45 protein-coding genes and 2 pseudogenes are annotated in these 46,463 nt (G+C 65.7%); 18 read left to right on the top strand and 29 right to left on the bottom strand.

From position 1 onward, the window contains the following. Positions 1–134: 134 nt before the first annotated feature. The 6 genes from ACJH7A_RS24355 to ACJH7A_RS24330 form a co-directional block, all read right to left on the bottom strand. Positions 135–962, bottom strand: a complete 828-nt coding sequence (locus ACJH7A_RS24355; RefSeq protein WP_212811746.1) for a hypothetical protein — start codon at positions 960–962, stop codon at positions 135–137. Then, on the bottom strand, positions 955–4,155 hold the full coding sequence (locus ACJH7A_RS24350) for a type I restriction endonuclease subunit R (protein ID WP_212811747.1): 3,201 nt from the start codon (positions 4,153–4,155) through the stop codon (positions 955–957). The genes ACJH7A_RS24355 and ACJH7A_RS24350 overlap by 8 nt, the downstream gene beginning before the upstream one ends. Next, complete coding sequence (locus ACJH7A_RS24345) at positions 4,152–5,246, bottom strand: YhcG family protein (RefSeq protein ID WP_212811748.1); 1,095 nt, start codon at positions 5,244–5,246, stop codon at positions 4,152–4,154. The genes ACJH7A_RS24350 and ACJH7A_RS24345 overlap by 4 nt, the downstream gene beginning before the upstream one ends. Beyond that, a complete protein-coding gene (locus ACJH7A_RS24340) occupies positions 5,246–6,388 on the bottom strand; it encodes a restriction endonuclease subunit S (protein WP_133426053.1) in 1,143 nt (380 codons plus the stop codon). The genes ACJH7A_RS24345 and ACJH7A_RS24340 overlap by 1 nt, the downstream gene beginning before the upstream one ends. A gap of 82 nt (positions 6,389–6,470) precedes the next feature. Continuing rightward, positions 6,471–8,096, bottom strand: a complete 1,626-nt coding sequence (locus ACJH7A_RS24335; protein ID WP_133426052.1) for a class I SAM-dependent DNA methyltransferase — start codon at positions 8,094–8,096, stop codon at positions 6,471–6,473. Positions 8,097–8,107: 11 nt separating this feature from the next. Next, complete coding sequence (locus ACJH7A_RS24330) at positions 8,108–9,982, bottom strand: hypothetical protein (RefSeq protein ID WP_406802835.1); 1,875 nt, start codon at positions 9,980–9,982, stop codon at positions 8,108–8,110. A gap of 174 nt (positions 9,983–10,156) precedes the next feature. Between ACJH7A_RS24330 and ACJH7A_RS24325 the strand changes: the two genes are divergently transcribed. From ACJH7A_RS24325 to ACJH7A_RS24310, 4 genes and pseudogenes are all read left to right on the top strand, one after another. Next, a complete protein-coding gene (locus ACJH7A_RS24325) occupies positions 10,157–11,572 on the top strand; it encodes a Fis family transcriptional regulator (RefSeq protein ID WP_133426050.1) in 1,416 nt (471 codons plus the stop codon). 116 nt (positions 11,573–11,688) lie between these two features. Beyond that, the gene (locus tag ACJH7A_RS24320; protein ID WP_133426049.1) at positions 11,689–12,129 is read left to right on the top strand and encodes a hypothetical protein; all 441 of its coding nucleotides are present in this window, start codon (positions 11,689–11,691) and stop codon (positions 12,127–12,129) included. A 261-nt stretch (positions 12,130–12,390) separates the two neighbouring features. Next, positions 12,391–12,789 (top strand): annotated as a pseudogene (locus ACJH7A_RS24315) (VOC family protein). Between the two features lie 181 nt (positions 12,790–12,970). After that, positions 12,971–13,363, top strand: coding sequence for an Lsr2 family protein (locus ACJH7A_RS24310; protein ID WP_060999720.1), 393 nt, complete (start codon positions 12,971–12,973; stop codon positions 13,361–13,363). 6 nt (positions 13,364–13,369) lie between these two features. On the opposite strand, the gene ACJH7A_RS24305 is transcribed toward ACJH7A_RS24310, so the two are convergent. After that, positions 13,370–14,605, bottom strand: a complete 1,236-nt coding sequence (locus tag ACJH7A_RS24305; protein ID WP_406802834.1) for a winged helix-turn-helix domain-containing protein — start codon at positions 14,603–14,605, stop codon at positions 13,370–13,372. 101 nt (positions 14,606–14,706) lie between these two features. Here ACJH7A_RS24305 and ACJH7A_RS24300 point away from each other — a divergent pair, with 101 nt between their 5' ends. From ACJH7A_RS24300 to ACJH7A_RS24290, 3 genes are read left to right on the top strand one after another with little or no spacing between them, the layout of a single operon-like run. Beyond that, complete coding sequence (locus ACJH7A_RS24300) at positions 14,707–16,740, top strand: toprim domain-containing protein (RefSeq protein WP_406802833.1); 2,034 nt, start codon at positions 14,707–14,709, stop codon at positions 16,738–16,740. Between the two features lie 12 nt (positions 16,741–16,752). After that, positions 16,753–18,894, top strand: coding sequence for a DNA gyrase subunit A (locus ACJH7A_RS24295; RefSeq protein WP_212811753.1), 2,142 nt, complete (start codon positions 16,753–16,755; stop codon positions 18,892–18,894). Between the two features lie 6 nt (positions 18,895–18,900). After that, on the top strand, positions 18,901–20,133 hold the full coding sequence (locus tag ACJH7A_RS24290) for a DUF4303 domain-containing protein (protein WP_073694907.1): 1,233 nt from the start codon (positions 18,901–18,903) through the stop codon (positions 20,131–20,133). Here the strand turns inward: ACJH7A_RS24290 and ACJH7A_RS24285 are convergent. Both ACJH7A_RS24285 and ACJH7A_RS24280 read right to left on the bottom strand, forming a co-directional pair. Beyond that, positions 20,121–20,579 (bottom strand): dihydrofolate reductase, encoded by a 459-nt coding sequence (locus tag ACJH7A_RS24285; protein ID WP_073694953.1) that lies wholly within the window; start codon positions 20,577–20,579, stop codon positions 20,121–20,123. The genes ACJH7A_RS24290 and ACJH7A_RS24285 overlap by 13 nt on opposite strands. A 146-nt stretch (positions 20,580–20,725) precedes the next feature. Beyond that, positions 20,726–21,526 carry a thymidylate synthase gene (locus ACJH7A_RS24280; protein WP_073694908.1) on the bottom strand — a complete coding sequence of 267 codons (801 nt, stop codon included), beginning with the start codon at positions 21,524–21,526 and terminating at the stop codon, positions 20,726–20,728. A gap of 42 nt (positions 21,527–21,568) precedes the next feature. On the opposite strand from ACJH7A_RS24280, the gene ACJH7A_RS24275 reads away from it, so the two are divergent. Together ACJH7A_RS24275 and ACJH7A_RS24270 are read left to right on the top strand one after the other, a co-directional pair. Then, the gene (locus tag ACJH7A_RS24275) at positions 21,569–22,309 is read left to right on the top strand and encodes a dienelactone hydrolase family protein (protein ID WP_073694909.1); all 741 of its coding nucleotides are present in this window, start codon (positions 21,569–21,571) and stop codon (positions 22,307–22,309) included. A gap of 44 nt (positions 22,310–22,353) precedes the next feature. After that, positions 22,354–23,271: a CoA ester lyase gene (locus tag ACJH7A_RS24270; protein ID WP_073694910.1), complete on the top strand. Its 918-nt coding sequence runs from the start codon at positions 22,354–22,356 to the stop codon at positions 23,269–23,271. Here ACJH7A_RS24270 and ACJH7A_RS24265 read toward each other — a convergent pair. Further along, the gene (locus ACJH7A_RS24265; RefSeq protein WP_212811754.1) at positions 23,265–23,744 is read right to left on the bottom strand and encodes a hypothetical protein; all 480 of its coding nucleotides are present in this window, start codon (positions 23,742–23,744) and stop codon (positions 23,265–23,267) included. The genes ACJH7A_RS24270 and ACJH7A_RS24265 overlap by 7 nt on opposite strands. Positions 23,745–23,977: 233 nt before the next feature. Here ACJH7A_RS24265 and ACJH7A_RS24260 point away from each other — a divergent pair, with 233 nt between their 5' ends. From ACJH7A_RS24260 to ACJH7A_RS24250, 3 genes are read left to right on the top strand one after another with little or no spacing between them, the layout of a single operon-like run. Then, a complete protein-coding gene (locus ACJH7A_RS24260; RefSeq protein ID WP_212811755.1) occupies positions 23,978–24,265 on the top strand; it encodes a hypothetical protein in 288 nt (95 codons plus the stop codon). 59 nt (positions 24,266–24,324) lie between these two features. Continuing rightward, positions 24,325–25,284 (top strand): DUF6602 domain-containing protein, encoded by a 960-nt coding sequence (locus ACJH7A_RS24255; RefSeq protein ID WP_212811756.1) that lies wholly within the window; start codon positions 24,325–24,327, stop codon positions 25,282–25,284. After that, positions 25,281–26,384, top strand: coding sequence for a hypothetical protein (locus tag ACJH7A_RS24250; protein ID WP_212811757.1), 1,104 nt, complete (start codon positions 25,281–25,283; stop codon positions 26,382–26,384). Before ACJH7A_RS24255 ends, ACJH7A_RS24250 begins: the two co-directional genes overlap by 4 nt. A gap of 20 nt (positions 26,385–26,404) precedes the next feature. On the opposite strand, the gene ACJH7A_RS24245 is transcribed toward ACJH7A_RS24250, so the two are convergent. The 5 genes and pseudogenes from ACJH7A_RS24245 to dapB all read right to left on the bottom strand — a co-directional run bounded on the left by ACJH7A_RS24245 (position 26,405) and on the right by dapB (position 28,658). Next, positions 26,405–26,860, bottom strand: a complete 456-nt coding sequence (locus ACJH7A_RS24245; RefSeq protein ID WP_212811758.1) for a flavodoxin family protein — start codon at positions 26,858–26,860, stop codon at positions 26,405–26,407. Then, entirely contained in the window at positions 26,860–27,054 is a 195-nt protein-coding gene (locus ACJH7A_RS24240) for a hypothetical protein (protein ID WP_212811759.1), read from the bottom strand. Before ACJH7A_RS24240 ends, ACJH7A_RS24245 begins: the two co-directional genes overlap by 1 nt. A gap of 173 nt (positions 27,055–27,227) precedes the next feature. Then, positions 27,228–27,446 (bottom strand): annotated as a pseudogene (locus ACJH7A_RS24235) (flavodoxin family protein); the annotation flags it as partial. Continuing rightward, entirely contained in the window at positions 27,443–27,913 is a 471-nt protein-coding gene (locus tag ACJH7A_RS24230) for a tetratricopeptide repeat protein (protein ID WP_212811760.1), read from the bottom strand. The gene ACJH7A_RS24230 and the pseudogene ACJH7A_RS24235, both read right to left, overlap by 4 nt. A 10-nt stretch (positions 27,914–27,923) precedes the next feature. Continuing rightward, positions 27,924–28,658 carry a 4-hydroxy-tetrahydrodipicolinate reductase gene (gene dapB / locus ACJH7A_RS24225; RefSeq protein ID WP_212811761.1) on the bottom strand — a complete coding sequence of 245 codons (735 nt, stop codon included), beginning with the start codon at positions 28,656–28,658 and terminating at the stop codon, positions 27,924–27,926. A gap of 36 nt (positions 28,659–28,694) precedes the next feature. Between dapB and ACJH7A_RS24220 the strand changes: the two genes are divergently transcribed. Beyond that, positions 28,695–29,597: an NAD(P)-dependent oxidoreductase gene (locus tag ACJH7A_RS24220; protein ID WP_212811762.1), complete on the top strand. Its 903-nt coding sequence runs from the start codon at positions 28,695–28,697 to the stop codon at positions 29,595–29,597. On the opposite strand, the gene ACJH7A_RS24215 is transcribed toward ACJH7A_RS24220, so the two are convergent. Next, entirely contained in the window at positions 29,594–30,520 is a 927-nt protein-coding gene (locus tag ACJH7A_RS24215; RefSeq protein ID WP_212811763.1) for an SDR family oxidoreductase, read from the bottom strand. The two genes, ACJH7A_RS24220 and ACJH7A_RS24215, sit on opposite strands and share 4 nt — an antisense overlap. Positions 30,521–30,631: 111 nt before the next feature. Between ACJH7A_RS24215 and ACJH7A_RS24210 the strand changes: the two genes are divergently transcribed. After that, the gene (locus ACJH7A_RS24210; RefSeq protein WP_212811764.1) at positions 30,632–31,192 is read left to right on the top strand and encodes a TetR family transcriptional regulator; all 561 of its coding nucleotides are present in this window, start codon (positions 30,632–30,634) and stop codon (positions 31,190–31,192) included. A 20-nt stretch (positions 31,193–31,212) separates the two neighbouring features. On the opposite strand, the gene ACJH7A_RS24205 is transcribed toward ACJH7A_RS24210, so the two are convergent. Continuing rightward, positions 31,213–31,737: an Lrp/AsnC family transcriptional regulator gene (locus ACJH7A_RS24205; RefSeq protein WP_212811765.1), complete on the bottom strand. Its 525-nt coding sequence runs from the start codon at positions 31,735–31,737 to the stop codon at positions 31,213–31,215. A gap of 89 nt (positions 31,738–31,826) precedes the next feature. Here ACJH7A_RS24205 and ald point away from each other — a divergent pair, with 89 nt between their 5' ends. After that, the gene (gene ald / locus ACJH7A_RS24200; RefSeq protein WP_212811766.1) at positions 31,827–32,933 is read left to right on the top strand and encodes an alanine dehydrogenase; all 1,107 of its coding nucleotides are present in this window, start codon (positions 31,827–31,829) and stop codon (positions 32,931–32,933) included. A 113-nt stretch (positions 32,934–33,046) separates the two neighbouring features. Next, on the top strand, positions 33,047–33,604 hold the full coding sequence (locus ACJH7A_RS24195) for a DUF4334 domain-containing protein (protein ID WP_212814843.1): 558 nt from the start codon (positions 33,047–33,049) through the stop codon (positions 33,602–33,604). A 53-nt stretch (positions 33,605–33,657) separates the two neighbouring features. Here ACJH7A_RS24195 and ACJH7A_RS24190 read toward each other — a convergent pair whose 3' ends face one another. The 4 genes from ACJH7A_RS24190 to ACJH7A_RS24175 form a co-directional block, all read right to left on the bottom strand. Continuing rightward, the gene (locus tag ACJH7A_RS24190) at positions 33,658–35,010 is read right to left on the bottom strand and encodes a pitrilysin family protein (RefSeq protein ID WP_237162791.1); all 1,353 of its coding nucleotides are present in this window, start codon (positions 35,008–35,010) and stop codon (positions 33,658–33,660) included. Next, a complete protein-coding gene (locus ACJH7A_RS24185; RefSeq protein ID WP_267325572.1) occupies positions 34,988–37,273 on the bottom strand; it encodes a polyribonucleotide nucleotidyltransferase in 2,286 nt (761 codons plus the stop codon). The genes ACJH7A_RS24190 and ACJH7A_RS24185 overlap by 23 nt, the downstream gene beginning before the upstream one ends. A gap of 330 nt (positions 37,274–37,603) precedes the next feature. Continuing rightward, positions 37,604–37,873 carry a 30S ribosomal protein S15 gene (rpsO, locus tag ACJH7A_RS24180; RefSeq protein ID WP_060999682.1) on the bottom strand — a complete coding sequence of 90 codons (270 nt, stop codon included), beginning with the start codon at positions 37,871–37,873 and terminating at the stop codon, positions 37,604–37,606. Positions 37,874–37,963: 90 nt separating this feature from the next. After that, a complete protein-coding gene (locus tag ACJH7A_RS24175; RefSeq protein ID WP_060999680.1) occupies positions 37,964–38,938 on the bottom strand; it encodes a bifunctional riboflavin kinase/FAD synthetase in 975 nt (324 codons plus the stop codon). An 80-nt stretch (positions 38,939–39,018) separates the two neighbouring features. On the opposite strand from ACJH7A_RS24175, the gene mntR reads away from it, so the two are divergent. Beyond that, complete coding sequence (mntR, locus tag ACJH7A_RS24170) at positions 39,019–39,729, top strand: manganese-binding transcriptional regulator MntR (RefSeq protein ID WP_133426034.1); 711 nt, start codon at positions 39,019–39,021, stop codon at positions 39,727–39,729. A 256-nt stretch (positions 39,730–39,985) separates the two neighbouring features. On the opposite strand, the gene truB is transcribed toward mntR, so the two are convergent. From truB to ACJH7A_RS24155, 3 genes are read right to left on the bottom strand one after another with little or no spacing between them, the layout of a single operon-like run. Beyond that, positions 39,986–40,888, bottom strand: a complete 903-nt coding sequence (gene truB, locus ACJH7A_RS24165; RefSeq protein WP_133426033.1) for a tRNA pseudouridine(55) synthase TruB — start codon at positions 40,886–40,888, stop codon at positions 39,986–39,988. Beyond that, positions 40,885–41,550: a 4'-phosphopantetheinyl transferase gene (locus ACJH7A_RS24160; RefSeq protein ID WP_133426032.1), complete on the bottom strand. Its 666-nt coding sequence runs from the start codon at positions 41,548–41,550 to the stop codon at positions 40,885–40,887. The genes truB and ACJH7A_RS24160 overlap by 4 nt, the downstream gene beginning before the upstream one ends. Next, positions 41,550–42,497, bottom strand: coding sequence for a metallophosphoesterase (locus tag ACJH7A_RS24155; RefSeq protein ID WP_082762158.1), 948 nt, complete (start codon positions 42,495–42,497; stop codon positions 41,550–41,552). The genes ACJH7A_RS24160 and ACJH7A_RS24155 overlap by 1 nt, the downstream gene beginning before the upstream one ends. 156 nt (positions 42,498–42,653) lie before the next feature. On the opposite strand from ACJH7A_RS24155, the gene ACJH7A_RS24150 reads away from it, so the two are divergent. Further along, on the top strand, positions 42,654–43,229 hold the full coding sequence (locus tag ACJH7A_RS24150) for a DUF3558 domain-containing protein (protein ID WP_060999754.1): 576 nt from the start codon (positions 42,654–42,656) through the stop codon (positions 43,227–43,229). A gap of 46 nt (positions 43,230–43,275) precedes the next feature. Here ACJH7A_RS24150 and ACJH7A_RS24145 read toward each other — a convergent pair whose 3' ends face one another. The 5 genes from ACJH7A_RS24145 to ACJH7A_RS24125 form a co-directional block, all read right to left on the bottom strand. Then, entirely contained in the window at positions 43,276–43,677 is a 402-nt protein-coding gene (locus ACJH7A_RS24145; RefSeq protein WP_064861146.1) for a type II toxin-antitoxin system VapC family toxin, read from the bottom strand. Then, positions 43,674–43,916, bottom strand: a complete 243-nt coding sequence (locus ACJH7A_RS24140; protein WP_133426031.1) for a type II toxin-antitoxin system VapB family antitoxin — start codon at positions 43,914–43,916, stop codon at positions 43,674–43,676. Before ACJH7A_RS24140 ends, ACJH7A_RS24145 begins: the two co-directional genes overlap by 4 nt. 50 nt (positions 43,917–43,966) lie before the next feature. Next, on the bottom strand, positions 43,967–44,764 hold the full coding sequence (locus ACJH7A_RS24135; RefSeq protein ID WP_237162790.1) for a hypothetical protein: 798 nt from the start codon (positions 44,762–44,764) through the stop codon (positions 43,967–43,969). Positions 44,765–45,121: 357 nt separating this feature from the next. Beyond that, positions 45,122–46,054: an IS3 family transposase gene (locus tag ACJH7A_RS24130; protein WP_133426029.1), complete on the bottom strand. Its 933-nt coding sequence runs from the start codon at positions 46,052–46,054 to the stop codon at positions 45,122–45,124. Next, positions 46,051–46,341, bottom strand: a complete 291-nt coding sequence (locus ACJH7A_RS24125) for a transposase (protein WP_133426028.1) — start codon at positions 46,339–46,341, stop codon at positions 46,051–46,053. The genes ACJH7A_RS24130 and ACJH7A_RS24125 overlap by 4 nt, the downstream gene beginning before the upstream one ends. Positions 46,342–46,463 lie beyond the last annotated feature (122 nt).

Here is a 46,463-nt window from a genome sequence, read left to right as displayed (position 1 = left end):
ACACCCAGCCAACCAGACACCCCAATCACAGGCCGACAGCAGCTGACCGTTCTACACCCTCAATCATGAAGAGCCAGATTACCCGCTGGTTCCACCCACTTTTGCACCGCCGCCCGCTGTGCCCGCGGGCGCAGTCACCACTGCTTCCCCTGTCCAGGTGTTCCGATCACAATTTCGCGCGGGTCCTGCTCCGTGGTGGCGACTTCGAAGGCCTGGTCACTGTAGATCTCAGTCGAGTACTCCTTGCCATCGCGATCGAAAGCGATCTCGTTGATCCGCAAGGTCGTCGTCCACTTCCACTGAGCGTTCCGTTCGGTGAGTTGTTGGACTGACTCGTCACAGGCTGCGCAGCCCTCGCTCTCCTCGTCGACGTGGGCTTCACACGGTTCGAAATCCGTCTGATACACGCGTCCCGGATCCCAGAGATGAGCAGCCGGCGGCCAGTCAAGCTCAACCCATTGCCCCGGTTCCACGCCAAATATGCCGATCGCGTACTCCAAAGCCGTTTTCTGGTCGGCGTCCGTCCAGCGAACGGTCGGAGGAAGGGCGACGTCCTCGATAGCACCTTCATAATCCGCGGGGTTACCTACTGGCGCAGGCAAATCCACCTTTGCTTCAGCAGCGCGGTCATACCACTGCAGGGTGCTGAGCTCGTCGTGTGGAACCGAGGTGTCGACTGGATCGGTTATCTCCGCTTCGAGATACGCCCAGCTGTTCCGCACCTCGTGTACCAGTCGCGGCGGCAACCTGCCGACGATCTCCCTTGTGATCACCAGTTCCTCGGCGCGCTCGTCAAGCCAGTCGGGGTCAGCTCCCGAGGTCCGCAGCTCTTCAAGGGTCCGCCGCTTTATCTCACGCAACCGGTCGACTTGAGCCGCAGCAGCTTCCTCGCCCGCGAAGTCTGAACGTCGCAGATAACGCTCCTGCACCGTCGCAAACACCTGAGACAGCCGATCAGCCATGCCTCTCCCCTTCTGTCGATCGGCGCGCCCGCTCGGCGTACTGGGGCGCCAGCTCCTCCATCTGCTCAATCACCTGCTTGATCGCCGCTGGCTGTTTATCCGGCGGGTACTTGTACTTGACCAGCAGCCGCTTGATCGACGACCGAAGCTTCGCCCGCACGTCATCGCGGACCGTCCAGTCGGTCTTGGTGTCACGCTGCATCACTGCCACCAGTTCGCGGGCGATCTGGGCCAGCACGTCCTCGCCTTGAATCTCGACGGCCGACTCGTTGTCGGCGACCGCATCGTAAAACGCGAGCTCGTCATGGGACAGCGGCGGTGTGAACTTCTTTCCGCGGTCGCCCTCAGCGGCAACCTCTTTGGCCATCTCGACCAGCTTCGCGATCACTTCGGCCGCCGTGATCTGCTGGTTGGTGTACTTGCGCATCAGCTCGGCAACCCGGTCGGAGAAGGTGCGCTGGCGCACGAGGTTGTTCTTGGTGACGGCACCCAGTTCTTTGGTCAGCAGGGCCCGCAACGCCTCGATGGCCAGGTGCGGATTCTCCGAATCACGCACCTTGGCTTCGAACTCAGGCGTGAGGTCCGACAGCGAGGGTTTGTCAAGGCCGGCCGCCTGATAGATGTCGACAATGCCACCGGCGGCCGTCGACTCATCGACAAGAACCGACAACAGCCTCTTGATGTCTTCGGGGATCGGCTTACCTTCGGCCTGGCGCTGCTGGGCGTCGAACTTTCCCATCACCACCCGCACCTGCTCGTAGAACTTGACGGTCTGCCGCAACTCGTCCAAGGTCTGGTTTCCGGCGCACAGTGACCACGCCCGCGCCAGCTGCGCGGACAGCGTTCGGAACCGGTCCCCGAGTGTGGGCTCCGTCTGGTTTCCGGGCGTGCTGGGTGCGCGCAAATAGCCAGCGAGGTTTACCGCTGTCTTCAGCCAACTAGCTTGGCCCGAGGCAACTTTCGTCCGCCAGTCGTATCCGCCGCAGAGCTCGTCGAGCTGACCGATCAGTGCCGTGGTGAGCGCGACAGCCTCGTCGATGTCCCTGCCGACGGGCTGCTCTTTGCGGTCGGTCTCGGTGTACTCGGCAAGCGCGGCGGCCAGGTTGTCGACCAATGGGGCGTAGGCAACCAACAGACCCGACGGTTTGCCGCGGAAGGTCCGATTGACCCGGGCCAGAGTCTGCATCAGCAGTGCACCCTTCAGCGGCCGGTCCAGATACAGCGTGTGCAACGGCGGTGCATCGAATCCCGTGAGCATCATGTCCTTGACGATGACGATCTGCAGCTTGTCGGCCGGATCGCGCAGCCGCTGTTGGATTGCCTTGTTCTGGGCTTCTCGGCGCACATGTGCAGCGATGTGCTCGGGATCCTGGCGGGAGCCGGAGTACACGACTTTAATGACGCCCTCGCTGTCCGCGTCGCTGTGCCAGTCGGGCCGCAGACGGATGATCTGGTCGTAGAGCCGGGCACAAATCTCCCGGGTAGCACCGACGATCAAGGCCTTGCCCGGAGATTCGATGAAGGGGCGCATCGCCTCTGAGCGAGCTTCCCAGTGCGTGACAATGTCTTCGGCCAGCTTGGCGAGTCGCTCGGGTGCGCCGTAAATCGCGTTGATGACGGCGACGGATTTCTCGATCTGGGCACGTTCGACATCGTCGAGGCCGAGAGTCGCCTCGTCGACCGCGTGATCGAGATCGTCTTCACTGAAATCCCTCGACCAGCCGACCTTGGCCAGCCGCGGCTCGAAAAACACTGGCACCGTTGCCTTGTCAGCGACCGCACGGGTCAGGTCATAGACATCGATATCGGGACCGAACACGTCGCGGGTGTCGCGATCCACCCCGGAGATCGGTGTGCCCGTGAAGGCGATGAACACTGCGTTGGGCATGGCGTCGCGGATGTGCCGGGCATAGCCGTCCAGGTCGTCGTAATGGCTGCGGTGCGCTTCGTCCACAATGACGACGACATTGCGCCGGTCTGTCAGCAGCGGGTGGTCGGCACCGGATTCACGTTCCTGTGCAGTGAGGTTGAACTTCTGCAGTGTGGTGAAGTAGATGCCGCCGGTAGCGCGATTGGACAGCTCGTCGCGCAGCTGTGCGCGCTTGGTGACCTTGACCGGGGACTCGGCAAGCAGCCGGGACCGGTTGAACGTCTCGTAGAGCTGGGAGTCGAGTTCTTTGCGGTCGGTGACGACGACGATGGTCGGGTTCTTGAGCTTCGCCTGCTGGGCGACCAGGTGGGTGTAGAGCTCCATCTCCATCGACTTGCCGGAGCCCTGGGTGTGCCAGACCACGCCGGCCTTGCCGTTGGTCTCGGCGGCCTGCACTGTGGACCCGACCGCCTTGGTCACCGCAAAATACTGGTGCGGCTTGGCGATTCGCTTGGTCAGGCCGTCGCCGTCCTCGTCGAAGGCGGTGAAGTTGCGCTGCAGTTGCAGGAACCGCTCGGTGTTGAACAAGCCATCGATGAGCGTTTCGAGTTCGATGGGGACATTTTCGTCAACGCCCAGGTCACCGACTTTGACGAGCTTGCCATCATCGTTGACATTCCACGGCGCGAAATGCTCCAGGGGGGTGAACGGTGTCCCGTAACGGGCGGAGATGCCGTCACTGACGACGGTGAGCACCGCGAACCGGAACGCCATCGGGAATTCCCGTAGATAAGTCTGCAACTGGGCGTGCGCGGCGGTTATGTCGGCATGTTCGGCGCCCGCCTGCTTGAGTTCGATGATGGCGACGGGCATTCCGTTGAGGTAGAGCACGATGTCGAAGCGGCGATGCTTCTCCGCGGTGCGGATCGTAACCTGTTGCACAGCAAGGAATTCATTCTCTTCAGGGCGGTGACTCACCAGCCTGATGGTGGGGTTCTGCTCGATCCCGTCAGGGTCGATATAGCTGATACCGCGGTAACCCTCCACCAGATACATGTGCAATCTGAAGTTTTCGGCGATGGCCTCCTGCGACCGCGGCTGAATGATCGCTGCCCGGGCATGGTCCAGGTACTCGCCCGGCACATCGGGATTGAGTTCGCGCATCCTGGCGAGCATGCGGTCGGGCAGCACGATGTCGGCCCAGGACTCCCGGCCGTTCTCGGTGCCGGGAGCGATCTGAGCTCCAGTCATGACGGTCCACTCGTGCTCACCGAGGGTGTCGAGGGTGACCAACTCCCAATCGGCTTCGCTGAACCCGGTCATGTCGCATCTCCTTGGTAGGTACCGCTTTCCAGCTCCGCCTCGAGCTCTTCGACTGTGGGCAGGCTGGTTTCGAGTTCGGCGGGCAGACTCGCTGTGATTGCGGTCTTCCATTCGGCGACACCGATCGGCGCGGTGTATCCGCGCAGCGCGTATTCGGCGACGACGTTGTTCTTGGTCTTGCAGAGGACGAGCCCGATCGTGGGTTTGTCGTCGCGGTGGCGCAGCAGATCATCGACCGCTGCCATGTACATACCCAGCTGCCCGAGGTAGCTGGGGTCGAAGTCGCCCACCTTTAGTTCGATCACCACGAAGCAGCGCAGCATCAAGTGGTAGAAGATCAGGTCGGCGTAGAAGTCGGCGTCGCCGATCTCGAGGTGGACCTGACGGCCGACGAAGGCGAATCCCTGACCGAGTTCGAGAAGGAACTTCTCGACGTGTTCAGTCAATGCGTGTTCGAGGTCGTGCTCGCGCCGGATATCAGCGATACCGACGAAGTCGAAGAGGTACGGGTCGCGGGTGGCCTGCTGGGCGAGGTCTGAGTCGGTCGGCGGCAGAGTTCGAGCGAAGTTGGTGATAGCCTGCCCGGCTCGCTCATGGAGTCGACCATCAATGTGGTGGACCAAGACGTTCCGGCTCCAGCCCTCTTCGAGAGCCGCCTGTGCGTACCATAACCGCAGGTCAGAACTCTCCAGCTTATCCAGCAATGCGATGTGGTGGTACCACGGCAATTGTGCAAGCCCCGCTTGCACAATTGGCCCACCGGGCCACGCCGCAGCGAAGGCCCGCATGTACTTCAGGTTGCGGGGCGAGAATCCCTTGGCGTCTGGAAAGCGTTCACGGAGATCCGCAGACAGCCGGTCAATGACGCGGGTCCCCCAGCCCTCCGCATCCTGGCGGGCAAGAATCTCCTTGCCGACGGCCCAATATGTGGCGACCAACTGTTGGTTGGCCGCTGCGACCGCACGCTGACGTCCGGCACGCACGCGGTGCGCGACAGCGTCGAGGAGTTCCTGGTACCAGTCGGGGGTAACCGACTGGACAGGCATGTCGAGAAAACGCGGGTTGCTGTGGCGACCTTCTTTGCGGGTCATCACAACACCTCAGACACAACGGCTTGCGCGTCTCTAACCCGCAGCTTGCCGGACATCAGCAGGGGTAGGAGTTCATCGCGCGTTCGGGCGAGCACGCCAGACGCAGCATTGACCGAATCCGTGAGTTCATGGATGGCCCGTGCAAAGACTGAATACCGGACTGCAGCCTCCGGACTAACTACGGGCACTTCATACGAGTCGATCGCTCCGCGCCCCAGATGGAGGACCGTGGTTCCACTGGCACGGGATCGGCAGTGCTCACGGAACTCGGGACGGCGAAGCGCTGCAAGCAAATACTCCGACGGCATTCCGTCTTTGGGTCGCACGATCGCTAGATCAAGCGACGCGACTCTGGTGTCGTACGTCGAACGCCCCGGCACGCGAACAGCTCGGCCGATCACATCACCGCTTTGCGTAATGTCTGTCTGCGCGATAATCACATCACCTGAACGGAGTTCTTGCTCCGAGCGATAAGGGCCAACAAATGACTTATAGCCATTGTCAACAAAGGTGCCGTCCCGGTCGATCGACTTTAGTGTCACAAGTGCCGCCGTCGATAAACCGAGATGCGCGCTCCGATACGACACCCCCTTCACGACAGTAGCAACTTCTGTCAGCTTGGCGGACATCGACGTCGCCGTGATCAGCGCGTTAGCTCTGGCATCGATGAGTCTGGCTGCCGTCTCCACCAGTTGGCCATTCGCAACGATCTTGTCGTCAAGGGCGCCCAACACCTGGGCGATCGCCCGCTGCTGTCCGGCCGATGGTAGGTGAATACAAAGCCGCAGTTGATCACGCAGACTGAAATAAGGAGCCATATCAGTGCCGAACGCAAGTTGTCGAAGTTGCCGATCGAAGGCCTCACTACGCGCCCAGTAGTACAGGAAAACGGGATCGATTCGGTCTTTGTCAAGAGGCCGCCAGTAGCTCAAGTGAGGGGAATAGACGAAGTCTGGGGCATCCGCGGGAACTTGCCCGACACGGCCGACGCTATTCCCCTTTGTAGTGATAACCGTATCGCCAGCCTTGCCACGTTTTGTCTGGACAGGTGCGGTTCTTTGAAACGCATCCAGGCCCTTCCAATCGAAACCACGATCGGTGAGAGCACCTGCCCTCAGAAACAACGGCCCGTCTCCGTTCAACTCCTTGAGCTTGGCTCTATATCCGTCGCCAATCTCGATCGAACCGTCGTCAACGAGTTCTCGGAATGTCGTTCCAGCGCCCCTACACATCGATCCGCCCCAACTGCGCCCGCACGACCGTTTCCAACCGCGCCGACTCATCGAACGCCGCAAGCAATTCCGCCTTCAACCGCGCGATCTTCTCGTTGATCGGCTCGCCGTCGTCCTCGACTGCCGCCGCCCCGACGTATCGGCCCGGCGTCAACGCATAATCGGCGGCTTTGATCTCCGCCATCGTCGCCGACTTGCAGAAGCCCGGAACATCTTCGTACGTAATCTTTTTCGCGGCTGCCGACGAAGACCCGCGCCAGGCGTGGTACGTGTCGCCGATCCGGACGATGTCCTCATTGCTCAGCGCGCGCTCGGCCCGGTCCACCATGTAGCCCAACTCGCGGGCGTCAATGAACAGCACCTGCCCAGACCTGTCTACCGACCCCTGCTTGCCCGCTGTCTTGTCTTTCGCGAAGAACCACAGGCACACCGGGATACCGGTGCTGCGGAACAGCTGGGTCGGCAACGCGATCATGCACGACACCAAGTCTGCTTCGACTATCTGCGCCCGAATATCGCCTTCGCCGTTGGAGTTCGATGACATCGACCCGTTGGCCAACACTACGCCGGCTTTTCCGCCGGGTGCCAGCTTCGACAGAATGTGCTGCAGCCACGCGTAGTTCGCGTTGTTCGTCGGCGGCACGCCGTACCGCCAACGCCCATCTTCCTCGTTGCGAGCCCAATCCTTGATGTTGAATGGCGGATTGGCCATGACGTAGTCCATTTGCACATCGGCATGCTGATCGCGCGCGAAGGTGTCGCCCCATCGGGCACCGAGCCCCTTGTTGTCGATGCCGTGGATGGCGAGGTTCATCTTCGCCATCCGCCAGGTCTCCTCGATGCTCTCCTGCCCGTAGATCGAGATGTCCTTCGGGTCACCGTCGTGCTCATAGATGAACTGCTCGGTCTGCACGAACATGCCACCCGAACCACAACAGGGGTCGTACACGCGCCCACGAGTGGGCTCCAGCACCTCGACAATCACCCTGACCACGCTCCTCGGCGTGAAGAACTCTCCACCCCGTTTGCCTTCGGCGCGAGCGAAATTGCCGAGGAAGTATTCGTAGACCTCGCCCATGAGGTCGCGGGCCTTGTGCTCACCCTGTCGACTGAACCGGGCGTTGTTGAACAGGTCGATCAGCTCACCGAGGCGTCGCTGGTCGACGTTGTCACGGTTGTACAGTCGCGGCAAGGTGCCGACCAGTGTGGGGTTTTCTTTCATCACCGCGTCCATCGCCTCATCGATGAGCTGGCCGATGTTCTTGGCAACCTCGCCACCGGTGGCCGGTTTCCCTTTTGCGTTCTCCGCCAAGAACTTCCACCGCGCGATAGGCGGCACCACGAACACGTTGTACCCGTGGTACTCCTCCGGGTCGTCGATCAAATCGTAGATCTGCGATTCGTCCATCCCATCGGCTTCAAGCTCAGTGCGAATGTCCTCGCGACGTTCGTCGTAGGCATCGGAGATGTATTTGAGGAACACCAGACCGAGGATCACGTCCTTGTACTGGTTAGCCGACAGCGATCCACGCAGCTTGTCGGCGGCCTTCCAGAGCGTATCTTTCAGTTCCTTCATGGTCGACGGTGCCTGTGGCTCAGTCTTTTTCCGGGGAGGCATCGTGGCCCTTCCTATCTCGACACCGCGGCAACACCGGGTGTGGTGGGTTGCGCGTCGAGCGTCAGGGCGCCCGCGGCCACCCCGTTGATCAACGCCGTCTTCAATTCGCGCGCCGCTTCGACTCGGCGACACGCTTCCTGTTCGTAGTTCTCAGCTTCCAGCAATGCCGCTTCAAGCCGCGCGGCTTCGTCGCGCCGAAGCACCGGCACGCTCCACGTCGGCCATTCACTTCCAGGAGCAGCCATCTGGTTGATAACCGTCGCGAGTACCATCGGCCCGACCTCGGCGGGGTCTCGCAACCGGATAATTCTCGCCGGCGACGCCACCATGGCGCCGCCGACCTGATCAACCCAAGCCCGCGGGCGTGGCTTCTCGAGGAAGATCACATCCCCGGGCTCGGTACGAACCGCCCTGGGATACTTCGCCACCGCATCGAATGGATCCAAAACCAGGACTCCGACCAATTCCTCTGGCACTACCCGGACGGTGCCTTCCGGCGATCCATGCCGGATGTCGATGCGCCTGCCCCTCTTGACCTCCAGTCGCTTGCCGGCGCGTAGTTCCGCCAGCGACCGATGAGCCAGCTGGATTCTGCCCGGAGCCTGCGCCACAAGCACATCCAGCACCGGTAGCGGCGTCATCGTCACCATCGTGGTGCGGTGGACGCGGTCGAGGTGCTGGGATTCGTCCCGCTCACGCAACTGCACCGCACGCACGCCTTGCGGAACGACCGCCGCTGCCCCGGCGAGCACGCCCGACAGCGGAATACGGCGCGCGTAACGGAAGGCACGATTGTCTGTCTGAGCGAGCGCGCCGGCGACATCGGCGGCGACATCGGTCAGTTCGAGATGCTCGACCGCCGCAAGGTCCGCGACCCAAATCTGCTGAGCCTGGGCCCCGCCGACGCAAACCCATACCGCAAGGCTTTGCCGGTGCGCCTCACGCCAGAACCCGCGCGGCGCTCGCAAAGCTGCGACAAGGTTGCCCACCCGCAAGATTTCTGCGCGGCGATTCTGCAGCGGTCCCGCCAATTCATCGGAAAGCACGGCCGCCGAACCGATAACGATCGCGATGTCACCCGGCTGCAGACCGAGCATCACCTCGTCTGCCTGATCAAGCGCATCACTGTTGTCGAGCCCCACGACGGATACCGCCGAGACCTGCTTGCGTGACATGCCTTCTCGCACGTGGATTCCCCGGATGACTGCTCGACGCCGCATCTGACGGTCCTTGGCTACAACGTCAAGTTCCAGTGCCTCCGCAACATCCAGTGCCATCGATGAGCCGTCGGTGCGCAGCACCACCTCATCGTGTTCGAGATGAATCGCGGCAGCTTCGATGACGCAGCGCAACAGCATTACGGCCTCGTCGGTGAATTCGCGCAACTGCTGATCACGCTTGAGCCGCCCGGAGTCCACACGTTGAAGCGCATCAGCCGGTCCGAGCGAGGCTTCCAACAGATCGTCGACATAGCCGAGCAACTCATCCGACACGGCAAGTGCGCGTATCTCGGCGACCAACAAGGTGTCGTCGGGATCGAACTGCTCTGCCGACGTGATGAGAGCCGACTTCGACAGACCGGTGAGCTCTCTACCTGTAAGCACGTGCCAGCACAACAGCGTGACCACATCTGCAAGTGCAACGCCGTCTGGAACTGCGATCGCCGGAGCGTCATAGTTGTGCTCGGTGTTGTTGCCGCGCCCGGTCCGGGCCAACCAGTCCACGACCTCGTGCCGAGAGAAACGCGCAGCGCCATCGACGGTATCCACCGGGTCCGGGAACGGCATCGACACGCCACGCACCATTGGCCGCTTTCGCCACATGCTGACTACGGGCCGCTGTACCTTGGCAAGGTCAGCGACGTCTTGCAGCGTCAGCGTGTTCAACGGGGCCTCCTTTCGGCGCTCTCCATCAAAGTAGACCGCACCGCCGTCAAATCCAATGTGTACAACTGATAAGCCCGCTTATCAGTTATATATGTTGACACGACCCAGCCGTCGCGCCGATTCTCGGGCATACCGCTTCCGCGCTCCGTGGAGGCACCAACCCAGGAGGCACAAATGCCGACTAAGAAGAACTCCGCCCACTTCGACGACGCCCTCATCGGGATCGAGATCGAACGACTCACCGTGCGCGACAAGGACGTTGCCCATGAAGCACAGCGATGGACGGCAGGCGAACGTGGCCCCGTCATCGACGACCCTGACGTCCTCGCAGCAGCCGATCTCACCACCTTCGTCACCGAGGCCATCAAGATCGGCGCGCACGCGTTGTCCGCTGCCGGGCAGGCCCAAGACGCCAAGGCGCTGCAGCAGATGCTCAAGGATGTCGGCGAAAAGGCGGCCGAGTCGACCACCAAGGCGGTGGAGACGACTGAGCGCGCAACCCAGACGGCAGCCGAAGCAATGGCGAAGGCCGCCAATGATGCCAAGAAGGCGATCACCGAGGCCGACGCCGCCAGCCGCAAGGAATTCACCACGTCGGTCGACAACGCGAAGAAGTCCCTCAATGCCGAACTCCGCCGCATCTTCGGCGGCACGAATCCCGAACTGATCGACAAGCTGCAGCCGGTGCTGGACAAATTCGGTGCCGACCTCGACGCGAAAGTCAAGGTGGGAACCGGCGACCTGCTCGCCAAGGCAGCCAAGCAGTTCGACCCGTCCGATCCGACCTCGCCGATGGCCAAACACGCCAAGGCACTGGACGCCCAGCAGGAGAAGCTGACCAAGCTGATCGCCGACAACCACTCCGACCTAGCCAAGAAGGTCGACGAAGTCGTGGTGGCGCTGAAAATCCAAGAGGCTAGAAACTCGGTGACCACCCGGACCACTCGGAAAGGAGCAGCGTTCGAGGATGTCCTCGGCGGGCTCCTGCAGGACATCGCAGCCGGCCTGGGCGACGAGTACACAGACACCCGCAACACGACCGGGGTCATCGCGCGTTGCCAAAAGGGCGATGGCGTATTGACGGTGGGCGGCGGCACCGCACAGGTGGTGATCGAGGTGACCGATTCGATCAAGGAACGCCAATGGGCTCCGTACCTCGACTTGGCCGAACGGAACCGCGAAGCCAACGCCTCTCTCGGGATCGTTCCGATGCTGGAACAGAATGGCGGTCAGTCGATCCGGGTCCTGGGGCCCCGCCGAGTTGTGATGGCCTTCAAGCCCGAGGCTGATGATCCGGCGCTGCTGCGCACGGTGGTCATGCTGTTGCGCGCCAGCGCCCTGGCGGCTTCGAGCCGCCGCGGCGCGGACGAGATCGCCACTGCCGAGGAGAAGATCACCGAGGCCATCAAGCAGCTCGAGAAGATCGACGGAGTCAAGAAGCTGGCTAGCTCGATCCAGAAGAACGCCACCAAGATCGAGAACGACTGCACTGGCATCAATGCCGGGATCCAGCGCCTACTCACCGATGCTCTGGCGGCGCTCACGGAAGTGCCGGCCGACCAACCTCACGAGTCAGGCGCCGTCGCCTGATCCGAACTTGTCGGACCGCTGCGCTTAACTGTCACGTTCCGCGCCGGACAGCGGGATCAAGGCTCGTCACACGACCCTACCGCTCGGATGACAATCCAGAAATGAAGGGATTCAACATGATCAACAAAACTCAGGCCGCCGCCGCCATCATCGCCGCCGCGTGGTGCGCTGGGTGCGCACCACAGGTGTCGACAGACACCCGCGGCGCAACGCCGTCAATCGTGGGCAGCACGTCGGGCACTTCCGATTCAGTGAGCGAGGTGGCCTCGCCGCGGCCCGGCGACTTTCGGGTGGACGTGTTGGTCACCGAACAGAAGTGCTTTGGCTCTGCAGGCTGCACCTACCACTACACCATCGACCCGCACTACACGGGGACCGCGGCGCTACCGACGAAGACCACCGTGGTTTTCAAAGTCACCGGCGGCGATCAGACGCAGATCGGCAACTTCTCCATCGACAAGAATGGCACCGCGACCTTCGATCGGGAGACAACGATTGATGGACCCGAGGGAGCCAATCTCCAGGCCAAGGTCACTCAGGTGATCGGCGGCCGATGAGCATCGCATCGTGGTGCCCCACCCCGTACAAACAGTCATTCCCCAACGAGCGGAACGCGCGGGCAGCCATCAGAGCAATGCAGCGGCGCGGCAAGTGCGGCAGGGGAAAGTACACACCGCAAATACATTACGAATGCCGCTGCGGAGCAATACACCTCACTCACCTACGGCAACAGAGCCGATAAGTTCGGCGTGACGGCGAGCTACCGCGCCGTTTCACCACCTTGCCACCCGGATGCCGCGCCGGTCTAGATTCCAACAATGCTGGGACACCTCGGAATCAACGTGCCCGACCTTGCGGCCGCGAAGAATTACCACGACGAATCATACCCTTGGTAGGTTATGAGCCGTTCATTGCCGCCGATGATCAGTTCGCCTTTCGCCCGGCCGGCGGCAAACCTGGCACCTACCTGTTTTTCTATCCGACTGCAGAGCCCGGTGCTCACTCGCGGCACCGCACCGGGCTGCAACACCTCGCCTTTAATGGTCAAGACGCGGTCCGCCGTCGAGCGGGTCCATCAGTTCGTACAGCGAACCGGCGGCGAGGTGCTGCACACACCACAGTCGTTCCCGCAATATCCGCCGCCCTACTTCGCCACGTTCTGGCTGGACCCGTTCGGCATCATGCTGGAAGCGGTGTGCCACCACGACGCGGAGTGAGGCTGAATCAGCTTGGGGCCGTGGCAATTATCGCCAATTCTGAATTCGCGATATTCAGCCGCATTGCCGCGAAAATGTACTGAAGCAACGCGCGACTACCGACACGGAAGGCGCCAGCGTGCCCTTCTTATTTTTTATCGTTACACTTCCGGCCGAACACCCCCGATAAAGGAGATCATTCGTGGCCGAACGCATTGTCGTCCAACTTGTTGACGATATTAACGGCACTGAAATCACCGACGACAGCGGTGAACGGATTAACTTCTCGGTACGCGGGGTTGATTACCAGATCGATCTTTCCGCTGCGAACGTGGCGAAGTTCGAGAAGGCGCTGGCGCCCTACCTGGACGCCGCCACCCGGGTCGGCGGCCGCCGCGCCCGGACCCAGAAGGTCGCAGAGCCGACCAGCCGCGCCGCCAAGAGCGGCACGGCGCGCCGCCGCGGCAAGAAGGCCGCGTCCTCGAAGGAACAGCTCGCCGCCATCCGCGAGTGGGCACAGGAGAACGGCTACGACGTCGCCGCCCGCGGCCGCATCAAGGCCGACATCGTCGAGGCGTACCACGCCGCGAACTAGCCGGCGCTAGACCCGCCGTCCCAGCTCGGCGACCAGATCCCCGCGGTCCCCGACCGTCACGTCGCCGACGCCGAGCCACGTCGCCATCGAGCTGAGCTCCGGCACCAGGGCCGCGGCCACCCGCGCGCGGTCCTGGCCGTCCTCGGCGAACGCGCCCACGACATGCAGCGCGTCGGCCGTGCGTTTCAGGTCGACGCGCGCCACCAGCCGGCCGTCGAGCAGGAAAGGCCAGACGTAGTAACCGAATTGGCGCTTCGGGGCCGGGGTGTAGATCTCGATCCGGTAGTGGAAGCCGAGCAGCCGCTCGACGCGGGGCCGGAAGAAGATCAGCGGGTCGAACGGGCACAACAGTGCGGTGCCCCGGTCCGTGCGAGGCACTTTCTGCCCGGCGCGCAGGTAGGCCGCAGTCCCGTCGATCGTGACGGGCTCCAGCTCTCCCGATGCCACCAGCGCCGCCAAAGCGGGCTTCACCTGACGGGCGCCCAGCCGGAAGTAGTCGCGAATGTCGGCCTCGGTCCCCACGCCCAGCGCCCCGGCCGCCTTGAGCACCAGTTGCCGGACCGCCTCGTCGTCGGAGACCTCCCGGGCCAGCACCTCCGCCGGCAGCACCCGCTCGACCAGGTCGTAGTGCCGTGCGAACCCGGCGCGCGTGGCCGTGGTGAGCACGCCCGCCGACCACAGCGCCTCGGCCACCCACTTGGTGTCACTGCGCCCCCACCAGGGCCCTTTCGCGCCGCGGGGTTCGGCTTCGAGGTGGGCCTCGATCTGTCCGGCCGTCGACGGCCCGAGTTCGGCGACGGCGGCGATGATCTTCTCGGCCAGCTCACCGTTGCGCTTGACGATCTCGGTGCCCCAGCGCCCGTGGGTGTACTCACGCATGCGCCAGCGCAGCAGCGGCCAGTCCTCGACCGGCAGCAACGCCGCCTCGTGCGCCCAATATTCGATGAACTGCCGCGGCGACCGCGCGCTGTGGCTCCACGCCAGCGCGTCGAGCGCGTCGCGATTGTAGGGACCGAGCCTGCTGAACACCGGCGCGTAATGCGCCCGCACGCAGACCGATACCGAATCCAATTGCAGCACTTGTATTCTGGACATCAAACGCCTCAGGTGTGCCCGGGTTACCGCCCCGGACGGCTTGGGTTCGTGAAAGCCCTGGGCGGCGACGGCGATGCGACGGGCCTGGACCGTGGTGAGTGCTGCCACTGTCACATCGTGGCGCAGACCACCGACAAACTCGCGCATGGATCTGCAAGGTTGTCGGCCGAACCGCCTACCATTCCTGCGGCACACCCTGTATTGGGGCTTCGGTCTCACCCGGCCGGCCCTGACGGAAAGGACCAGCAGTGAGCTACAACGCTGCGGACATCACCGAACTCGACGATGTTCAGCACACCCGCCTGCGACCGGCGGTCAACCTGGGCCTGGATGTGCTCAACACCGCCCTGCGCGAGCTGGTGGACAACGCGGTCGAGGAGGTCGCCGACCCCAGCCACGGCGGCTCCACCGTCACGATCACCCTGCATGCCGACGGCTCGGTGAGCGTCGCCGACGACGGACGCGGCCTTCCCATCGACTCCGACCCCGTGACCGGCAAGAACGGCATCGTCAAGACCCTCGGGACGGCGCGCGCCGGTGGCAAGTTCTCAGCCCACGCCGACGCCAGCAGCACCGGCGCCGGCCTGAACGGCATCGGCGCCGCGGCCGCGGTGTTCATCTCCGCCCGCACCGACGTCACCGTGCGCCGGGCCGGCAAGACCTACCTGCAGAGTTTCGGCCACGGCTACCCCGGCACGTTCGAGGGCAAGGAATTCGACCCGAACGCCGAGTTCACGCGTGCCGACAACCAGAAGCTGCGCGGCGTCGGCAACCGCAAACCCGACGCTCACGGCACGACCGTCCGGATCCTGTTCGACCAGGCCGTGGTGCCGGACGCCAGCGTGGACATCGCCGAGGTCCTGCTGCGCGCCCACGCCGCGGCCCGGATGTGCCCCGGTGTGCACCTGACCGTCGTCGACGAGGGCTGGCCCGGCGAGGAGGTCCCCGCCGCCCTGCTGCAGCCGTTCAACGGCCCCTGGGGCACCGAGGCGCTGCTGGACCTCATGTGCACCTCGGCCGGCACTCCCCTGCCGCCGGTGCGCGCCGTCGTGGAGGGCCGTGGCGAATACACCACCGGGCGCGGCCCCACCCCGTTCCGCTGGTCGATGACCGCCGGACCGGCCGAGCCGACCACCGTGGCCGCGTTCTGCAACACCGTGCGCACCCCGGGCGGCGGATCGCACCTGACCGCGGCCATCAAGGGACTCACGGAGGCACTGGCCGACCGCGCGTCCCGGATCCGCGACCTGGGCCTGGCCAAGGGCGAGGACGGACCCGAACCGCAAGACTTCGCCGCGGTGACCGCACTGGCCGTCGACACCCGCGCACCGGATGTGGGCTGGGACTCGCAGGCCAAGACCGCGGTCTCGTCGCGCTCGTTGAACGTCGCGATGGCCCCGGATGTGACGCGCAGCGTCAACGTCTGGGCGGCGAATCCCGCCAACAGCGAAACGGTGTCGTTGTGGACGAAGCTGGCGCTGGAGTCGGCCCGGGCGCGCCGCAGCGCCGAGGGCGCCAAGGCACGGTCCCGCGCGGCGTCGAAGGCCAAGGGGCTGGGCACCAACCTGTCGCTGCCGCCGAAGCTGCTGCCGAGCCGGGAGACCGGTCGCGGGTCGGGCGCCGAACTGTTCCTGTGCGAGGGCGACTCGGCACTGGGCACCATCAAAGCGGCGCGCGACGCCACCTTCCAGGCCGCCTTCCCGCTGAAAGGCAAGCCGCCCAACGTCTATGGCTTCACCGTGAACAAGGCGCGGGTCAAGGACGAGTTCGATTCCATCGAACGCATCCTGGGCTGCGGCGTGCGCGACAACTGCGACCCCGAACAGTGCCGCTATGACCGGATCCTGTTCGCGTCCGACGCCGACCCCGACGGCGGCAACATCAACTCGAGCCTGATCTCGATGTTCCTGGACTTCTACCGCCCGCTCGTCGAGGCCGGCATGGTCTACGTGACGCTGCCGCCGCTGTTCGTGGTCAAGGACGGCCAGGAGCGCATCTACTGCCAGGACGAGTCCGAGCGCGACACGGCCGTCGCCGAGTTGAAGGCGCGCTCGAAGCGCCGAGTGGAAGTCCAGCGCAACAAGGGTCTCGGTGAGATGGACGCCGACGACTTCTGGAACACCGTGCTGGATCCACAGCGCCGCACCGTGATTCGCGTGCATCTCGACGACGCCGACAAGAAGCTGCACCACACCCTGTTCGGCGGGCCGCCCGAGGGCCGGCGCTCGTGGATGGCCGAGGTGGCCGCCGTCGTCGACACCCTTGCGCTGGACCTGGACTAGAAAGAGTCAACTGTGACCTCGACCCTGGACGTTCCTGAGCAGAATCAGGACCTGGTCCTCGACCAGAGCGCCGACGACTACTGGAACCACTACCAGCTGACCTTCGCGCTCTACAGCGTCAGCGACCGCGCCATCCCGTCGGCGTTCGACGGCCTCAAGCCGGGCCAGCGCCGGCTGCTGTACCAGATGCACGACTCGAAACTGCTGCCCGGCAACAAGCCGCAGAAGTCTTCGAAGGTCTGCTCGGCCGTCACCGGCAACCTGCACCCGCACGGCGGCGCGTCGATGTACGGCGCGGCGGCGCTAATGGCCGCCGAGTTCCAGCGCGTGAAAGTCATTGACGGACAAGGCGCTTTCCCGCGCATCCAGGGTGACATCCCGGCCGCCGACCGGTACACCGAGATGCGGCTGTCGGCCCCCGGCGCGGCGCTGACCGCCGAACTCGACGACCACGCGGTGCCGATGGTGCCCACATTCGACGGGGAATGGATCGAGCCCACGATGCTCCCGGCCCAATGGCCGGTGCTCCTGTGCAACGGCGCCGTCGGCATCGCCGAAGGCTGGGCCACCAAGGTGCCCGCGCACAATCCGCGCGAGATCATGGCGGCCTGCCGGGCGCTGCTGAAGACCCCGAACATGACCGACGACCGGCTGGCCAAACTCATTCCCGGCCCGGACTGGGGCTGTGGTGCGACGGTGGTCGGCACCGCCGGGCTGCGCGAGTACCTCACCACCGGCCGCGGTGCGCTCACCGTGCGCGGCACCCTGTCGGTCGACGGCAAGAACGTCGTGATCACCGAGCTGCCGCCCGGTGTCGCGAGCAACACTGTGCAGGACCGGATTCGGGCGCTGGTCGAGTCCGGCGAGCTGGCCGGCGTCGCCGACATGTCCGACCTGACCGACCGTCGCAACGGGCTGCGGATCGTCGTCACCGCCAAGCGCGGCCACGCCGCCGAGACCATCCGCGACCAGCTACTGGCGTTGACCCCGCTGGAGTCGACGTTCGCCGCCAGCCTGGTGGCGCTCGACGAGGACCGCGTGCCGCGGTGGTGGACGGTGCGCGAGCTGATCGGCGCCTTCCTGCACCTGCGCGACTCGGTGGTCCTGCACCGCAGCCAGTACCGGCTCGAGAAGGTCACCGCCCGCAGGCATCTGGTCGCCGGCCTGATGAAGATCCACCTGGACATCGACGCGGCCGTCGCGGTCATCCGCGGCTCCGACACCGTCGACGACGCCCGGCGCGGGCTGCAGGAGCGGTTCAGCATCGACGAGGAGCAGGCCAATTACGTGCTGGCACTGCAACTTCGACGTCTGACGAAGCTCGACGTCATCGAGCTGCAGGCCGAGGCGGACAAGCTGGATGCCGAATTCGCCGAGCTCACCGAGCTCGTCGCGAACCCCGATGCTCGGCGCGTGGTGATCGACAACGAACTGAAGGAGACGGCGAAGCTGTTCGCCGGGCCCGAATTCGACCGCCGCACGGTCCTGGACTTCGAGGGCACGCCGACGGCCTCGAGTTCCGACGACGACGGCCCGCGTGAGCGAAAAGTCAACGCCAACTGGCGCCTTGACGATCGGGGCGTGTTCTCCGACAGCCACGGCGACCTGCTGTCCGCCGGGCTGGGCTGGGCGGTGTGGACCGACGGGCGCATCAAGTTCACCAACGGCAATGGCCTGCCGTTCAAGACGCGCGACATCCCGGTGGCCCCGGACATCACAGGGCTGCTGCGCTCGGGCGTGCTGACGCCGGGCCATCACCTGGCACTGGTGACGCGGCGCGGCAAGATTCTGCGCATCGACCCGGCCGCGGTGAATCCACAGGGCGCGGCGGGCAATGGCGTGGCCGGTGTGAAGCTGGCCGGCGACGGTGACGAGGTCATCGCCGCACTGCCGATCACGTGCGGTAACGGCGAAGCCATCTTGTCGACCTCCGAAAAGGGCTGGAAGGTAACCGAAGTCGCCGACATCCCGGTCAAGGGCCGCGGCGGCGCCGGCGTGGGCTTCCACCCGTTCGTCGGCGGTGAGGATGCCCTGCTGTCGGCGGCGGTCTCCCCCACCGGGTTCGTGCGCAATGGCAAGACCGTGCGCGCCGAGAAGCGCGCGAAGTCCTCGGTGAAGGGCACGGGCGCCGACGTGACGCCGGCAGAGGCGTAGGCATCTGTGCGGTTCGACTGGGCGGGATTCGAAACCGACCTGACCGCCGCCGCGGTCACGGCGGTGCGCGCGCTGGCCGGCGCGGCCGCAGGGCAACAGCCGTACGCGGTGGCGTTCAGCGAGTTCTACGCTGAGACGACCGGTGTCATCTACCTGCCCAATCTGGCCCTGGCCACCGAGCAGACGGTGCCGGAGCCGTCCTGCCGGTTCAGCCCACCGGACTGGGAGCACCAGGACTACGAGTGGAGCGAGACCGCCGGCGACTGGGGTGACCGGCTGGTCGAGGCGGTGTCGGGCCTGCCACGTGCCCAGTGGGACCAGGCCTGGGAGCGGTTCGCGCAGGCGATGCTGACCATCGCCGCAGGCGTGCGAGCCACGCTGGTGGCCGACGGCACCCTGCCGGCCGACGTCGTCGTCTACCTCGACGACGAGGACGGCGATCTGCTGGTGCGCTCGCTGACATCCGCCGAACTGCAGCGACATTTCCCCGAGTACGTCGCCGCCGCCGCGGCCGAGCACGCGATCCTGGCGCTGCCGGTCGAGCAGCGGGTGGCCGCGCTGGCGGCGGCTGCCGGACTGGTACCCGGACCGCCGGGCGACCTGGGCCAGGAACGCGCACGGGCACTCCTGCTGGAGCTCGGCGGTGCCGCGGTTCCCGTCGCCATCGCGGCGTTGAAGCGCCGGGACACCGCCTGGCTCGGCGCCAAGCTGTTGGCGGACCTCGATGTCGCGTCGCCCGAAGTGCTCGACGCGCTATGGGCGGCGGTGCCCCTGCCCGGCCCCGGCCACGACTGGGCGGCCACCGCGCTGGGACGGCTGGGCTATGGACCCCAGGTGCTGGAGAGCGACCTGCCCGCGGCAACCCGCGCGGCCGCCGTCACGGCGTCGTACCGGTCGTTCCGCGATCACGGCCGCAGCCATCGGCCGCTGGACTACGCGCTGCTGGCCGCCGGGCTCGCCGACCCGAGTGTCGCGGCACTCATCGCGGATGAGTTGGCTCCCGGCCAGGGCTACTGCACGCTGGACGCCGCCGACCTCCCCGGCGCCCGGGCGGGGCTCGACCATGCCGAGCCGCTGATCCGCCGGCACGCCGTCGTCGTCCTCGGTGAACTGATCGGCCCCATGGGACCCGAGGGTCTGGACCCCGACGACGTCGCGGCGCTGAGCGCCCGGATCACCGACCTGGCCGCCCACGATCCCGACCCCGACGTCCGGCGGCTCGCCGGCTACCGCCGATAGGTGCAGAAGCGGTAGCGCAGGCCGGTCTTGCTGGTCTGCCACTCGCTGTGCGTGACGGTCCAGGAGTCGTCCAACGCCGGCGCGAAAGCGTCGCCGTCGGGCACGTCGACGTCGATCTCGGTGACCTCGCACAGCGTCGCCGCCGGCAGCGCCAGAGCGTACAGCTGCGCTCCGCCCATCACCCAGCCGTCGATCTCGGCGGGCAACGACGTCACCACCTCGGCGCCTTCGGCGACATAACCCGCGTCGCGGCTGACGACGACGTTGCGGCGGCCCGGCAGCGGGCGGAACCGCTCCGGCAGCGACTCCCAGGTGAGCCGGCCCATCACGACCGTGGAGCCGAGTGTCAGTTCTTTGAAGTGCGCCATGTCCTCGGGCAGCTGCCAGGGGATGTCGTTGTCGCGGCCGATGACACCGCCGTTGCCCTGCGCCCAGATCAGCTTCACCGCGCCGTCCCCCTGCGTGTCGCAGTCGGCGTGTCGGCTCTCCTGTGGCACTTGCGAATTGAAGCGGTCAACTTTCCTTGACTGGTCAGGGAAAGTTGACGGGTCCAAATCGAACATGTCACCAGAGCCCCCGGGCCCCGACAGCGTCAGACCGCAACGGGAGCCTTGATGGCGGGGTGCGGGTCGTAGTTGACGATCGCGATGTCCTCATACTGGTAGTCGAAGATCGAATCACGCGGCGCCAGAACAAGTTCCGGGTACGGCCGGGGCTCGCGGGACAGCTGCAGCTGCACCTGCTCGACATGGTTGTCGTAGATGTGGCAGTCGCCGCCGGTCCAGACGAACTCGCCGACCTCGAGGCCCGCCTGAGCGGCCATCATGTGCGTCAGCAGCGCGTACGAGGCGATGTTGAACGGCACGCCGAGGAACAGGTCGGCGCTGCGCTGGTACAGCTGGCAGCTGAGCTTGCCGTCGGCGACGTAGAACTGGAACAGCGCGTGGCACGGCGGCAGCGCCATCTGGGCGATCTCGCCGACGTTCCACGCCGAGACGATGTTGCGCCGGCTGTCGGGGTTGGTCTTCAGCATCTCGAGTGCGGCGCTGATCTGGTCGACGTGCTCGCCCGACGGCGTCGGCCAGGACCGCCACTGCACGCCGTACACCGGACCGAGTTCGCCTGTCTCCGAGGCCCATTCATCCCAGATGGTCACGCCGCGCTCCTGCAGCCACCGCACGTTGGAGTCGCCGCGCAGGAACCACAGCAGTTCGTAGATCACCGACTTGGTGTGCACCTTCTTGGTGGTCAGCAGCGGGAACCCGGCGGCCAGGTCGTAGCGCAGCTGGTGGCCGAACAGGCTCCGGGTGCCGGTCCCGGTGCGATCGGACTTGGGTGTGCCCTGTTCCAGCACCAGGCGCAGCAGGTCTTCGTAAGGGGTCGGCACAGCCACGCCCTCAGCTTACGTTCCGGGGCGGGGAGTAGAACGGAAGCCATGCCCGTGACCAAGGACACCATCACCACCGCCGACGGCACCTGCGCCGTCACCGTCGCGACCCCCGAAGGCACCGGCCCGTGGCCCGCGGTGGTCATGTACCCCGACGCGGGCGGCCCGCGGCAGACCTTCGACGACATGGCCGCGCGCCTCGCCGCCCTGGGCTACGTGGTGCTGGTGCCGGACATCTACTACCGCGACGCCGGCTGGGCCCCGTTCAACATGGCCACGGCGTTCACCGATGAGACCGAGCGGGGCCGCTTGTTCGGCATGATGCGCAAGGTCACGCAGGACATCATGGCCGCCGACGCGACCGCGTTCTTCGACTATCTGGCCGCCCGGTCGGATGTGGCGGGCGACAAGTTCGGCACCACCGGCTACTGCATGGGCGGCCGCACGTCGTTCATCGTCGCGGGCCGGCTGCCCGACCGGGTCGCCGCGGCGATGTCGTTCCACGGCGGCGGCCTGGTCACCGACACCGAGGACAGCCCGCACCTGCGCGTCGACCAGATCAGCGCGGTGGTCTACGTGGGTGCCGCCGAAAACGACGGGTCGTTCACCGCCGAGCAGGGCGAGATTCTGGACCGCGCGCTGACCGACGCCGGCGTCGACCACACTGTCGAGTTCTATCCCGCCGCGCACGGCTTCGCGGTGCCCGACAACGTCGGCGCTTACGACGAATCCGCGGCGCAGCGGCACTGGGATGCGATGGAGCGGGTGTTCGGCGCGGCGCTGAAGTAACCCCCGGGGCGGGCCCGACTCCCACTGTGCGGGACGATTGACGGGTGTATGACCAGACCAGCACCTACGAACCTGACGCCAACGAGCACGGATCCCGACTGGACCCGGTACTCGCGCGCAGCTGGCTCCTGGTCAACGGAGCGCAATTCGACCGCTTCTCGCCGGCCACCCGGTCCAGCGCCGACATCGTCATCATCGACATCGAGGACGCGGTAGCACCCAAGGACAAGGACGCGGCCCGGGACAACGCTGCGCGCTGGCTCGGCGACGGCAACACCGACTGGGTGCGCGTCAACGGCTTCGGCACGCCGTGGTGGGCCGACGATCTGGAGATGCTGTCCAAGACGTCGGTGGGCGGCGTCATGTTGGCGATGGTCGAGTCGGTCGACCATGTCACCGAGACCGCCAAGCGGCTGCCCAATGTTCCAATCGTCGCGCTGGTGGAGACCGCCCGCGGGCTCGAGCGCATCACCGAGATCGCCTCGGCCAAGGGCACGTTCCGGCTGGCGTTCGGTATCGGCGACTTCCGTCGCGACACCGGCTTCGGCGACAACCCGGCGACGCTGGCCTACGCCCGCTCGCGGTTCACCATCGCCGCCAAGGCCGCACACCTGCCCGGCGCCATCGACGGCCCCACCATCGGGTCCAGCTCGCGCAAACTCAGCGAGGCCACCGCGGTCTCCATCGAGTTCGGTATGACCGGCAAGATCTGCCTGACGCCGGAGCAGTGCGCGACGGTCAACGAGGGACTGTCGCCCTCACTGGACGAGATCGCCTGGGCGCAGGAGTTTTTCGCGGAGTTCGAGCGCGATGGCGGCGAAATCCGCAACGGCTCGGACCTGCCGCGTATCGCCCGCGCCAACAAGATTTTGGATCTGGCGAAGGCGTACGGCATTCACCCGTCGATGTTCGGCGACGACCCCGACCACGTGTCGGCGCCGTCGGACACGTACCACTACTGAGCGGCGTCCCCGGCCTTCTTGTTCCGGTGCAGCACTGACGAGAACGCCCGGGCGATGCCGCGCAGTGCGTACCAGCCGGACAGCACGGTGAAGACGATCAGCGCGACGAACATCGGCAGCCAACCGGTGCGCGAGTGCTTGAGGTTCCACCAGATGATGCAGAACAGCACCGCCATGATGAAGACGAGGATGTCGCGCAGCCGGCCCTCGCGGTTGAACGCGTAACCGATCGCCGTCGACTTGAGCTGACGGCTGCGGTCGACCGCGGCGATGACCTCGTCGATCCGCATGTCGATGGTGCGTTGCAGTTCGGCGCGGCGCTCGGTCTGCTCGGCCGGAATCCGGTCCAGCAGGTCCATGTCGGCCTTGATTGCGGCGCGCACGTCCGGTGGCTTCAGGTTTCCCGCCACGGCGCCGAGCAGCGCGCCTCCGGCCAGTGGCGCGGCTCCCAACGCCAGGTCCGCGATTCCCATGGTCGGCTCCTCACTGATCGACGCAAACGTCAATCACCATACGAGGTTTCCACATTTGATCCTGTACCCAGGGCGCATTTGTTCGAGTGTGGTACGCCGTCACGTCAGGGTCGATGGTTTCGGGGCTCTACCGCCAGCGTCTGAGTTTCGAGACGGAGTAGCCGAATGAGCGAAGGCCAGGTCTTGCCACCGACCCCTGCCGATTCGAGCAGTTCACGCCCCGTACCGCCCGCGTGCTCGTTCGCGAGGGCTACCGCTGCCTCGCCGACGTGCGGGCGCTGCTGCGGGTCGAGATGACCACGCCGGGCACCCCGCCTGAGTCCACCGGTTGCGACTGCGGACGGTGCAACCCGCCGCCCCTGACCGACCTGGAGGCCCAGGCCGCCCTGCGACACGTGAGCAACGCCGACGCCGTGGCGTTCGCCCAGGGCCTGACGACCCTGGTCAGCTTCTACGACTGCGACGACTGCGACGACTGCGGGGCATGGGTACCGACGTTCACGGAGACCGCCGAGGCGTAAGGGGCGACCCTGCTGACGAATCGAGCCGTCCTGTCGGGGCTGTATTGCATACTGCGGCAATGTCTGACGAACAGAGCCAGCCGCCCGTCGTTGAGCTTCGATTCCACACGATCCTCGGTCTCGTTGAGCAGGAACTCCGGTCGGCGCTAACGAGGGCACGAGCGGAGTCGAATCACCCCACCTCAATCGGAGACGGGGCCGAAGACGCTGTGCGCGACGTGCTCCGGCAGCATCTCCCGTCGAATTACGGCGTCGGCAAAGGTCATGTCTATGACGCATACGGCGACAGCTCGCGCGAATCCGACATTGTCATCACGAACCCCGACCACCCGCTGAGCTTTCCCAACGACCGTCGAGGGACGTACGTCATCGAAGGCGTGGCAGCGGCAGGCGAGGTGAAATCCCGCCTAGACGCCTCGGCTGTCGATGACTGCATCAAGAAGGGCACCGCCTTCAAACGGCTCCGCATGACCGATAACAAATCGGATCGCGTATTCACCGTCGAAGATCATGAGTACCTGAAACAGATCGGTATGGTCCCACCCTATTTCGTTATCGCGTTCGAGAACCACGTCGCCGTGAAAACGCTGCGGAAGTGCCTAGAGGACACGGCACTGGTCGAACCTCCAGCGGGCAAGTCGCTGGGAGACTCCGACCCTGCGAGCACGCCACAGCCTCCCGTCGACGCTATCTGCATCTTGGGCGAAGGCGTCTGGCTCTACATCCGACCGGACAACCCGATGGGTATTCACATCGGCTTCGAGAAGGCGGACGGCTCGAAAACAATGCGAAACGACTTGTCGGGATGGAGCTACGTTCGGACCGACGCCCCGCTGGTCTTTACCCTCGCCTGGCTACACGCCTCGATGCCGCGAATCTTCCGCGGCGCCTCGGTATTCGCGCCGTACTTGATCCCGACGGCGCAACAACTGGCATATATGGAGGCGGCGGCTACCTCTCCCGATGCCCCCAACCCTGACGCCGATGACGCCGTGGCGAGCGGCGGGTCTCATCGGTGATGAACAACGAACCTGAGCCTGAGGAATTCGACGGCGACTGCACAATCCCACCCGATCAGCCCGTCCCCGCAGATCAGCTAGCGCAATACAGCCCCGACCGTGACTATCACGCCGAGAGGGAAATCGCTGACTACGTTGAGGAGACGGTTCACGACGAGACGGTCCAACATGTTGAGCGTGTGAAGGTCGAACACGTCATGGGAATCCCATACGAGGTTTGGGATGTGACGACTGACGCCGATCGGTATTGGGTCCTGACCAACGGGACCCTCCTCTACTCACGACGCCACTTCCAGAGCCTGGATTACACTTTGTCCTTCCACATTGGCCTGATGACGCGGCTCAGGTCGAGAGAGGAAAAGTTCGGAGCCGGATTCGTCACGCCTTTCGACGAGGTCGTACGTAGGCTGGCACAGGCCGAAGAAGACCTCGACCGTGCCGTTGAGGTGGTCGACTTTCAAGGCGTCGGCATGCAGCTGCGGGAGTGCATGATCTCGCTGATGGCGGCGGCTCGTCGCAGAACTGACCTACCGGATGGCATCGAAGAACCCCAGGACGCCAACGTCAAGGCGTGGGGTGAGCTGCTGTTCAACCACTACTGCCCCGGCAGCTCGAACGACAAAATGCGGGGCTACCTCAAGGCGACAACCGACAAAGCCTGGGAACTGGTAAACCACCTGACGCACCACCGGAATGCCAACAGAACAGCTGCCCTCATCGCCAAGCGCGCAGTCGACACCATCGCAGTGCACATGGCCAACGTTCTGACGCGGGACCTCTGGGATCGCACCGACCAATGCCCTCGCTGCGAATCTCGTGCAGTGCGTACGTACTTCGATCCCGAAATCGGTACTGACGGAGATCATTTCCAAGTCTGCGATGAGTGCGATTGGAGCAGTCATCCAGGCCATGAGGTGGTGGACTTCGACGGCTTCGATCCGCTTACGCTGGCCGAGGCGCAACGAGAAGCCATCCGGGGCGTGCACGAATCGTGGGTACGCAACGGCAACGAGTTGATGATCGAGTACACCGCTAATTCCCTTGCGGCCCTTGAAGAACTAATTCAGAAGCTGCGGGCTCAAGGCGACAGACAAGACTGACTCCGCGCCGTTGCCGAACCTCACGGCTCCATCAGTGTCGCAGCGACCGTCGCACCAAGATTCCAGCACGCCTCAAGGTCGGCCTTGCTCGGCTTGCCGGACACGATCACCGTCGCCGCTGCCCGTCCCCAACCCAGCCCGGTGGTGATGCCGTCCACCGCGCGCTCGGCCCCTTCGGTGCCCTCGTTGCCGTGCAGCCAGACCCCGAACGGTCTCCCCCGTGTCGCATCGAGGCACGGGTAATACAGCTGATCGAAGGCGTGTTTCACGGCACCGCTGAGATAGCCGAGGTTCGCCGGGCTGCCGATCAGGTAGCCGTCGGCCTCCAGCGCATCAGTGGGTGAGCACGTCAAGGCCGGACGGCGCACGACCTCCACACCCTCGATGTCCGGATCGGTCGTACCGGCCAGCACCGCCTCCAGCATCTCCTGGCAGTGTGGCGACGGGGTGTGGTGGATGATCAGCAGGCGAGGCACTAGATGACCTTCACATCCTCCGGTGCTGCGGCCCAAGCGTCAGCAACGGCCAAGCCGATGCCGTTCTCGACGTACCACTTTGCGAACCGGCCAGGGAACTTGGCACGCTCGCTGCACGCATGAGCGTGGGCACGGGCGTAGGGCTCCGCAGTGGGCTCGGGAGCCTGGGGTACGCGGCAAAAGATATCGGTCACGGCGTCTTCTCCTTTGTTCGATTTGACTGCCAAAACCGACGCTACCAGCGGGAATACACCCCCGCGCTGAGTGAAACATCACCGCGATTTGACCCTGTATTTTGCCCTGCGAGCCGCCCTAATAAGTTTGGGCAGGCCACGGTTCCGCGCGGCGTATTAGACGGGTAATTGACAAAATATTGCTTGAGGGCGCCCGACATGTAGCCGAGATTCGCCGGCGAACCGAGCAGATAGCCGTCGGCTTCCAGCACGTCGGCGGCCGACAGCGTCAGCGCCGGACGCCGCACGACGTCGACGCCCTCGATCTCGGGATCAGTTGCCCCGGCGAGCACCGCCTCGAACATCTCCTGACAGTGCGGAGACGGAGTGTGGTGCACGACAAGGAGTTTCATCGCGAGGCCTGCTCCAGACGGACGGCCTTGCGGATGGTTTCCCGGGCCCGGGCCCGGTCCCCCGCGTAGTCGTAGGCGCGGGCCAGCCGGTACCAGCCGCGCCAATCATCGGGACTAGCCTCGACCTCGTCCCGCACCGACTCGAACAGCGCGTCGGCGGCGTCACGTTCGATGCGGCCCGACGGGCGCTTGGGCAGGTCACTGATGTCGAGCTCGACGCCCTCGTCGTGCGCCAGCCGGGCCAGCCGCTGGTGCGCGAAACCGGCGCGCAGCGTGGCGACCATGGCCCACAGCCCGATCAGCGGCAGCACGAAGATGCCGATACCGAGGCCGATCGCCGCGGCCTCCCCCGACTGCATCAGGATGACGCCGGAACGCCCGAGCATCACGAAGTAGACCACCAGCGCCACGCACAGGAATGCGACGACCAGCTGGATGCGGAATACCTGCGAGCTCGGTTTGGTCATCACCGGCCCGTCACAGCCCCATCAGCTTCTCGATGCCGATGGTCAGCCCCGGATACTTGGCGACCTCGCGGACACCGAGCAGCACGCCCGGCACGAACGACGTGCGGTCGATGCTGTCGTGGCGGATGGTCAGCGTTTCGCCCTGGGTACCGAACAGCACTTCCTGGTGCGCCACCAGTCCGCGCAGCCGCACCGAGTGCACGGGGATGCCGTCGACGTCCGCGCCGCGCGCGCCTTCCAGACCGGTGCTGGTGGCATCGGGGTTGGGCGGCAGGCCTTTTCGCGCCTCGGCGATCAGCTGGGCGGTGCGGGTGGCGGTGCCCGACGGGGCGTCGGCCTTCTGCGGGTGGTGCAGCTCGACGACCTCGGCCGACTCGAAGAACGGGGCGGCCAGCTTGGCGAAGTGCATGGACAGCACCGCGCCGATGGCGAAGTTGGGGGCGATCAGCACGGCGACGCCGGGTTTGGCGGCCACCCACTCGCGAACCTGCGCGAGCCGCTCCGCGGTGAAGCCCGTGGTGCCGACGACGGCGTGAATGCCGTTGTCGATGAGGAACTTCAGGTTGTCCATCACGACGTCGGGGTGGGTGAAGTCGACGACGACCTCGGTGCCGCTGTCGGTGAACAGGCTCAGCTCGTCTCCGGCGTCGACGCCGACGGTGAACGTCAGATCGTCGGCGGCTTCGACACCCTCGACGATGGTCGCACCGACTTTGCCCTTGGCACCCAGAACTCCGACTCGCATGAGGTCAACCCTAGCGGCCGTCCTACCATCAGCCCCATGCGCGGCGCCAAGATCCTCATCACCGGAGTCACCGGCCAGGTGGCCACCCCGATCGCCCGGGCCCTGGCGGCCGACAACGAGGTGTGGGGCGTCGCCCGGTTCAACAATCCGCAGGCCCAACAGGGCCTGGAGCAGGCCGGCGTCCGCTGCGCTGCGGTCAACCTGGCGGTCGGTGACTTCAGCGCCCTGCCAACCGATTTCGACTACGTGGTCAACCTCGCCGTGGCCAAGACCGGCCGGTGGGACAAGGACCTCGCGGCCAACGCCGAGTCGGTGGGGTTGTTGATGGCGCACTGTCGCGAGGCCAAGGCGTTCCTGCACACGTCGTCGGCCGCGGTGTACGACCCGCCCGGCGACGAGCCCCGCTCCGAGTCGGCGGCGCTGGGCGACAACCACAAGCACCTGTTCCCGACGTATTCGATCTCCAAGATCGCCGGTGAGACGGTCGTGCGCACCATGTCGCGCGCCCTGGATCTGCCGGCCACCATCGCCCGATTCAACGTGCCCTACGGCGACAACGGCGGCTGGCCGTATTACCAGATGGAGATGATCCTGGCGGGCATCCCGATCCAGGTGCCGCCGGGCGGGCCGGCGCTGTACAACCCGATTCACGAAGACGACATCCTGGCGACCCTGCCCAAGCTGCTGGACGTGGCGTCGGTGCCCGCCACGACCGTGAACTGGTGCGGTGATCAGACCGTCAGCCTGCAGGAATGGTGCACCTACATCGGCGAGCTGGTCGGCCGCGAGCCGGTGTTCACCGAGGACCCGAACGCGCTGCGCGGCGGCCCGACCGACACCACCCGCATGCACGAGTTGATCGGCGGCACGTCGGTCGACTGGCGCGACGGCATCCGCCGGTTGGTGACCAAGTTCCACCCGGAGCTTGTCAATCGCTAGGCCCAGAGCGGCGGCGCTCCCCGCAGGTTCGCGAAGTAGTGGCCGGCCTTGAGGTCTTCGACCAGTGTCGGCTGAGCGGGCTCCCAGCCGAGCAGGGCCCGCGTCCGTTCACTGGATGTCGGGTTGTCCAGGGCGGCGAAGCCCGCCAGGAAACCGAAGTGCGCTGACGCGTCGTCCGCCGGAATCTGCTGCACCGGTACGCCCAGCCCCTCCCCGATGGCCTGCGCGATGTCGCGGAAGGCGATGCCCTGTTCGGCCGCCCCGTGCAACACCGAGCCGGCCGGCGCCGACTCCACCGCCAGCCGATAGAGCCGTGCAGCATCGACGGTGTGCACCGCGGGCCACCGATTGGAGCCGTCGCCGAGATACCCGGATCGTCCTGCGGCACGGGCGAATTCGATCAGACTCGGGACGAAGCCGTGGTGATCGGTGTCCCCGTGCACCGTTGGAGCGAGCCTGATCACCGACGACCGCACGCCGCGTTCGGCCAGCGCGAGCGTGGCCAGTTCCGATGCCACCCGCGGGCCCGACGGGTCGACGTCGGCATCCTCTGTGCCGAGCCGGCCCGCCCCACCGAAGGCCAGCATGAGGGTGCCCGAGGTGTTCACGAACGGCTTGCCGGAGCCCGCCAGGGCCTCCCCCATGGCTTCGACGGCACGCAGGTCGGTCTGGAGCGAGTCGGCGTAGTTGGAGAAGTCGTGCTTGAAGGCCAGATGGATGACGCCATCGGACGCGGCCGCCGCGGCGGCGAGCCCGTCAGGATCGTCGAGCGTGCCGCGGTGCACCTGCGCGCCGGCGGCTTCCAGGGCGCTCGCGGAGGCGTCCGACCTGGCCAGTCCGGCGACCTGATGGCCCGCCTGGAGCAGCTCGCGGACGACGACGGATCCGATGTGCCCGCTGGCGCCGGTGACGAATATGCGCATGATTTCAACTCCTCGAGTGATGTCAGTGAATGACATCACCGAACGTACACCTCATGTCAGACACTGTCATCACTCGTGGTGACAGTCCCTGACATCGCCTACAATCCGCCCGTGGGCCGTTGGGAACCGAACGCGCAGGGCCGCTTGGAGCAGGCGGCCCTGGACCTGTACGTGGAGCAGGGCTTCGATGAGACGACGGTCGCCGAGATCGCCGCCCGAGCAGGCCTCACGGAACGCACCTTCTTCCGGCACTTCGCCGACAAACGCGAGGTGCTGTTTCGGGGCCGCGAACTCGCCGACGCACTCGGCGCCGCCATCGACGCCGCCCCGGCCGCCACCACGCCACTCGACGCCGTCGCCGGCGCACTGGAATCACTGTCCGACTTCTTCGCCGACCGTCTTCCACATGCCCGCCGGCGCCAGGCCGTGATCGCCGCCAATCCGAGCCTGCAAGAACGCGAACTCATCAAGCTCGCATCGCTGGCGACGACCATCGGCGATGCGTTACGCCGGCGCGGCGTCGCCGACCCCACAGCGAGCCTGGTCGCCGAGGCCGGTATCGCGGTGTTCAAGGTGGCGTTCGAACACTGGCTCACCGACCCCGCCGACCGTAGCCTCGCCGAGCACATCCGCGAGGCACTCTCCGAACTCCGGGCCGCGACCCGATCCTGATCCCGTTCCGCCGCAACCGGTTACAGGGGTGACGCACCCCGCAGGTGCTCGAAGATCAGCGACGTCTGGGTGCCCGCCACATCGGCGTCGGCGTTGAGGTGCTCGACCACGAACGCCCGCAGGTGCGCGGTGTCGCGGGCGGCGACATGCAGGATGAAGTCGTCGGCGCCGGCCAGGAAATAGACGTCCATCACCTGCGGCAGCCGCCGCATGTGGGCGATGAAGTCACGGATGCGGGCCCGCGCCCCTGATTGCAGACTCACCGAGATCATCGCCTGCAGGCCCAGGCCGATGGCCGCCGGATCGATGTCGGCATGGAAACCGCGGATCACCCCGAGCTGTTGCAACCGGCGAACCCGGCCATGACACGTCGACGCGGCGATCCCGACGAGCTCGGCCAATGCACTGTTGGGCATGCGTGCGTCAGCGTGCAGCGCGGTCACGATCTGCCGGTCGACGTCGTCGAGTTCGACGGGCTGAACATCCTTCGGCTGCGAGGCGTCCTGGACCGACGTTTTCGAAGATCGTTCACTGACAGGTGCCATATCGAGAATTATAATCACAGATATTGCAGGTCACTCGACGTTTATTCACACTTAGGGCACCACCTGATCCGCCTTGAGGAGAACCCCAGATGCACGTCGGTATCCCGACCGAAATCAAGAACAACGAGTACCGGGTGGCCATCACCCCGGCCGGCGTCGCCGAACTGATCAAGCACGGCCATGAGGTACTGATCCAGGCCGGGGCCGGCGAGGGATCTGCCATCGCGGACAACGACTTCAAGGCCGCCGGCGCACAGATCGTCACCACCGCGGACCAGGTCTGGGCCGAGTCGGATCTGCTGCTCAAGGTCAAGGAGCCCATCGCGGCCGAGTACCACCGCATGCGCAAGGGCCAGACGCTGTTCACCTACCTGCACCTGGCCGCCTCGCGCGAATGCACCGACGCGCTGCTGGCATCGGGCACCACCTCGATCGCCTACGAAACCGTTCAGACTGCCGACGGCCGCCTGCCGCTGCTCGCCCCGATGAGCGAAGTGGCAGGCCGGCTGTCGGCCCAGGTCGGCGCCTACCACCTCATGCGCAGCCACGGCGGCCGCGGCGTCCTGATGGGCGGCGTGCCCGGCGTGGCCCCCGCCAACGTCGTCGTCATCGGTGGTGGCACGGCAGGCTTCCACGCGGCACAGATCGCCAGTGGCATGGGCGCGCAGGTGACGGTCTTCGACGTCAACCTGGACACCCTGCGCCGGATCGACGCGGAGTTCAACGGCCGGATCCACACCCGGTACTCCTCGAGCCTGGACCTGGAAGACGCCGTCAAGCAGGCCGACCTGGTGATCGGCGCGGTGCTGGTCCCCGGCGCCAAGGCGCCCAAGCTCGTCACCAATTCGACTGTGGCCCACATGAAGTCGGGCTCGGTGCTGGTCGACATCGCGATCGACCAGGGCGGCTGCTTCGAGGACTCGAAGCCCACCACGCACGACGACCCGACCTTCGCCGTGCACGACTCGGTGTTCTACTGCGTCGCCAACATGCCCGGCGCCGTGCCGCGCACGTCGACCTACGCGCTGACCAACGCGACGCTGCCGTACGTGCTCAAGCTCGCCGACCAGGGCTGGCAGGCGGCCTGCCGGAACGACGCCGCGCTGGCCAAGGGCCTGTCGACGCACGACGGTGAGCTGCTGTGCAGCCAGGTCGCCGCGGACCTCGACATTCCGCTCGGCCGCGTCGCGCTGTAACCCACGAACCCGATACCCATCGCCCGGTCAGCGCAGCGTCGCGCTGGCCGGGCGATGACTTTCCGCCGGGCCACCACTGCCATTCTTGACACGTGTCAAGTATCGTCGTGGCCATGCTCTTGCAGGAACTGCTCCCAGCCCCGCCGACCACGACGGCAGAAGCACTCGAGATCTTCGACGCCGCGCCGGCCGTCGAACCCGACTTCATGATCGGCACCTGGCACGGGGCCGAGATACCCACCGGACATCCGATGGACGGGCTGCTGGAAGCCAGCGGCTGGTGGGGAAAGCAGTTCGTCGACGCCGAAACCGTCCACCCACTGCTGTTTCCCGACCTGTCCGGCGAGAAGCTGTGGCCCCTCAACCCGGTGCTGGCGTTCTCCGGCGCCGGGCTCGCCACGAAAATCCCGATGCTGCACCGGCTTCCGGCCGCCAAGCCCATCGCCGCCCTGCGGCCACTGCTGCGGGCCCGCTCGGCGAAGGCCCGGCTGCGCACCACCCGTTACCGCGGAGTCGACACCGCCACAATGGTTTACGACCAGCTGCCGATCAACGACGTTTTCCGCAAGCTGTCCGACGACGCCGTCCTGGGCGCCATGGACCTGCGCGGCGAATCGCAGCCGTACTTCTTCGTGCTGCGCCGCGACGACTCGCTACGCCTCGGCCACTGACGCGATTTGTGCACGATAATCCGCGCCGAGCGCGGATTATCGTGCACAAATCACTAGTCGAGGGAGCGCAGCTGCTTCGGCAGTGAGCGCTTGGACCGGTGCGGGCCCAGGACCGCGGCACCGAACGGGCGCGTCAGCAGTTCGCGGGCGACGGCGTTGACCTCTTCGAGCGTCACCGCGTCGATCGACGCGAGCGTGTCCGAGATCGACTTGTGGTTGCCGTAATTCAGCTCCGCGCGTCCGATGCGGTGCATCCGGGAACCGGAATCCTCCAGCCCGAGCACCAGACCGCCGCGCATCGAGCCCTTGGCGATACGCAACTCGTCAGCGGTGATGCCTTCGCGCGCAACGTCTTCCAGCACGTCGGTGGTCACCCGGACCACCTCGTCGAAGCGGTCCGGCAGGCACGCCGAGTACACCGACAGCGCACCGGCATCGGAGAACGTGTCGATCGTGGAATACACCGAGTAGGCCAGTCCGCGGTTCTCCCGGATCTGCTGGAACAGCCTCGAACTCAGCCCACCGCCGAGCGCCGTGTTGAGCACCGACAGTGCCCACCGGTGCTCCCAATTGCGGCCCGGGGTGCGCACGCCCAGGTACATGTGGGCCTGCTCGGAATCACGCTTGATGAATTGCAGAGTCGGCGTGCCCGGCACCCGGCCGGCGCCCTTACGCGGCGGCACGGGCTTACGGCCCCGCACGAGGTGCGGCCGAAAGTGCTTGCGCACCATGGCCACAACTTCGTCGTGGTCGATGTTTCCGGCGACCGCGACCACCATCCGGTCCGGGGTGTACCGGCGGACGTGGAACGAGTGCAACTGGTTGCGGGTCATCGACGTGATCGATTCGACGCTACCGATGACCGGACGACCCACCGGGTGCGTGCCGAACATGGAGCCGAGGAAGACGTCCGCGAGGGTGTCCTCGGGATCGTCGTCGCGCATGGCGATCTCTTCGAGCACCACGTCACGCTCCAGCTCGACATCGCTTGCGGCACAACGGCCGTTGAGCACGACGTCCGAAACCAGGTCGATGGCCAGCCCGAGATCGCTGTCGAGCACGTGCGCGTAGTAGCAGGTGTGCTCGCGAGCGGTGAAGGCGTTCAGCTCACCGCCGACGGCGTCCATCGACTGGGCGATCTCGACAGCGGAGCGCGTCGGGGTCGACTTGAACAGCAGGTGTTCCAGGAAGTGCGCGGCCCCGGCGACGCTGGGGCCTTCGTCACGCGAACCGACGTTGACCCACACCCCGACCGACGCCGAATGCACGTGCGGCAGGTGTTCGGTGACGACCCGCAGCCCGCCCGGGAGATTGGTCTTGCGCACAGCGGCCGGGGCCTGCAGCGATGTCGCTGCAGAACCCCGGCCGTCGCGCGTTGTCGATTTAGGAGTTTGCAGGCGCGGCATCTGCCGGTGCAGTCTCCGATTCGGCGGGAGCGGAGTCGGCTGGCGCGGCGGAGGCGCCTGCGTCATCTCCCTCGTCCACCAGGATCAGCGAGATCTTCTGGCCCTTGCCACGGTTGTCCGCCGAGATGTCCGCGATCTCCACGCGCAGCTTGTCGCCGACGTTCACGACGTCCTCGACCTTCGCGACGCGCTTGCCCTTGCCGAGCTTGGAGATGTGCACCAGACCGTCGCGGCCCGGCAGCAGCGAGACGAACGCACCGAAGTCCGTTGTCTTCACCACGGTGCCGAGGAACCGCTCGCCGATCTTGGGCAGCTGCGGGTTGGCGATGGCGTTGATCTTGTCGATCGCCGCCTGCGCCGCCTCGCCGTTCGAGGCGCCGACGAACACCGTGCCGTCGTCCTCGATGGAGATGTTCGCACCGGTCTCCTCGGTGATCTGGTTGATCACCTTGCCCTTGGGCCCGATCACCTCACCGATCTTGTCGACCGGGACCTTGATGGTGGTGATGCGCGGCGCGTACGGGCTCATCTCGTCCGGCTCGTCGATGGCCTCGGCCATGACGTCCAGGATGGTCAGACGCGCGTCCTTGGCCTGGGCCAGGGCACCGGCCAGCACCTTGGACGGGATGCCGTCCAGCTTGGTGTCCAGCTGCAGGGCGGTGACGAAGTCCTTGGTACCGGCGACCTTGAAGTCCATGTCACCGAAGGCGTCTTCAGCACCGAGGATGTCGGTCAGCGCGACGTAGCGGGTCTCGCCGTCGACCTCGTCGGAGACCAGGCCCATGGCGATACCGGCGACCGGGGCCTTCAGCGGCACACCGGCGTTCAGCAGCGCCAGGGTGGAGGCACAGACCGAGCCCATCGAGGTGGAACCGTTGGAGCCCAACGCTTCCGAGACCTGACGGATGGCGTACGGGAACTCCTCGACGCTCGGCAGCACCGGCATCAGGGCCCGCTCGGCCAGCGCGCCGTGGCCGATTTCGCGGCGCTTGGGCGAACCGACGCGGCCGGTCTCACCGGTCGAGTACGGTGGGAAGTTGTAGTGGTGCATGTAGCGCTTGGTGGTCTCGGGACCGAGCGAGTCGATCTGCTGAGCCATCTTGATCATGTCCAGCGTGGTGACACCCATGATCTGGGTCTCGCCGCGCTCGAACAGCGCGCTGCCGTGCGCCCGCGGGATCACGGCGACCTCGGCGCTCAGGGCGCGGATATCGGTGATGCCACGGCCGTCGATGCGGAAGTGGTCGGTCAGGATGCGCTGGCGGACCAGCTTCTTGGTCAGCGAGCGGAACGCCGCGCCGATCTCCTTTTCGCGGCCCGCGTACGTCTCGGCCAAGCGCGAGAGCACCTCGACCTTGATCTCGTCGGTGCGCTCTTCGCGCTCCTGCTTGCCGGCGATGGTCAGCGCCTGCGACAGCGCGTCGGTGGCCACCGCGGCGACGGCCTGGAAGGCGTCGTCGGCGTAGTCGGGGAACAGCGGGAATTCGCCGGTCTCCTTGGCGGCAGCCTCGGCCAGCTCGGCCTGGGCGGTGCACAGCGCGGCGATGAACGGCTTGGCGGCCTCCAGGCCCTCGGCCACGACGGCCTCGGTGGGGGCGCCGGCGCCACCGGCGATCAGGTCGATGACATTGTCGGTGGCCTCGGCCTCGACCATCATGATCGCGACGTCACCCTCGACCTTGCGGCCGGCGACGACCATGTCGAACACGGCCTTCTCCAGCTGCTCGACGGTCGGGAACGCAACCCACTGGCCCTCGATCAGCGCGACGCGGACGCCGCCGACCGGGCCGGAGAACGGCAGGCCGGAAATCTGGGTGGACGCCGACGCGGCGTTGATGGCCACGACGTCGTACAGATCCTTGGGGTCCAGGCTCAGCACGGTGACGACGACCTGGATCTCGTTGCGCAGACCCGACACGAACGACGGGCGCAGCGGCCGGTCGATCAGACGGCAGGTCAGGATCGCGTCGGTGGAGGGCCGGCCCTCACGACGGAAGAACGAGCCGGGGATGCGGCCCGCGGCGTACATCCGCTCCTCGACGTCGATGGTCAGGGGGAAGAAGTCGAAGTGGTCCTTCGGGCTCTTGCTGGCCGTGGTGGCCGACAGGAGCATGGTCTCGTCGTCCAGGTAGGCGACGACGGAGCCGGCGGCCTGACGTGCCAGGCGACCGGTCTCGAAGCGGATGGTGCGGGTGCCGTAGCTCCCGTTGTCGATGACGGCGGTTGCTTCGAACACGCCCTCTTCAATTTCAACTGCAGACATGGATGTCGCAATAACCTCTCTGGGCCCGCCCTATGCGGGTTCCGTTTTTTCTGGTTCCTCTTTGTTACTGCTGTCGCATCGTCACACGCGAGCATCCAGAAAACCCGAAAACCATCCCGCTAACTGCTGACGGCCGTCGATCGAAGCGGCCGGGGGTCATGCCCCGGCAGCCACTACCGAAGACCGCCCCACGAGGTTCAGGCGGACGCTGTGTGACGTTCCGACGTCTTGGGCGCTGGGCCCAAAACAGTTTTATGTTACTACCCGTACCAATGCCCATCGCCAGGCCTGCCGGAGCAGACCTGGCGATGGGAGTGAATCAGTGGTGCGTCAGCGACGCAGACCCAGACGCTCGATCAGCGAGCGGTACCGCGCGACGTCGACCTGAGCGACGTACTTGAGCAACCGGCGGCGACGGCCGACCAGCAGCAGCAGGCCACGCCGGCTGTGGTGGTCGTGCTTGTGCTGCTTGAGGTGCTCGGTCAGGTCCGAGATGCGCTTGGTCAGCAGGGCGACCTGAGCCTCCGGCGAGCCGGTGTCGGTGTCATGCAGGCCGTACTGACCCAGGATCTCTTTTTTCTGCTCGGCAGTGAGTGCCACGAAACAACTCCATCAATTCGGTCCGCGAAGAACAACGAGGGCGCGGCCACCGCGAACTGCAGCACGCGCGTCGGGCAGTTTATCAGGAAGCTACTGCGGAACCAGAATCGTGCGAGCCCGCTGGGTATCGCGATCCATGGCCACGACCAGGTCGTCCACCGAATCGAACTTCTCCTGGCCGCGGATGCGCGAAACGAAATCGACCGCCACGTGCTGCCCGTACAGGTCTGCCTCGGTGTCGAGCACGAAGGCCTCGACGGTGCGGGTGCGGCCGGAGAACGTCGGATTGGTGCCGACGGACACCGCGGCCTGGTAGCGCTCCCCCGGCGTCACGGTGCCGACCGACGGGCCGTGCCCCAGGACGGTGAACCAGGCGGCGTAGACGCCGTCGGCCGGGATCGCCGAGTGCATCGGCGGGGCGACGTTGGCGGTCGGGAAGCCCAGCCCGCGGCCGCGGCCGTCACCGCGGACGACGACGCCCTCCACGCGGTGCGGCCGGCCCAGCGCTTCGGTTGCGGCGGCCATGTCGCCGGCGTCCACGCAGGACCGGATGTAGGTGGACGAGAACGTGACCGTCTCGGCCTGGTGATGCTCGGCCACCAGCGAGATGCCCTCGACCGCGAAGCCGAAGCGCTCGCCGGCCTTGCGCAGCAGCGGCACGTTGCCGCCGGCCTTCTTGCCGAAGGTGAAGTTCTCGCCGACCACGACCTCGAGGACGTGCAGACGCTCGACGAGCAGTTCGTGCACGTACCGCTCGGGGGTCAGCTTCATGAAGTCGGTGGTGAACGGCATGACGAGGAAGACGTCGACGCCCAGTTCCTCGACCAGTTCGGCCCGGCGGGTCAGCGTCGTCAGCTGCGCGGGGTGACTACCCGGCAGGACCACTTCCATCGGATGCGGATCGAACGTCATCAACACGGTGGGGACGCCGCGGGACCGGCCGGCCTTCACCGCGTGGCTGATCAGTTCTGCATGTCCACGATGTACGCCATCGAATACCCCGATGGTGAGCACACATCGGCCCCAATCCGTGGGGATCTCGTCCTGCCCACGCCAGCGTTGCACGACCGCAAGCCTACGGCGCGCCGCCGCGGCAGGCACCGTGAGATCCCCGGATGAGGTGACGATTGCCTAAACTTTGTGGTGTGAGTCCTGCAGAAGACGCCGGCAATACGCCGGATCTATCCACGGTCGCCCAGGACTACCTCAAAGTCATCTGGACCGCGCAGGAGTGGTCGCGCGAGAAAGTCAGCACGAAAATGCTGGCCGAACGCATCGGGGTGTCGGCGTCGACGGCCTCGGAGTCGATCCGCAAGCTCGCCGATCAGGGCCTGGTGCACCACGAGAAGTACGGCGCGGTGACACTCACCGACATCGGTCGCAGCGCGGCGCTGGCCATGGTCCGCCGCCACCGGTTGATGGAGACGTTCCTGGTGCGCGAACTCGGCTACGGCTGGGACGAGGTGCACGACGAAGCCGAGGTGCTCGAGCACGCCGTGTCGGACCGGATGCTGGACCGCATCGACGCCAAGCTCGGCTTCCCGACGCGGGACCCGCACGGCGATCCCATTCCCGCGGCCGATGGCCAGGTGCCGACTCCCCCGGCGCGGCAGCTGTCCGCGTGCTCGGACGGTGACGCCGGCACGGTGGCCCGGATTTCCGACCACGATCCCGAGATGCTGCGGTACTTCGACAGCGTCGGGATCACGCTCGATTCACATCTGCGGGTCGTGGCCCGGCGCGACTTCGCCGGGATGATCTCGGTGGCGGTGACAGCGGCCGACGCCGCCACCGACGACACGACGACGGTCGACCTGGGCAACCCGGCGGCCGAAGCCATCTGGGTCGTCGCGTAGCGCGCATCGGGTTCGCGTCGAGGGTGCGTACAGATCGTCGGATCCACCGTGGAGACGCTCTGACTGCACGTTCGTATGCGTGTAGGCGCTGGGCACTTGACAAGCAAATCCCTTGTGGGCGTTGATCGTGCGCTCACTCAGACAAAGTTCGAGTAGCGAAGAGCCGGTGTGCACGGTCAACGCAAGGCTGCCCTGACGGTGCGCGCAGGTCGACTGGCCACGTGATCTCCGGCTCATGGGTGGCCATGTGCCGGCGCTACAACGTCGCCGGCCGCAGCACCACGACGCTGCTGGTGCGCTTGGGCCCGTCCTCCAGTAGCGCGATGACCCGCCCGTCGGGCGCGGTCGCGGCGTAGGTGCCGTCGATGCCGGCCGGCTTCAGGGCTCTCCCGTGCCGGGCGTCCTCGGTCTCGTCGTCGGTGAGGTCGCGCCGCGGGAACCCGAGCAGGCAGGCCGCGTCCAGCGAGTAGCTCAGCTCGGCCGCATCGGTCAGCTGTTCCAGCGTGCGCGCCTCGTCCAGTCCGTAGCGGCCAACCTTGGTGCGCCGCAACGCCGTCAGGTGCCCACCCACGCCGAGCGCGGCACCGACGTCACGGGCCAGCGCCCGGATGTAGGTGCCCGACGAGCAGTCCACCGTGACGTCGACATCGACGAAATCCTCGACCCGCCGGACCGCGTCCACCGTGAAGCGTTCGATCCGCACCCGGCGGGCCGCCAACTCGGGCGCCTTGCCTTCGCGGACCAGCTTGTACGCGCGCTCACCGTCGACCTTGATGGCGCTGACCGCCGATGGCACCTGGTCGATCTCGCCCCGCAGGGTCGCAACGGCGGATTCGATCTGCGCGTCCGTCACATGGGCGGCCGAAACCTTCTCCAGCACTTCGCCTTCGGCGTCCTCGGTCGACGTGGTCTGGCCGAGACGGATGGTCGCGACGTACGTCTTGTCGGTGGCGGTCAACAGGCCCAGGATCTTGGTGGCCCGTTCGATGCCGACCACCAGCACGCCGGTCGCCATAGGGTCCAGCGTGCCGGCGTGCCCGACCTTGCGGGTGCCGAACAATCGCCGGCATCGGCCGACGACATCGTGGCTCGTCATCCCGGCGGGTTTGTCGACGATCACCAGCCCCGGTGGCGGAGCCGGCTTCGACGCCGTCTTCACAGCGAGATCGCCGTCAGGACAAGGCCGTTCGATACGGTGAAGCGGCCCGGCAGTTCCGTCAGCGGCGGGCCGGACTCGGCGGCCGGGTCGATGAGGATGCGCGACAGGAACGTGCCCGAACTCCCCGACGAATCCAGCTCGAAGGTGATGTGCGCGTCCTCGAATCCCAGCCAGCGGTGGGTCAGCGGGAACCAGGCCTTGTACGTCGCCTCCTTGGCGCAGAACAGGATCCGGTCCCAGTGCAGGTCACCCTCCAGCGTCGCCACGGCGTCCTGCTCGGCGGGCAACGCGACCGCGCCCAGCACGCCCTTGGGCAACACCCCGTGCGGTTCGGCGTCGATACCGACCGAGCGCACCTCCGTGGCCCGTGCCACCACGGCGCCGCGGAAACCCTCGCAGTGCGTCAGGCTGCCGACGATGCCGTCGGGCCAGCACGGTTCGCCCTTGTCGCCCTTGAGGATCGGGACCGGGCCGACATCGAGCTTGCCCAATGCCTCACGGGCGCAGTGCCGCACGGTGATGAATTCGTTGCGGCGCTTGGCCACCGACCGGGCGATCAGCGGCTCTTCCTCCGGCAGCGGCACGAGATTGCCCGGGTCGGAGTACGTCTCGGCGGTGGCCACCACGTCAGGCAGCACCTGCGATAGCAGCGCATCACCCATCACAACCGCCTCGAATTGATCCGGTCCTGCATCTTCTGCGCGTGCTCCCGCATTTCCTGGGTGATCTCGAAGTGGCCACCGAAGTCGTTGAGGTAGCCGGGTGGGTACTGGGGGTCCGGCAGGATTTGGCGCATCCACCGATAAGGCTTGCGGCGCCGCCACTCTCGCGGATAGCCGACCGACACTTCCTCGAACCGCACCCCGTCGTAGTAGGTGGTGCGCGGAATATGCAGGTGGCCGTACACCGAACAGATGGCGTTGTAGCGGGTGTGCCAGTCTTTGGTCGCGGTGGTGCCGCACCACAGCGAGAACTCCGGATAGAACATGGCGTCGCAGGGTTCGCGCACCAGCGGGAAGTGGTTGACCAGGACCGTCGACTCCATCCAGTCCAGGTCGTCGAGCTTCTTGCGAGTGATGTTCAGCCGGTCCCGGCACCACGCGTCCCGGGTCGCGTACGGCTCGCTCGACAGCAGGAACTCATCGGTCCCGACGACGTTGCGCTCCTTGGCCAGCGCCAGGCCCTCGGCCTTTGTCGCGGTGCCCGCGGGCAAGAAGCTGTAGTCGTACAGCAGGAACATCGGCACGATGGTCGCCGCGCCGCCCGGGCCGGTCCAGACCGGGAACGGATGCTCGGGCGTCACGATGCCCATCTGGTCGCACATGTCGACCAGGTAGTCGTAGCGGGCCTTCCCGAAGATCTGCATCGGGTCCTTGTTGGTGGTCCACAGTTCGTGGTTGCCCGGCACCCAGATCACTTTGGCGAAGCGCTTGCGCAGCAGGTCCAGGGACCACCGGATGTCGTCGGTGCGCTCGGCAACGTCGCCGGCGACGATCAGCCAGTCGTCCGGTGAGGCCGGGTGCAGCGACTCGGTGACCGGCTTGTTTCCGGTGTGCCCGATGTGCAGGTCACTGATTGCCCAAAGGGTCGGCTGAGTCGACACAAAAATCCAGGGTACTTGGGTGACAGCAACGCCCGCTGCAGTGCCAACCGTCCCGCGCAGCGGGAGAAACTAGAACAGGTTCTCCCATCCTGTCCGGTGTGACGCAGGCGACTTGTAGACTCCCCGCAGTATTGCTCGGATCTAAGGGGTGTCATGGCAGCGATGGCCGGGAAACTACGGCTCGTGTCGGCGCTGTGTGCGCTCGTGACGGCAGGCGTGGTGGTCACACAGACCAACCCAGTGACACCGACCGGCGGCGACAACGTCGAGCTGCGCTCCACCTCCGCCCCGATGAGCAGCACCATCAAATATCCGATCATCGCCACCACGAACCCGAGCCCATTCGACCCGTGCGATCAGATTCCGCTCGATGCAATCAACGCCATGGGTCTGGGCTTCACCCCGCCCGATCACGAAGACGGCCTGCGCTGTCACTACGACGCCGGTAATTACCAGATGGCCGTCGAGCCGATCGTCTGGCGCACCTACGAGCAGACGCTGCCGGCCGACGCCGTCGAGCTGAACATCGCCGGGCACCGGGCCGCGCAGTACTGGATCATGAAGCCGACCGACTGGAATGACCGGTGGTGGGTGACGTGCATGATCACGTTCAAGACCAGTTACGGGCTGATCAACCAGTCGCTGTTCTACTCGCCCATCGAGTCGCCTGACCGCCCGGACTGCCTGCAGACAAACCTGCAGCGCGCCAACCAACTGGTGCCGTTCTACAAGTTCTGATCGTGAACTTCTGATCGTGAGGCGACCGGGCCCTGTGTCGCGACGCCTAGCTGGGCTCGAGTGCTGATCGGACACCTGTGTGCCCGAAGTCATCGCCCTTCCACAACAATGGCTCGCGACAGTCGATCGCCAGCGCATATGCGAAGCAGTCGCCGAAGTTGAGGCCCGCGGGGTGGCCGCTGCCTTTCCCGAAATCGCGGTAGGCCTGGCGGGCCAGCCGGGCCTGATGCTCGGTCACCGGTTCGATGACGAATCCGGCGCTATCCACCAGGTCATCGAACCGCGTACTGATGACTGGATCGCGGCGCGCATCCAGGACGATTCCGCATTCGAGATAGCTTGCCGCCGACAGCCGCGGCACCGCCGCAGCCGCAATCGCCCGGGCATAGACTCCCACGTCGTCCTCGTCCGCAACCAGCGCGATGATGGCCGAGGTGTCCACGATCATTTCGGCAGTCCGTATTCGTCGTAAAGCAGCTCACTGTGGTCCGGTAGTCCCTCGGGACCCAGCCGGCTCCTGATACTGCGGGCAATATCCAGCAAGCGCTCTGCCAGATCATCGGCCTGCAGTCGTCGGAGTCGGTCGTTCACCGCTGTCGCGACGGCCTGTGCCTGCGACTCGCCCGTGATCTTCGCGATCGCCTTCACGGCTTCATGGACGGCCGGATCTTTGATGTTCAGCGCCATGATTGGTACCTTCCGACCCCTCCAATGGTACCAATGGGTGTCAGCGGCGGTCATGCCGTTTTCCTCCGGCGCGGCCGCGCGCGGTCATAGGCTGCCGCAAACCGAGCCCATTCGACGGCATCCGGAGGAACGGCAGCGTAGCTGCGGTCCATGCCACAAGCTCTCTCGCGCAACCAATTCAGGGCCTCGTCGAAATCTGCCTCGTCCAGGGCAGGCAGCTGCAGCGCGTCTCCGCATGCGGCGAGATGCTCCTCATAGCGATCGTCCCAACATTCGGCCCGCCAGCCGCGCCACAACTCCGGCAGTGCCCGGAACACACCCATGACGTCGGCGGTGTTCCACACCCCGACCACATTTCGGGGTACATCGATGTGCACCCCGCCCTCGGGAATCTTGTCGAGCCGCAGTCTCCGGACGCCGCTACCTGGCAATTTGTCCAGCAACGCCGGCCCGTGCCATGCCTTGCTGTCACCCCACCACAACGGCCACATCCGCAATTCCCCCGACGCGTCGATGACCGAAACCAAGTGGCACAAAGAGTTTCGGGATTTTGCCAGTTTCGGCGCGGAAAGACCATCCAGCGATGGCAGGGCAAACTCCTTCCCAACGTATCCGCCGATCTCGACTGTTCCGTCGTAGGCGTAGCAGATCTCGTAGCCCGCCCATACCTCCGCGAGCGCCGCAAGAATTGTGCGGCGGAACGGCATCTCCACCATGAGGCTGTCGCCGAAGAACACGACCCGCCGCCGATCGAAGTCGAAGACCGCACCGCCGTCGCACCACAACGGATCAGTCCAGGTGTCGTGGGACTGCCGGCGGCCCAGCGATTCGAGGAATTGCAAGGCCAAGGGCGGGCCACCTATCAGTAGGTCCACCATGCGGCAGCCCTCGCAGTGGGAGTAAACGTACTGCCACTCTTGGTCTTTCACGACAACGATGTTCGCTCGATTACCCATCGGGGCCCCACCCTCTTCGGGTGCGGATATGTGCCGCACCGGTTGACTCTGGTTTACTCCGGGGCACCGACATTGATGATGGAAGAGCGTTACCGCGCGGGTCGTGGCTCTGGCACTGACTGACGCCCTACTGGGTTGTCTTTAACCTGATTTGCCCGGCCCGTGTGGTGCGCGTCTTGTTCACACCGGACAGGACGGACATGACTTAATCAGGAGCCTTGTGGTTCCCCCGAGATCGTGGAGGGTTTCTTAAGCCGCTTGCGGCTTCTGTCGGTTTTCCCTGATCTCGTAGTTGACGGGTGAGAGCCCGTCGGCAGCACTGTGGCGTCGTTGGTGGTTGTAGAACGTGTAGCACCAGTCGATGACCACCGCCCGCGCCTGGATAGTATCACCGAAATCGTTGCGGGACAGCACTTCCCACTCCAACGATGAGAAGAACGCTTCGGCGGCGGCGTTATCGAAGCACGACCCCACCCGGCCCATCGACTGCCGGACTCCAAGCCTGCTACACAGGTTGCGGAACGCCTGAGCGGTATACGTACTGCCGCGGTCGGTGTGGAAAATGACCCGCTGAGCCTCATCGTCACGCCAGATCGCCTCCCGTCCGCCACGTGCGGCCACGGCCATCTCCAAAGCGGCGCAGGCCAGTGTGGCGTCGGGATGTCGCGAGGTCGCCGCACCGAGCAACCGCCGGCTGTACAGATCGATCACCGTCGCCAGATACAACTTGCCGGCCGCGGTCGGGATCTCGGTCATATCCCCAACCCACCTGGTGTTCGGCGCCGCCGCGGTGAAGTCCCGTTTGAGCAGGTCAGGGAACTTCGGTGCGGACTTGTCCTGCCGCGTGAGCCCACTACGACGACGGATCTTGCGGGCAATGAGGCCTTGGCGGCGCATCGAATCGGCGACCGTCTTCTCCGACACCACCCAGCCCAGATCACGCAGGTCGGCCACCAGCCGCGGCGACCCGTGCAGCCCCTTGGACTTCCCGAATGCCGTCCGCACCGCTTCGTCGAGCTGGCAACGGCGCCGATCGGTGTCGGTGTGCACCCCGCCCGGGTCACCGGCACGACCGAGCCATTTATAGAACCAGGACACACTCACACCCAACAATGCGCAGGTAAACCTATGAGGCACACGGTATTTGGTCCTCTGGTCGGCGACAAAGCGTGCCACGCTCACTTCGTCGCCTCCTTCACCCACAGGACCACGGATCGCTTGAGGACATCACGCTCCATCCGCAGCTCGGCGACCTCGCTGCGCAGGCGTTTGAGCTCATCCATATCGTCGCGGGTCAACTCGCCGCGGCCCTCGCGGGCCTCCCGCGCCCGCGCCACCCAGTTGCCCAGCGTGCCCTCATGCACCCCCAGGTCCCGCGCGACCTGCGCGATCGGCTTCCCCGTCTCTTCGACGATCCGGACAGCACCCTCACGGAACTCCCGGTCGTACTTCTTGCGTTTCTCTGGCATCTCGACCCCTATTGTCGATGCCTCCACGCTTTCGGGGGAACCTCACCTGGCCGTTCCTCATCAATGTCTTGTCTGCCCGCCCTGGCCGGTGTGTGCCCCGCCCAACGCTGGTCAGAAGGGAC

The sequence above is a fragment of the Mycobacterium sp. SMC-17 genome, from assembly GCF_045310915.1.
Lineage (GTDB): Bacteria > Actinomycetota > Actinomycetes > Mycobacteriales > Mycobacteriaceae > Mycobacterium.
This window is presented reverse-complemented; position numbering and strand designations above follow the sequence as displayed.

Bases quoted from the DNA above. Each gene is read 5' to 3' on its own strand.
- ACJH7A_RS24350 (WP_212811747.1), bottom strand. From the start codon at position 4,155: ATGACCGGGTTCAGCGAAGCCGATTGGGAGTTGGTCACCCTCGACACC.
- ACJH7A_RS24325 (WP_133426050.1), top strand. From the start codon at position 10,157: ATGCCGACTAAGAAGAACTCCGCCCACTTCGACGACGCCCTCATCGGG.
- ACJH7A_RS24305 (WP_406802834.1), bottom strand. From the start codon at position 14,605: ATGCGCGAGTTTGTCGGTGGTCTGCGCCACGATGTGACAGTGGCAGCA.
- ACJH7A_RS24265 (WP_212811754.1), bottom strand. From the start codon at position 23,744: ATGGGAATCGCGGACCTGGCGTTGGGAGCCGCGCCACTGGCCGGAGGC.
- ACJH7A_RS24195 (WP_212814843.1), top strand. From the start codon at position 33,047: ATGCTCTTGCAGGAACTGCTCCCAGCCCCGCCGACCACGACGGCAGAA.
- ACJH7A_RS24185 (WP_267325572.1), bottom strand. From the start codon at position 37,273: ATGTCTGCAGTTGAAATTGAAGAGGGCGTGTTCGAAGCAACCGCCGTC.
- ACJH7A_RS24125 (WP_133426028.1), bottom strand. From the start codon at position 46,341: ATGCCAGAGAAACGCAAGAAGTACGACCGGGAGTTCCGTGAGGGTGCT.
- ACJH7A_RS24220 (WP_212811762.1), top strand. From the start codon at position 28,695: ATGCGCGGCGCCAAGATCCTCATCACCGGAGTCACCGGCCAGGTGGCC.
- ACJH7A_RS24355 (WP_212811746.1), bottom strand. From the start codon at position 962: ATGGCTGATCGGCTGTCTCAGGTGTTTGCGACGGTGCAGGAGCGTTAT.
- ACJH7A_RS24160 (WP_133426032.1), bottom strand. From the start codon at position 41,550: ATGGGTGATGCGCTGCTATCGCAGGTGCTGCCTGACGTGGTGGCCACC.
- dapB (WP_212811761.1), bottom strand. From the start codon at position 28,658: ATGCGAGTCGGAGTTCTGGGTGCCAAGGGCAAAGTCGGTGCGACCATC.
- ACJH7A_RS24275 (WP_073694909.1), top strand. From the start codon at position 21,569: ATGCCCGTGACCAAGGACACCATCACCACCGCCGACGGCACCTGCGCC.
- ald (WP_212811766.1), top strand. From the start codon at position 31,827: ATGCACGTCGGTATCCCGACCGAAATCAAGAACAACGAGTACCGGGTG.
- ACJH7A_RS24140 (WP_133426031.1), bottom strand. From the start codon at position 43,916: ATGGCGCTGAACATCAAAGATCCGGCCGTCCATGAAGCCGTGAAGGCG.
- ACJH7A_RS24150 (WP_060999754.1), top strand. From the start codon at position 42,654: ATGGCCGGGAAACTACGGCTCGTGTCGGCGCTGTGTGCGCTCGTGACG.
- ACJH7A_RS24335 (WP_133426052.1), bottom strand. From the start codon at position 8,096: ATGCCTCCCCGGAAAAAGACTGAGCCACAGGCACCGTCGACCATGAAG.
- ACJH7A_RS24320 (WP_133426049.1), top strand. From the start codon at position 11,689: ATGATCAACAAAACTCAGGCCGCCGCCGCCATCATCGCCGCCGCGTGG.
- ACJH7A_RS24190 (WP_237162791.1), bottom strand. From the start codon at position 35,010: ATGCCGCGCCTGCAAACTCCTAAATCGACAACGCGCGACGGCCGGGGT.
- ACJH7A_RS24345 (WP_212811748.1), bottom strand. From the start codon at position 5,246: ATGACCCGCAAAGAAGGTCGCCACAGCAACCCGCGTTTTCTCGACATG.
- ACJH7A_RS24145 (WP_064861146.1), bottom strand. From the start codon at position 43,677: ATGATCGTGGACACCTCGGCCATCATCGCGCTGGTTGCGGACGAGGAC.
- ACJH7A_RS24255 (WP_212811756.1), top strand. From the start codon at position 24,325: ATGTCTGACGAACAGAGCCAGCCGCCCGTCGTTGAGCTTCGATTCCAC.
- ACJH7A_RS24230 (WP_212811760.1), bottom strand. From the start codon at position 27,913: ATGACCAAACCGAGCTCGCAGGTATTCCGCATCCAGCTGGTCGTCGCA.
- ACJH7A_RS24215 (WP_212811763.1), bottom strand. From the start codon at position 30,520: ATGCGCATATTCGTCACCGGCGCCAGCGGGCACATCGGATCCGTCGTC.
- ACJH7A_RS24205 (WP_212811765.1), bottom strand. From the start codon at position 31,737: ATGGCACCTGTCAGTGAACGATCTTCGAAAACGTCGGTCCAGGACGCC.